The 56,959-nt window shown below is 69.5% G+C and carries 50 protein-coding genes (1 of these 50 cut by a window edge); 17 read left to right on the top strand and 33 right to left on the bottom strand.

Translation table 11 applies throughout. The features are described 5' to 3' along the window. Positions 1-1,152, bottom strand: the 5' portion of a protein-coding gene (locus F8M74_RS25345) for a hypothetical protein (protein ID WP_141254602.1). It extends 195 nt beyond the left edge of the window; 1,152 of the gene's 1,347 nt are visible here — the first part of the coding sequence; the start codon lies at positions 1,150-1,152; its stop codon lies off the left edge, out of view. A 134-nt stretch (positions 1,153-1,286) separates the two neighbouring features. Between F8M74_RS25345 and F8M74_RS25340 the strand changes: the two genes are divergently transcribed. Beyond that, positions 1,287-1,943 (top strand): gluconate 2-dehydrogenase subunit 3 family protein, encoded by a 657-nt coding sequence (locus F8M74_RS25340; RefSeq protein ID WP_011551458.1) that lies wholly within the window; start codon positions 1,287-1,289, stop codon positions 1,941-1,943. Further along, positions 1,940-3,592, top strand: coding sequence for a GMC family oxidoreductase (locus tag F8M74_RS25335; protein WP_141254603.1), 1,653 nt, complete (start codon positions 1,940-1,942; stop codon positions 3,590-3,592). The genes F8M74_RS25340 and F8M74_RS25335 overlap by 4 nt, the downstream gene beginning before the upstream one ends. A 2-nt stretch (positions 3,593-3,594) precedes the next feature. Here the strand turns inward: F8M74_RS25335 and F8M74_RS25330 are convergent, their stop codons facing one another. Then, positions 3,595-4,101, bottom strand: coding sequence for a hypothetical protein (locus F8M74_RS25330; RefSeq protein WP_228560195.1), 507 nt, complete (start codon positions 4,099-4,101; stop codon positions 3,595-3,597). Between the two features lie 31 nt (positions 4,102-4,132). On the opposite strand from F8M74_RS25330, the gene F8M74_RS25325 reads away from it, so the two are divergent. Then, positions 4,133-4,564: a hypothetical protein gene (locus tag F8M74_RS25325; protein WP_228560193.1), complete on the top strand. Its 432-nt coding sequence runs from the start codon at positions 4,133-4,135 to the stop codon at positions 4,562-4,564. Between the two features lie 62 nt (positions 4,565-4,626). Here F8M74_RS25325 and F8M74_RS25320 read toward each other — a convergent pair whose 3' ends face one another. The 6 genes from F8M74_RS25320 to F8M74_RS25295 form a co-directional block, all read right to left on the bottom strand. Beyond that, positions 4,627-7,011, bottom strand: a complete 2,385-nt coding sequence (locus tag F8M74_RS25320; protein WP_171410284.1) for a hypothetical protein — start codon at positions 7,009-7,011, stop codon at positions 4,627-4,629. A gap of 11 nt (positions 7,012-7,022) precedes the next feature. Beyond that, complete coding sequence (locus F8M74_RS25315; protein ID WP_141254607.1) at positions 7,023-8,771, bottom strand: vWA domain-containing protein; 1,749 nt, start codon at positions 8,769-8,771, stop codon at positions 7,023-7,025. Beyond that, positions 8,768-10,747, bottom strand: a complete 1,980-nt coding sequence (locus F8M74_RS25310) for a vWA domain-containing protein (RefSeq protein ID WP_141254608.1) — start codon at positions 10,745-10,747, stop codon at positions 8,768-8,770. Before F8M74_RS25310 ends, F8M74_RS25315 begins: the two co-directional genes overlap by 4 nt. A 34-nt stretch (positions 10,748-10,781) precedes the next feature. Then, positions 10,782-12,131, bottom strand: a complete 1,350-nt coding sequence (locus F8M74_RS25305; protein WP_163884559.1) for a thrombospondin type 3 repeat-containing protein — start codon at positions 12,129-12,131, stop codon at positions 10,782-10,784. Positions 12,132-12,301: 170 nt separating this feature from the next. Continuing rightward, positions 12,302-13,891 carry a thrombospondin type 3 repeat-containing protein gene (locus F8M74_RS25300; protein WP_171410283.1) on the bottom strand — a complete coding sequence of 530 codons (1,590 nt, stop codon included), beginning with the start codon at positions 13,889-13,891 and terminating at the stop codon, positions 12,302-12,304. 181 nt (positions 13,892-14,072) lie between these two features. Beyond that, positions 14,073-16,535, bottom strand: a complete 2,463-nt coding sequence (locus F8M74_RS25295) for an MtsA protein (RefSeq protein WP_141254611.1) — start codon at positions 16,533-16,535, stop codon at positions 14,073-14,075. Between the two features lie 99 nt (positions 16,536-16,634). On the opposite strand from F8M74_RS25295, the gene F8M74_RS25290 reads away from it, so the two are divergent. Genes F8M74_RS25290 through F8M74_RS25255 form a run of 8 tightly spaced genes read left to right on the top strand, consistent with a single transcriptional unit; the run spans position 16,635 to position 27,955 of the window. Next, positions 16,635-17,036: a hypothetical protein gene (locus F8M74_RS25290; protein WP_228560191.1), complete on the top strand. Its 402-nt coding sequence runs from the start codon at positions 16,635-16,637 to the stop codon at positions 17,034-17,036. A gap of 39 nt (positions 17,037-17,075) precedes the next feature. Further along, the gene (locus F8M74_RS25285) at positions 17,076-19,346 is read left to right on the top strand and encodes an AgmX/PglI C-terminal domain-containing protein (RefSeq protein WP_141254612.1); all 2,271 of its coding nucleotides are present in this window, start codon (positions 17,076-17,078) and stop codon (positions 19,344-19,346) included. 52 nt (positions 19,347-19,398) lie between these two features. Beyond that, a complete protein-coding gene (locus F8M74_RS25280) occupies positions 19,399-20,034 on the top strand; it encodes an outer membrane beta-barrel domain-containing protein (RefSeq protein ID WP_141254613.1) in 636 nt (211 codons plus the stop codon). Further along, positions 20,031-21,647, top strand: a complete 1,617-nt coding sequence (locus F8M74_RS25275) for a hypothetical protein (protein ID WP_141254614.1) — start codon at positions 20,031-20,033, stop codon at positions 21,645-21,647. Before F8M74_RS25280 ends, F8M74_RS25275 begins: the two co-directional genes overlap by 4 nt. Beyond that, positions 21,644-24,913 carry a tetratricopeptide repeat protein gene (locus F8M74_RS25270; RefSeq protein ID WP_141254615.1) on the top strand — a complete coding sequence of 1,090 codons (3,270 nt, stop codon included), beginning with the start codon at positions 21,644-21,646 and terminating at the stop codon, positions 24,911-24,913. Before F8M74_RS25275 ends, F8M74_RS25270 begins: the two co-directional genes overlap by 4 nt. Continuing rightward, complete coding sequence (locus F8M74_RS25265; RefSeq protein ID WP_141254616.1) at positions 24,895-25,404, top strand: hypothetical protein; 510 nt, start codon at positions 24,895-24,897, stop codon at positions 25,402-25,404. Before F8M74_RS25270 ends, F8M74_RS25265 begins: the two co-directional genes overlap by 19 nt. Beyond that, entirely contained in the window at positions 25,401-26,036 is a 636-nt protein-coding gene (locus tag F8M74_RS25260; RefSeq protein ID WP_011551442.1) for a hypothetical protein, read from the top strand. The genes F8M74_RS25265 and F8M74_RS25260 overlap by 4 nt, the downstream gene beginning before the upstream one ends. Next, positions 26,036-27,955, top strand: a complete 1,920-nt coding sequence (locus tag F8M74_RS25255; protein WP_141254617.1) for a tetratricopeptide repeat protein — start codon at positions 26,036-26,038, stop codon at positions 27,953-27,955. The genes F8M74_RS25260 and F8M74_RS25255 overlap by 1 nt, the downstream gene beginning before the upstream one ends. Positions 27,956-28,150: 195 nt before the next feature. Here F8M74_RS25255 and F8M74_RS25250 read toward each other — a convergent pair whose 3' ends face one another. The 9 genes from F8M74_RS25250 to F8M74_RS25210 form a co-directional block, all read right to left on the bottom strand. After that, entirely contained in the window at positions 28,151-28,999 is an 849-nt protein-coding gene (locus F8M74_RS25250) for an EamA family transporter (protein WP_228560189.1), read from the bottom strand. Positions 29,000-29,605: 606 nt separating this feature from the next. Next, positions 29,606-30,409 carry a heme ABC transporter ATP-binding protein gene (locus tag F8M74_RS25245; RefSeq protein WP_141254618.1) on the bottom strand — a complete coding sequence of 268 codons (804 nt, stop codon included), beginning with the start codon at positions 30,407-30,409 and terminating at the stop codon, positions 29,606-29,608. After that, on the bottom strand, positions 30,406-31,494 hold the full coding sequence (locus tag F8M74_RS25240) for an iron ABC transporter permease (protein WP_141254619.1): 1,089 nt from the start codon (positions 31,492-31,494) through the stop codon (positions 30,406-30,408). Before F8M74_RS25240 ends, F8M74_RS25245 begins: the two co-directional genes overlap by 4 nt. Continuing rightward, the gene (locus tag F8M74_RS25235) at positions 31,491-32,393 is read right to left on the bottom strand and encodes a hemin ABC transporter substrate-binding protein (RefSeq protein WP_141254620.1); all 903 of its coding nucleotides are present in this window, start codon (positions 32,391-32,393) and stop codon (positions 31,491-31,493) included. Before F8M74_RS25235 ends, F8M74_RS25240 begins: the two co-directional genes overlap by 4 nt. After that, positions 32,390-33,478: a hemin-degrading factor gene (locus tag F8M74_RS25230; RefSeq protein ID WP_141254621.1), complete on the bottom strand. Its 1,089-nt coding sequence runs from the start codon at positions 33,476-33,478 to the stop codon at positions 32,390-32,392. The genes F8M74_RS25235 and F8M74_RS25230 overlap by 4 nt, the downstream gene beginning before the upstream one ends. 27 nt (positions 33,479-33,505) lie before the next feature. Next, the gene (locus tag F8M74_RS25225) at positions 33,506-34,165 is read right to left on the bottom strand and encodes an HmuY family protein (RefSeq protein WP_141254622.1); all 660 of its coding nucleotides are present in this window, start codon (positions 34,163-34,165) and stop codon (positions 33,506-33,508) included. Between the two features lie 41 nt (positions 34,166-34,206). Next, the gene (locus F8M74_RS25220) at positions 34,207-36,222 is read right to left on the bottom strand and encodes a TonB-dependent siderophore receptor (protein WP_141254623.1); all 2,016 of its coding nucleotides are present in this window, start codon (positions 36,220-36,222) and stop codon (positions 34,207-34,209) included. Positions 36,223-36,352: 130 nt separating this feature from the next. After that, positions 36,353-36,544 (bottom strand): hypothetical protein, encoded by a 192-nt coding sequence (locus F8M74_RS25215; protein ID WP_171410282.1) that lies wholly within the window; start codon positions 36,542-36,544, stop codon positions 36,353-36,355. Positions 36,545-36,655: 111 nt separating this feature from the next. Continuing rightward, positions 36,656-37,294 carry a hypothetical protein gene (locus F8M74_RS25210; RefSeq protein ID WP_141254625.1) on the bottom strand — a complete coding sequence of 213 codons (639 nt, stop codon included), beginning with the start codon at positions 37,292-37,294 and terminating at the stop codon, positions 36,656-36,658. A gap of 2 nt (positions 37,295-37,296) precedes the next feature. Here F8M74_RS25210 and F8M74_RS25205 point away from each other — a divergent pair, with 2 nt between their 5' ends. From F8M74_RS25205 to F8M74_RS25195, 3 genes are all read left to right on the top strand, one after another. Continuing rightward, positions 37,297-38,193 carry an LEA type 2 family protein gene (locus F8M74_RS25205; protein ID WP_141254626.1) on the top strand — a complete coding sequence of 299 codons (897 nt, stop codon included), beginning with the start codon at positions 37,297-37,299 and terminating at the stop codon, positions 38,191-38,193. A gap of 11 nt (positions 38,194-38,204) precedes the next feature. Then, the gene (gene aat / locus F8M74_RS25200) at positions 38,205-38,909 is read left to right on the top strand and encodes a leucyl/phenylalanyl-tRNA--protein transferase (RefSeq protein ID WP_141254627.1); all 705 of its coding nucleotides are present in this window, start codon (positions 38,205-38,207) and stop codon (positions 38,907-38,909) included. 91 nt (positions 38,910-39,000) lie between these two features. After that, positions 39,001-39,786, top strand: coding sequence for a hypothetical protein (locus F8M74_RS25195; RefSeq protein WP_141254628.1), 786 nt, complete (start codon positions 39,001-39,003; stop codon positions 39,784-39,786). Positions 39,787-39,831: 45 nt separating this feature from the next. Here F8M74_RS25195 and F8M74_RS25190 read toward each other — a convergent pair whose 3' ends face one another. From F8M74_RS25190 to F8M74_RS25145, 10 genes are all read right to left on the bottom strand, one after another. Then, a complete protein-coding gene (locus tag F8M74_RS25190) occupies positions 39,832-40,614 on the bottom strand; it encodes a hypothetical protein (protein WP_141254629.1) in 783 nt (260 codons plus the stop codon). A gap of 16 nt (positions 40,615-40,630) precedes the next feature. Beyond that, the gene (locus tag F8M74_RS25185) at positions 40,631-41,212 is read right to left on the bottom strand and encodes a DUF1629 domain-containing protein (protein WP_141254630.1); all 582 of its coding nucleotides are present in this window, start codon (positions 41,210-41,212) and stop codon (positions 40,631-40,633) included. A 13-nt stretch (positions 41,213-41,225) separates the two neighbouring features. Beyond that, the gene (locus F8M74_RS25180; protein ID WP_141254646.1) at positions 41,226-41,810 is read right to left on the bottom strand and encodes a DUF1629 domain-containing protein; all 585 of its coding nucleotides are present in this window, start codon (positions 41,808-41,810) and stop codon (positions 41,226-41,228) included. Positions 41,811-41,820: 10 nt separating this feature from the next. After that, the gene (locus F8M74_RS25175) at positions 41,821-42,687 is read right to left on the bottom strand and encodes an AHH domain-containing protein (RefSeq protein WP_141254631.1); all 867 of its coding nucleotides are present in this window, start codon (positions 42,685-42,687) and stop codon (positions 41,821-41,823) included. Beyond that, positions 42,684-43,802 (bottom strand): hypothetical protein, encoded by a 1,119-nt coding sequence (locus tag F8M74_RS25170; protein WP_141254632.1) that lies wholly within the window; start codon positions 43,800-43,802, stop codon positions 42,684-42,686. The genes F8M74_RS25175 and F8M74_RS25170 overlap by 4 nt, the downstream gene beginning before the upstream one ends. Next, positions 43,799-45,124: a TIGR02270 family protein gene (locus F8M74_RS25165; RefSeq protein WP_141254647.1), complete on the bottom strand. Its 1,326-nt coding sequence runs from the start codon at positions 45,122-45,124 to the stop codon at positions 43,799-43,801. Before F8M74_RS25165 ends, F8M74_RS25170 begins: the two co-directional genes overlap by 4 nt. Positions 45,125-45,141: 17 nt before the next feature. Beyond that, on the bottom strand, positions 45,142-45,678 hold the full coding sequence (locus F8M74_RS25160; protein WP_141254633.1) for a DUF6484 domain-containing protein: 537 nt from the start codon (positions 45,676-45,678) through the stop codon (positions 45,142-45,144). 19 nt (positions 45,679-45,697) lie between these two features. Then, positions 45,698-46,162, bottom strand: coding sequence for a DUF4150 domain-containing protein (locus F8M74_RS25155; RefSeq protein WP_141254634.1), 465 nt, complete (start codon positions 46,160-46,162; stop codon positions 45,698-45,700). A 73-nt stretch (positions 46,163-46,235) separates the two neighbouring features. After that, the gene (locus F8M74_RS25150; RefSeq protein WP_141254635.1) at positions 46,236-47,237 is read right to left on the bottom strand and encodes a hypothetical protein; all 1,002 of its coding nucleotides are present in this window, start codon (positions 47,235-47,237) and stop codon (positions 46,236-46,238) included. 103 nt (positions 47,238-47,340) lie between these two features. Continuing rightward, complete coding sequence (locus tag F8M74_RS25145; RefSeq protein ID WP_141254636.1) at positions 47,341-48,120, bottom strand: pilus assembly protein N-terminal domain-containing protein; 780 nt, start codon at positions 48,118-48,120, stop codon at positions 47,341-47,343. A 54-nt stretch (positions 48,121-48,174) separates the two neighbouring features. On the opposite strand from F8M74_RS25145, the gene F8M74_RS25140 reads away from it, so the two are divergent. Beyond that, on the top strand, positions 48,175-49,542 hold the full coding sequence (locus F8M74_RS25140) for a hemolysin family protein (protein ID WP_141254637.1): 1,368 nt from the start codon (positions 48,175-48,177) through the stop codon (positions 49,540-49,542). A gap of 45 nt (positions 49,543-49,587) precedes the next feature. Here the strand turns inward: F8M74_RS25140 and F8M74_RS25135 are convergent, their stop codons facing one another. From F8M74_RS25135 to glgA, 5 genes are all read right to left on the bottom strand, one after another. Next, positions 49,588-50,451: a hypothetical protein gene (locus tag F8M74_RS25135; protein WP_216620085.1), complete on the bottom strand. Its 864-nt coding sequence runs from the start codon at positions 50,449-50,451 to the stop codon at positions 49,588-49,590. Continuing rightward, positions 50,429-51,001, bottom strand: coding sequence for a hypothetical protein (locus F8M74_RS25130; protein WP_216620083.1), 573 nt, complete (start codon positions 50,999-51,001; stop codon positions 50,429-50,431). Before F8M74_RS25130 ends, F8M74_RS25135 begins: the two co-directional genes overlap by 23 nt. Before the next feature lie 97 nt (positions 51,002-51,098). Then, complete coding sequence (locus tag F8M74_RS25125; RefSeq protein ID WP_011551415.1) at positions 51,099-51,581, bottom strand: LEA type 2 family protein; 483 nt, start codon at positions 51,579-51,581, stop codon at positions 51,099-51,101. A gap of 1 nt (position 51,582) precedes the next feature. After that, the gene (locus tag F8M74_RS25120; protein ID WP_140861057.1) at positions 51,583-52,497 is read right to left on the bottom strand and encodes a serine/threonine-protein kinase; all 915 of its coding nucleotides are present in this window, start codon (positions 52,495-52,497) and stop codon (positions 51,583-51,585) included. A 35-nt stretch (positions 52,498-52,532) separates the two neighbouring features. Beyond that, on the bottom strand, positions 52,533-53,966 hold the full coding sequence (gene glgA, locus F8M74_RS25115) for a glycogen synthase GlgA (RefSeq protein WP_141254640.1): 1,434 nt from the start codon (positions 53,964-53,966) through the stop codon (positions 52,533-52,535). Here glgA and pdxH point away from each other — a divergent pair, their 5' ends adjacent. After that, on the top strand, positions 53,967-54,629 hold the full coding sequence (pdxH, locus tag F8M74_RS25110; protein WP_141254641.1) for a pyridoxamine 5'-phosphate oxidase: 663 nt from the start codon (positions 53,967-53,969) through the stop codon (positions 54,627-54,629). 8 nt (positions 54,630-54,637) lie between these two features. On the opposite strand, the gene F8M74_RS25105 is transcribed toward pdxH, so the two are convergent. Continuing rightward, positions 54,638-55,327, bottom strand: coding sequence for an SDR family oxidoreductase (locus F8M74_RS25105; protein WP_141254642.1), 690 nt, complete (start codon positions 55,325-55,327; stop codon positions 54,638-54,640). 79 nt (positions 55,328-55,406) lie between these two features. Here F8M74_RS25105 and hemG point away from each other — a divergent pair, with 79 nt between their 5' ends. After that, positions 55,407-56,816 carry a protoporphyrinogen oxidase gene (gene hemG / locus F8M74_RS25100; RefSeq protein WP_141254643.1) on the top strand — a complete coding sequence of 470 codons (1,410 nt, stop codon included), beginning with the start codon at positions 55,407-55,409 and terminating at the stop codon, positions 56,814-56,816. Positions 56,817-56,959: the final 143 nt, after the last annotated feature.

Raw genomic sequence — 56,959 nt, 5'->3', positions numbered from 1 at the left:
CGTGTCATTGCGGCCGGACTCGGCGGCGCAGATGTAGAAGGCGATGGACGGCTCATGGTGGACCGGGTCGAAGGCCAGTGACGGATACCAGCCGCCCGTGCCGCTGTTGAACACGGGGTCCGGCATGGACCAGTCCCGCTCGGACGTGCAGGACGTCGCGGAGGCGTCAGCGCATTCCGTGTACGTCAGCGCGTTCGAACTCCTGTTCAGTACGGCGATGCCGAACCCCTCGACCGGGTCATGCGCTAGCGAGGCTCCGAGCTGCGTGTTGGGGACGGCCTGCACGCGCACGAGCGGCGTCCAGGTGAGACCGTCCGCGTTGCGCCGCTGGAAGTGCACATCCGTGCCAGTGGCCTGCGCTGCCTCTGGCGCCTTGTCGTGCACCAGGGCCGGCTGGGTCCCCGCCATCACGAGGGAGATGTGCCCACCGTACCCCAGCTTGTTGTCACCGGAAGACACCGCGACCCGGCGCTGCCAGTTCGTGGGCCCGCCGCTGGCAATCTCCAGGTCACTGGCCTGGAAGTCCTGTCGCTCGAACTGCCCGCTGTGCCCATCCCGGTAAGCGACGATCGCCTCGCTCCCGTTGAAGACGATGGCGGGGTTTAGCCCCACCAGGAAGCCCACGTCCATCGAGGGATTGACGGGCTGCGCCTCATTCGATTGCCGCACGACGATGCGCTCCGTCCACGCACCGGAGGCGCTGCGATAGGACACCGCCAGGTCGCTCTGGAACCAGAACGACGAGGGATCTTCGCGGTCGCCGCCCAGGTACGTCACCACCGGCTGACCGTCCGGCCCGAAGGCCACGGACACACCGTACACGCGCTGCACGGTGGCGATGCGCTCCGCCGCGCCGAGCTGCCCGCCGTTGAACTCGCGGTACAGCAGGTCCATGTTCTCCACGTTCTCCCGCATCGACCCGTTGCGGACGAAGTACGCCATGCCGATGCGGTCATTGGGGCCCACCGCCATGGCGATGGAGGAAATCGGGTCGAACTGTCCCTCGCTCGAATCCACCACGACCTTCGCGAAGGGGGAGTTGTCGATCGGACCGCCGTCGGGGTTACCGCCCGCGTCAGGGGGCGTCGGGTTGCTGTCCTTGCCACACCCCAGCGCGAGCACCAGGCCCAGAGCCCAGGCATGCCGTTTCATGTGCCACTCCTCGTGTGTTGTCGGCCCTGCACGTCGTGGCGGCATCCTACGCCAGCGCCACGCGGCAGGGAGCAACCGAGCATGTTTCATGAAGCCAGCGCGAAGAGCCGGCGTGCGCTAGGCTCGCGCGCCGTATGACACGTGCGCATTCCAACCGGGGGCGCCTGTCCCGGCGCTCCCTCATCCAGCGGCTGACCTTCCTGGGCGGAGGCGTGGTGTTGCTCGGCCCCGCCTGCAAGCGCTCCTCCGAATCCCAAGAGAAGACGCCCCCCGCGGACACCGGTCCCCTGGCGGCGAAGCAGGACGGCCAGGCCCCGCGCACCTTCTCCTCCTTCGAATACGCGGTGGTGGCCGCCGCCACCGAACGCATCCTCCCGCGAGACGAAGACCCGGGCGCCCTCGACGCGAACGTCCCCGTCTACATCGACCGCATCCTCCAGACACCCGAGCTGGAGCCGGTGCGCGAGGACTTCCTCTCCGGCGTGGCGGCCCTGGAGCGCCGTGCCCAGCGCATGCACCAGAAGGGCTTCGCCGCCCTGACGGCCGAGCAGCAGGACGAACTGCTCACCCTCTTCAAGGACAGCCCGCCCCGCAGCGGCGAGGCGCACTTCTTCGAGCTGCTGACGGTGATGACGCTGGAGGGCTTCCTCGGGGACCCGTCCTACGGCGGCAACCAGGGCAAGGTGGGCTGGCGGCTGATGGGCTTCGACACCGTGGGCACCGTCGCCTCCGCGCCGCCGGAAGGCTACGACGGGCCCAAGTGCCTGCGTGAATGTGGGGTCCACCGATGAGCCTGCCCGAGGTGGACGTCTGCATCATCGGCAGTGGCGCGGGCGGCGCGCCCATGGCGCTGGAACTGGGCCGCGCGGGCTTCAAGGTGGTGGTGCTGGAGAAGGGCCCGCACTACCAGCCCAAGGACTTCATCCACGACGAAATCCTGAACAGCCGCCGGAACTTCTTCATGCCGGTGCCGTGGGAGGAGCCGCACTTGGTGCGCCAGGGCGCGAAGGGCCGCTACGAGAAGACGAGCGCGGCGTGGACAGCCAACTGCGTGGGTGGTGGCACCGTCCACATGAGTGGCTTCTTCTACCGGCTCAAGCCGGTGGACTTCCGGCTGCGCTCCACGCTGGGCGCCGTGCCCGGCAGCACCGTGGCGGACTGGCCCATCTCCTACGAGGAGCTGGCGCCCTTCTACGACAAGGCCGAGGCGGAGCTGGGCGTGTCCGGCGAGTCCGTCCCCCACCCCTTCGCCGAGCCGCGCAGTGGCCCCTACCCGCTGCCGCCGCTGGACGTGCATCCGGTGGCGAAGGAAATCGACAAGGCGTGCGGCGCCATGGGCTGGCACTCGCTGCCCACCGCGCGCGGCATCCTCAGCAAGCCCTACCGGGGCCGAGCGCCGTGCTCGTACTGCGCGCTGTGCGGCAGCTACGGCTGCGAGACGGGCGCGAAGAGCGGCACCAACGCCAGCCTCATCCCCGCCGCCGTCGCCACCGGCAACGTGGACCTGCGCCCCGGCTGCATGGCGCGCACGGTGGAGGTGGACAAGCAGGGCCGCGCGCGGAGCGTCGTCTACATCGACGCGGACGGCGTGACGCGCGAGCAGCCCGCGAAGGTCATCGTCGTGTCCTGCACCGCTGTGGAGAGCGCGCGCCTGCTGCTCAACTCCACCTCCAGCCGCTTCCCGCGAGGCCTGGCCAACGGCAACGGACTGGTGGGGCGCAACCTCACCTTCAGCTCGTTCGGCGAGTCCCACGCCACCTTCCGCCTGTCGAAGCAGTCCGCCGCGCGGCCGTGGCTGAAGGACCCATCTCCCTTCGTCAACCGCAGCCTCCAGGACTTCTACCTGATGCCCGACGCCCAATTCGGCTTCCGCAAGGGCGGCACGCTGGGCTTCATGTGGGCCCACCCCAATCCCATCCACGCCGCCGTGGGGCTGGCGGGCAAGGGCGAGAAGGCGCTCTTCGGAAAGGCGTTGAAGGACAAGATGCGGGAGTACCGCGACTCACGCATCCTCCAGTTCGAGGTGTACGCCGAGTTCCTCCCCACCGCCGGCACGTACGTCAGCGTGGAGGACGGCGTGAAGGACCGCTACGGAATCCCCGTGGCGGCCATCACCGTGGACCGTCACCCCATGGACCTGGCGGCCACGCGCTTCCTGGTGGAGCGCGGCGAGGAAGTCCTCCTGCGCCTGGACCCCGATGACGTCCGGCGCGGCACCACCAGCGGGGAAACGTCCATCCTCCAGCACGGCACCTGCCGCTTCGGCGACGACGCGGCGACATCCGTGCTGGACCGCGACTGCCGCGCCCACGAGGTGCCCAACCTCTACGTGGTGGACGGAAGCTTCATGCCCACCGGCGGCAGCGTGCCGTCCACGCTCACCATCAGCGCCAACAGCTTCCGCGTGGCGGACCACCTGGTGCGCAAGCTCAAGGGCTGACGCTAGCGATTGCGCAGCGGCGTCACGTCCACCTTGATGATGTAGCGCGCCTGCATGTCGGACTCGAACTCGATGAGGTGGTCGCCCACGCCGGTGAGTTCCGCCTCCTCGGTGAAGGCGCCCTGTCGCTCCATCACGTCCAGCACCGCGCGCCCTTCCGTGGCCCGGCGGATGCGCGCCCGGCAGCCCTCTTCATGGAATAGCACCACGGTTTCACGTCCCGCCGCGGTGACGTCTTCCAGGAAGAGACTCACCTTCACGGTGGAGGCTTCCTTCAACTGGACGATGAGCTGCTGCCGGCCAGGGAAGCGACCTTCCGAATAACTTTCCGAGCCGAGAATACAGCCCGCCACGCGGTCGCACACAGGCCAGGCCGCACCGCAGGTGTCCTTCACACGCGCGCCGATGAAGTCCTCGCGCGTGCCGTCGCAGCCGCCCCAAAGCGACGCAAAAAGCAGCACCGCTGCTGCCTGGGCCTTGCGGCCAAACACTGTTACAACCGGCGTCATCTTCAGACCCTCATGCGAGGCGTGTATGTCCATGCGACTGCGTACCCGTTGGCTCCCCATCATCTTCTTCGCCCTGGCTGGCTGTGGGAACGAGACGGAGCTTCCCCAGGCGCCCACACTCTTCATCGACCGCGCGGCGCTGACGTTCAACCGCGAGTTCAACCACGGCACCTACGTCGGGCAGACGGCCTACAACTCGCTGGCCATCCAGAACCGCGGCCTGGACCCGCTGGACATCACCGCCATCACCCTGTCGGCGCCGAGCGTCTTCACCCTCCAGCTTCCCGAAGGCTTCACCCCGGGCACGCCTCTGCGGTTGGAGACGTATGACCGCGCCTACCTGACGGTGGCGTTCATGCCCACCGATGACGTGGAATACAACGGCACGATTACCATCGAATCCAACGCCGCCAACGCCGCCCAGCAGGTCATCACCCTCAACGGGCTGGGCGTCGCGCCCTGAAGTCCTCGCGGACCACCGCGTGACGGGCGGGAGCCAGCGCTCCCGCCCTGACACCACCCGCCTCATGGCTGGTAGGTGAAGTTGCAGCCCCCGGCGTAGTTCTGGATGACGCCGCCATCTCCGTCCGGCGTCGTCCCACCGTCGGTGACGACCGGGCACGACACCGTCGTCCCGCCGTCCACCGGGTAGCTCTGCGGATAGTCCCCGTGGCCGGTGCGCAGCGTGTAGTTCACCCGCTCGTAGTCCAGCCGCTCCGACGCCGTCACGTCCACGCGCAGGGTGCCGCCGCGGATGAAGCGCCGCTCCAGGCAGCCGCAGGCATAGGGCGCCAGGGTGACGACGGTGGAGTTGGGGCGGTCCTCCAACTGGTAGAGCGGCTGCAGGCTGCTGGTGCCCGCGTTGGACGGCGTGTGCCAGGCGCGCAGCGCGTCCGAGCGGTAGCCCAGCGTCAGCGGCCCCCGGTTGCCCGTGCGCACCGGCGTGCAGGTGCCGACACCGGCGTCCGTCGCATCGCCGTCACAGAAGGTGAGGTCCAGCGCCAGGCCGTGCGGCGTGCCACCGTCGGCCAGCTTCGCCACCTCCCACTGGAGCAGCCACGTCCGGTCCTCCGGCGGAGGCACCGAGGGCAGGTCGAACACGTACGAGTCCATGTCGGAAGGCACGGCGTCGTAGTCCAGCGGACCACGCACTCCGAGCCCGTTGACGCGGTCCATTCCGCTGCGCAGCCGGCCGTGGCCGTGCGACAACTGGCCCGTGACGGAGAACTCCGCCGTGTCGGGCGGCGACGGGAAGGCCGTGGTGGACGCGAGCGTACGCGCCACCGGCGCCTCCGCGCCATTGACGTAGCGAGACAGCTCGTCCGCGTCCTCCGCGTCCCAGCTCACCTCCAGGCGGTAGTCCTTGTCGTCGACCCACGAGCCGTTGTCCTGCACCAGGAAGTAGTACATCAGCGCGGCGTCATGCGCCGGAACCGGGATGACACCCCGGAAGTTGCTCAGGGCGGTGAAGCGCGAGTTGCCCACGGCCTCCTCGCGAGACGAGTGAAGACACATGGGCGCGGGCAAATCCGTGCGCCGGCAGAAGCGATCCACCAGGCCCCGGGCGTCGGGGTTCTCCGAGAAGTCGCGCGGGCAGACGGCGGCGTCGGTGGCGCAGCGCTCCCGCGACTCGTTCAAGGGGCCCCCGGTGGCGACCAGGGTGAACACGTGCACCACGCGCGAGGCCGTCACCGGCATCGCGGGGAAGCGGCCACCCGTATCCAGCGGCACCAGCCGGTAGCGCAGCAGCGTGGGGGTGCTGGAGGCCGGCAGCCGCACCGAGTACCAATCCCGGTCAGAGATGTAGCCCAGGCGGCCGGTGAAGGAGACAGACGAGCCGGCGCCGCCGGGCGTGGTGCTGACGAGGTTGCGCGCGGTGGCCGTCTGCGCCCCGTCATTGTCTGGCTTGCCCGGCGCTATCTGGTCCTGCGGGTCCTCTTCCTCCAGGACGCGCACCTCCACCTCGTAGGGCTGCGTGAGGTCGCCCTGCGCGGTGTCCCGGTCGTTGATGCCGCGATAGCCCTTCACCACCAGCGTCCACCGCCCCGCGTGCTCCACCTTGACTTTGCGCGCGGTGGCCAGTTCGCCGCCGCGCACCTGGGGCAGCACCACGCCTTCGTCCTCCTTCTCCGTGAAGCCCGGGCGCCACAGCTCGTAGGACAGGCGCCAGTTGGGCACGGCGTCCAGGTTGGGCGCGGTGACGTGCACGTAGGCAATCTTCTCCGCCGCCAGGTCGAAGGCATAGTGGTCCACGTCGTTGTCCGTGGCCAGGTAGCCGGTGGAGGCGCCCATCAGCATCTCCCCCGACTGCGTTAGGACCAGCGGCGTGGCCGTCTCCGACGTGTCGTTGGGCTCCTGCGCGTCCGGGTTCTGGTCGATGCGCACCGTCAACCGGTACTTGTTGCGCGCGTCGAAGTTGGGCCGCGAAGGCACGTCCGGCGCGTCCTGCACCAGCACCAGCAGCGTCTGGTTCTCCAGCCCGTCGCGCAGCGGCAACACGATGTCCACCGGACGGGGCGCGCCCTGGGCATGCTTGTCCTCTTTCCTCGCCAGCGAGCCCTCCTTCCCGTCCGGCAGCGGCCCCAGGATGGTGACGGACAGATTCACCGCGGTGCTGGACGCCAGGTACGTCCCGTTGACGTTCAGCAGCGTGCGGGCGTTCGTGCCGGGCGGCAGGACGACGCGGTACCAGTCCTGGTCACCGGCGCGCGGCTCGCTGTCCAGCGCCAGGAAGCGCTCCAGCGGCTCGCCCGGCTTGAGCTCGCACTCGGGCCGCGTCAGCGCCTCCTCGCGCGAATTGCACAGGTCCTCCACCACGGGAGTCCCCGCGTCTGGTGTCTCGCCTCCTCCAGACGAACAGGCGGCGAGGACGAGCAACGCGAGCGGCAACAGACGGACAGAGGTGGGCATGGCGTCGGTTCTCAAGGCATTGGGGGCACGTCGTCGGGGCGGCCGGAGCAACCGTCGACGAGCTGCTCGGGTTCCACGCGGATGACGCCGTCGGCGGGCGACTTGATGCCGCCCACCGGGTAGCGCACGTCATTCACGCGGAAGGTACGGACAAGCGTCCGGGCGGTGGGGTCGTCTCCGGGCACCATGGCCACGGACAGCGCGATGTCGTTGAAGCCCGCCCCGCGTTGCACCACGCCCGCGTCGTCCGCGGACGCCATCGTCGGAGCCAGCAGGACGTTCTCCACGCGGAAGCGGTAGCACTGGCGGCCCCGGTTGTCCGGCGGGCCGTCCGCCTCGAAGGCGTAGCGGTAGCCATTCACCGACAGGTCCGCGGTGTCCACCACCAGCGGCCGGGTGTGCATCCGCAGCTCCATGCGGTTCGTCAGGCCATCGTTGTCCGGGTCCTCGTCCAAGTCGTTGCTGGCGCCCTGCGTGCCGCCCAACCACTCCATGCCGTCCGGCACGCCGTCCCGGTCACTGTCCGCCAGCGTCGCGTTGGTGCCCACGAACTGCTCGTCGCAGTCCAGCAGGCCGTCGCAGTCCGAGTCCACGCCGCGCAGCGCCGGCGGACACCCGCGGTCCAGCCCGCCGCCGTCCGGCAGGGCCTCCTGCGTGGGGTTGAAGTCCACGCCGCGGTCGCGGAAGTACACCTCCACGCCGTCGCTGAAGCCATCCCCGTCCGTGTCCACCTTGTGCGGGTCCGTGCCCAGCTCCAGCTCGCGCGCGTCCGTCAGGCCGTCACCGTCCGAGTCCGCCTCGCCCACCGGGCTGCCCGGCGGCGCGGAGAAGTTGAAGGCCACCATCTCCTTCACGATGAAGGCGCGGCGCACCTGGCCGAAGGTGAAGTCCAGGAAGTTGATGGGCTCGTTGTTGCGGAAGTCGCGGAAGTTGCCGCCACCCAGCGTCGCCATCTGCTCCAACCGGTCCGCGTTCTGGTTGATGATGAGCAGCGGGCAGCCCCCGTCACCCGACAGGTCACACACCGAGGACACCGGCTGCGTGGGGTTGAAGACGTGCACGGTGTTGACGCGCACGTCCTCCACCAAATCGCGCAGCTGGCGGATGCGCACCACCGCGTCACCCCGGAGCAGCTCGTCGTCCTGGTCGTTGGTGGGCTTGCCGTCCGACAGGAAGATGACGGAGTAGCGCGCCTGCGCCAGCGCCTGCGCACCGCCCGGGTCCAGCCTGCTGCGCGCAATGTCCGTGTTGATGAGCGAGTAGATGTCCGACAACGGCTTGACGAAGTCCGTCGAGTCCCGGTTCGGCGAGGTGTCGGGGTTGCGGAAGGTGAGCAGCTGCTCGGACAGGCGCCGCAGCGTGGCGTCATCCATGGAGGACACCTGGACGAAGCCGTCCTGAGGCGGGTTGCCCGGCTGCTGCGTGAGGAAGGCCGTGGTGCTGCCCGCGAAGAGCATCACCGCCAGGTGCACCTCGGGGTCCCTGGGCAGGTTCTGGATGAGCTCCACCAGCGCGGTGGCGCGCGCGCCGTCCGGGTCGCTCACCCGCATGGACTGCGAGGCGTCCATGGCGACCACCAGCTTGATGGGCCGCACCACCTCATTGCTGCCCACGGAGCAGAAGCGGCCTTCCAATGTCACCGCCCGGTCCACCGGCACTTCCGTGTCACGGCGAGGGTCGTACAGATAGGAATCCGTACACGCCATCACCATCGCCACGGCCACCAGGACGCCCGCCAATACTCGGACAACGCGGCTCACGGATTGGCGCTCCCCGAGGGCGGGATTCCGACGCAGTCGTTCTGGTTGTTCCACGGGTTGCTCAAGGTGTCGGGCCGGCGGAAGTCAGCATCCTCGAAGGCCAGCTCGGGCCCCACCGGGACCCGCACGCTGGGCGGCGCATACTGCGCCCAGGCGCAGGCGGTGCGCCACACGCCGTAGTCCGTGCTCACGCCACTCTCCGGTGCCTCGGCGAACCACACCTTGAAGAGGTTGTAGCCCTGCTTCACGCCCGCGCGGTCCGGCGGCGTGACGAGCTGCAGGTTGGACACGGTGAAGTCGTAGCAGAGGCTGCCGTCGGGACGGACCTCCGCGATGCGCGTCTCGTACTGGTAGCCGAAGCGCTCGTGGAAGGCCTTGTCGCGGCGCGTGGGATTACTTCCCGCCCGCAGCTCCTGGGCGTCCGGGATGCCGTCGCCGTCCGTGTCCAGGCCCGACACGCTGTTCTCCAGCGGGTTGAGCCCCCAGCGCGCCTCCAGGCCGTCCGGCACGCCGTCTCCGTCGCTGTCCACGATGCCGGTGCGCGTGCGCAGGTAGTCCTCGGCGAACTGGGACAGGCCGTCACCGTCCGTGTCGCGGCAGACGCAGTTGGGCGTCAGCGGCGAGGCCGGGTTGCACCCGCGCGCGTCCAAATCATTGGCGGCGCGGAAGCCCTGGTCCTCGCGGCGGTACTCGAAGCCGTCATCCAGGCAGTCGCCATCGCTGTCCGCCACAAAGGTGTTGGTCTTCAGCGTGAAGCTGTTGTCGATGGAGTCCGGCACCCCGTCCCCATCACTGTCCAGCACGCGGCTGGTGTCACCCGGCGCGGAGCTGAGCGACTCCACCATCAACGTCTTCATCACGTTGCGCGAGGCGAACGACGAGTAGTCCAGTGCGCCCAGGCCCAGGTTGGAGATTTCGCCCGTGTCGTTGAACTCCTGGTACACGCCGTTGCCGATGTCCGCGAAGCGCCGCAGCAGCCAGGCGGCGATCTTCTTCGCGGCCTCCGGGTAGCGCGCCGGCTCCACGCCCGGGTACACGCCGTAGATGTCCTGGCAGATGGGGCCACACGCCCGCACCGCTTCCTGGTTGAAGAGCAGCACCGTGTGCATGCGCAAATCGCCCACGTTGTACTGGTCCTTCAACTCCATCAGCCGCCGCACGTAACTGAACAGCTGGTAGTTCTGGTTGCGGTCCGTCCCCACCTCGAACCCGTCAATCTGGTCCGTGGTGTTGGTGAGGTTGCAGAAGTCGCGCAGCGAGTCCGCCCACGTCAGGTCCGGGTTGTCCGGGTCGGCGTAGACGCTGAGGTTGTCGGTGGCCGAGCAGCGCGGATACGGCGTGCCGTCCGTGAGGAAGACGACGACGTAGCGCGTGCGCGGCAGCAACTCCGGGTTGGACTGCGCCACCGCGTTGATGTCGCTGGAGATGAGGCTGTAGGCATAGGACAGGGCGCCCTGGTAGTCGGTGCCCTTGCCCAGCTGGCTCTGCAGGCCCTCGATGTAGCTGTCGATGTTGTTGTCCGGCCGGGCGAAGCGGTCCCCCGTCGTGGTGGGCGGCCAGACGTTGCGCACGTTCGTTTCAAAGGGAGCAACGGAGACCTGCACGTTGCCGCCCTGCGCATTCACTTCCCGGAACTGCTGCACCAGCCGCTTGAGGGCGCGCACGCGCGCGGGCTCGGTGACGCCCTCCGGGATGATGTCCAGAATCTCCCGGCGCTGGCAGAAGCCGTTGTCGAGCTGCGAGCCCGGCGGGTCGGAGACACACATGCTGCCCGACTCGTCGATGACCACCACCACCTTCACCGGGAAGCCGGAGGGGCTGGGCGGGCGCGTGCACACCCGCCCCTGGAGCGTCAGCCGGTCATCGAGGTTGGAGAGCGCATCCACCCTCGATTCGAGCATGGCGTCTGAACAGGACCACAGGCCCGAAGCCAGGAGGCCCGCCGCGAGCAGCGAGGTACGAACGAAGCGGCGCATGCGGAAGGGACCTCCTGGTGGGGGGACGGCGAGGTTACTGCTGGGGACGGCGGCGGCGCATCAGCACGCTGAGCAGCGCGGCGCCCAGGGCGGCGGCGCTGAAGCCGGCGGGCACCGAGCTGCAGTTGTTGCCCTCCTTCGAGTCATCCCCCACGAGCACCGTGAGGGTGGAGGTGGACACGCGCTGGTCCGGGAAGACGCGGTCGGAGAAGGCCAGGCGCGCGGTCAGCTGGAGCTGGTACTCGCCCTTCTTGTCCGGGACGAAGGTGGGCACGCTGCCGTCGACGTACATGTACTGCCAGTCGCGGCTGAGCGTCACGGCGCCCTGCGGACGCTCCACCACCGAGGTGGAACCCGAGGGACGCTTCACCACCACCCACTCGTACTCCATGGCCGCGCCGTTGCGGTTGGCGAACAGCGGCGGACGGATGGTGATGCCGGCCTTGTCCGTGCGGAACAGGCCACCGGCGCTGACGGTGAACGGCGACTTCGGGTCCAGGCAGTCGTCGGGGCGCTCGGGGTTCGTCACCAGGCAGTAGCGCGTGTCGCACGCGTCGCCAATGCCGTCGCGGTCGTCGTCGCGCTGGTCGCGGTTTTCGACGGCGGGGCAGTTGTCCTGCGTGTTGAGCACGCTGTCGCCGTCGATGTCGGCGTCGCACGCGTCGCCCACGCCGTCACCATCCGTGTCGCGCTGGTCGGGGTTGGGCACACCGGGGCAGTTGTCGCTGCTGTCGGAGATGTTGTCGTTGTCCGCATCCACGCGGCACAAGTGAGCCTCTTCGTCTTTGATGACCTGGTCGGGGTTGAAGACGCGGGGGCAGTTGTCGTCGCCGTCCAGCTCGCCGTCACCGTCGTCGTCCAGGTCGCAGACGTCGCCCAGGCCATCACCGTCCAGGTCCGCCTGGGGCTGGTTGGGCACCAGCGGGGGGTTGGGCACCAGCGGGCAGTTGTCCTGCGCGTTGGCGACGCCGTCGTTGTCCTGGTCCGGGTCGCAGTCGTCGCCGATGCCGTCGCCGTCCGCGTCGCGCTGCTGGAAGTTGGAGAGCGTGGGGCAGTTGTCGCAGGCGTTGCCCACGCCGTCACCGTCGTCGTCCGCCTGGTCGCGGTTGGAGACGAAGGGACAGTTGTCGCGGTCATCCGCGCGGCCGTCGCCGTCCGCGTCGTCCGTGTACGACAGCGTGTCGCCGTCGTCCGTGTAGTTGACCCACACGCTGCCGCCCGCGCCGCAGCCACAGCCACCGCCGACTTCCAGCGGCATGCCGCACCGGTCGCCCAGACACTCCGGGTTGTCGGGGTTGTTGTTGGACTGTGCCAGCGCCCCCGTGGGGCCGAGGACGAGGAAAGCCCCCAGCGTGAGGGCTGAAGCGAAACGAGCGCGTGTCATGGTGACTCCTTTCAACACCGGACGCCTAGCAAAGAACGATCCGTACCAGACACTTGGGAGAAGCCCTGGAATGTCAGTGAGTTGGGCACGAGCAGGGACGCGTCGAACAAAAAGTGTGGGGGGCACTCCCCAGTGAGGGCGAGGGGTAGACCCCACATCCCAGGAGGGCTTCAGGTCCCCGGGATGAAGGTGTCGGGCTCCAGGGGGATGATGCCCGCCGGCAGGCGGCCCCCCTCTTCGCTGTATTGGATTTCCTGGATGAGGAGCGAGCCGATGCCCGCGCCCCGTGGATCATTGTCCCGGCCAGCCTGGAGGTAGAGGTACACCTCGTTGGTGCCCGCCTTGATGACTTCGCCCGGGATGAAGGGGTGTGGCCGCTCGCGGGTGGGGACGACGGTGACGTTCTCCACGCGGACCTGGTAGCAGCTGCGGCCGTCCGCGGTGGGCGTGGTCTCCACCATCTCGTAGCCGTAGCCGCGCTCGCGGTGGAAGTCGAGGTCGGCGCTGAGCGGGTCTCCGTGCGCCTCCACCTCCGACACGTTGGTGATGCCGTCGCGGTCCGTGTCGAGCAGGTCCTCGGGGATGAGCGGGTTCGTCATCACCAGCGCCTCCACCAGGTCCGGAAGTGCGTCCCCATCCGTGTCACCGATGCAGGCGTTGGTGCCCAGCACGCGCTCCTCGCAGGTGTTGAGCCGGTCGCCGTCCTCGTCCAGGGACACGTTGCAGCCGTTGATGACGTCCGGCTGGAGCGGGTCCAGGCCCATGCGGACCTCGACGCCGTCCATCAACCCGTCCTGGTCCGTGTCCTGGCGCAGGGGGTCGGTGCCCATCAACTCCTCATCCTCGTCGGGAAGGCCGTCCCCGTCGCTGTCGGCGAGCACCTGCCCGGCGCGCACCACCACGTTGCGGTTGTAGGCGAAGAAGCGCTTGAGCTTGAGGGTGTTGGTCCGCGCGGCGTACTGGATGTTGGTGAGGGTACCCGACAGGCCCGCCGCGTCCGTCTCCAGCGGCTCGGTGCCGCCGGCGTTGGCGATGGCGGCCACGTGCTGGCGGGTGATGGGGTCTGGCGTCTCGCCGCGCACGTAGATGGGCTGCACCACCACTTCGCCCGCGCTGAACTGCGAGGCCAGCGCCTTGATTTCGCCGGTGACGGCGGTGAGCTCACACTGACTGCACGCCGACGTGTTGCCCAGCGCGCTGCAACGCGAGTCGAGCCCCACGTTGAAGGCCGGGTTGGCGCAGCTGGTGTCCTGGCTGCGCACCACGACGACGATGACGTAGCGCGTGCGGGCGACCTCGCCGCGGCAGGACGTCTGCATGTCGCCCGACAGCAGCGTCTTGGCCAGCCGTAGGGCGGCGCGGACGCTCACGGGGCCGGACTCCTGGTAGGTGGCGTAGCGCGGCAGCGCGGCCTGGAAGTCGGACGCATCCGAGAAGCTGCCCAGCAGGCCCGTCGCCACCGTGTGGTACGCGACGAGGCCGAACTGGACGAAGGGACCGGAGAAGCGGCTGGAGAGCGTGGACAGCGCATCGGTGGCGTAACCCACCACCTCGCGCTCGACGCCTTCGCCGCCCTGGAGCGCGAAAATCACCTTCGTGGGAAAGGCCTCGCCGCCCGCGAGCGGCACACAGACGGTGCCGGCGAAGCTGGCGCGGTCCTTCCCGCCAGGGCCACGGCCATTGAGCGCGTAGAGGCCCGCGTCGGAACACGACAGCAACAGCACGGGAATGAGCCAGACGGACCGCGAGAGGGCGCGCATCAGTCCGATTCTACACCTTAGGCCCCGGTGACAACGCAAGCGATGGTGACACGAAGCCTGTAAGCACCGCGCAAGTGGCACAGCACGGACCGACAATTCGGCCCCCCGTGGAACGGGCGCGGAGCCCCCGGAAGCGCAGTGACTCCCAGTGTCCTCCGGGTATTGGCAGCCAGGTGACGGCCTACAGCGTGAGCAGGAACGCCAGCAGGTCATCGCGCTCCTCCGACGTCAGCGCGCTGGCGTGGCCGTGCTGGGGCCCGGACGTCTCTAGCAGCGCGCGCAGCGCGAAGCGCGTCTCCACCACGAGCCGGTTGTCCTTCACCCCATAGCCCGCGGTGGCGCTCGTCAGCAGGGGCCACACATCCCACGCCCCCACCAGGGAAGGCGTCGCCGCGCCGGGCACCAGGTCCTGTTGCTCCAGCCTCAGCGGCAGCGCCACCGGCGTGCCCACCTCGAGGTACCGGCCCCGCGTGGCCAGGTCCTGGTCCAACGTATAGAGGGGCGCCGGGTGACACGTCGCACAAGCGCCCTTGCCCTCGAACAGCGCGCGCCCTCGCGCCGGACGCCCCTCCCTCCCGTCTGGCAACGCCACCGTCTCCAACGGTGCGCCGTCCTCGCCGCGATGGGGGTTGGGCGGCGTGACGATGAGCGCGTTGAAGAGGGCCAGCGCCTCCACCTCCGACGGCGACGGGTCCGGGTTGCGGAAGCGGTTGCGCGCGCCCACGAAGCGCACCGTGTCCACGAGGCTGATGTGGCTGGCGGGCGTGAAGTAAGGCGGCGTGTCGCGGCTGCCTCGCAGCGTCGTGGAGCGGTAGATGCGGTTGGGCTGCGTCTTCTCGTAGAAGATGCCCCCCGTGTGGCCCTCGATGTGGCAGCCGTCACAGGTGATGCCCGTGCGTCCCAGGTCCGCGTAGTAGAGGACCTGCCCCAGCCGGCGTTTGGCCTGCGCGCGAGACGTCTCCACTGGAAGCTGACGCACCACCCGCGCCTTGCCCGCCTTCGCCTCGCGCACGTCCACCACCGCCACCGTCCGGGTGAACCGGTTGAGCACATACAGCGTGCGCGCGTCGGGTGACAGCGCCAGCGCGCTGGGGCCCGAATGGAGCTCCTCGCCCGCCCTGCCCCGGACCCCGAAGTCCTCTGGCGGCCGGATGCGCGGCGTACCGTCGGGCGGCGCCACCGCCACCTCCTGGAGCACCGCGCGCCGGGCGGGCACGTCCCCCGACACCAGCGCTCGCGCATCCAACACCCGCACGAGCCCCAGCCCCACGTCCGCCGCGTAGAGGAGTCCCGCGCCGTCGTCCAGCACCAGCCCTTCCGTGCCGCCCGCGCCGAAGCCCCGGTGCCGCACGTAGCGGCCCCGCGAGGGCTCCACCACCGACACACCGCTGTTCGCGCTCACCTCCATGCGCTGGGGATTGGGCCCCACGTTCGGCCCCAGGCTCGACATGAAGACGTGCCCCAGCCGCTCGCTCGCCACCAGGAAGCGCGGCGCCTTGCCGCCCATCACCTGCTCGCGGAAGCGCTCGGTGTTGCCTCCGACGATGGACACACCCGGCCCCGGCGCCACCGTGGAGACGAGCGTCCCATCCTCCTGCCGCAGCAGCTCCAGTTGCCCTGTCTGGAGACTGCCCACCGCCAGCAGGTCCTTCCATCGCGCCAGCGCCCGGGGGTTGGGGTCCACCGGCGCCGACCAGCGCACGCGCCCGTCCGCCAGCGACAGCGCCTGCACCTGGTCCCGCACACGCTCGGCCACGAAGGCCACGCCGGCTCGGCCATCCACGGTCAGCCCTTCCGCCCCCAGTGGCGCGGGCAGCACCCGAGGCGCGGCGTCCAGCGAGTCCAGCGCATACAGCCACAGCTCCGGCTGATACCGGTGCGCCACGCCCAGCCAGGGCCGGCCGTCCGAATCCGTCCAGGCCGCCAGTGCGGAGGGACCGTCTCCCGTGGCCAGCCGCGACACGCGCCCGGTGTCGACCTCCAGCGCGAACACCGTGTCGGTGGGGGGCGACGTGATGAAGAGCGTGCGCCCATCCGGCGCGGGCACCATCGCCATCAGGTCGGTGAAGGCCGCGTCGTTCACCACCGTGAGCCGCGCCGAGCCCTCCGACTCGGCGCCATCCGCCCCGACGAGCCGCGCCTCCACCACCGCTTGCGGCGCATCCTCTGGCAGACGGAGCCCCGCGGGCAGCCGTGCATAGGCGTGCGTGGCATCCACCACCGTCAACGGCAGGCGCAGCGACAGCGGAGGGCCCAGCGACAGCGCCAGCCCAGGCACCAGCCGTTCCCCCTGGATGGAGAGCGGCTGGGATGTCTCATTGCTCGTGAGCCGAGGCCCCACGGACGACAACACAGGGCGCGCCGCGGCGGATACCGGAGTGGGTGCGGCTGTTTCACGGAGCCGATGCATCACCACGCCCGTGGCGACCATCGACACGCTCAGCACCGCCAGCACCGCACGCCTGCGATTCCTGCTCATCCGCGCCCGTAGCATCCGCGCGGGAGCATCCCCCATCCCCCGCGGCGCGGGGATGAATTCATGTCTCGGTGACCCATCAGCCCGGCCAGCTCGAAACGCAGCACCGCACGCCATCTTTCCAGCGTCCCGGCAACATCCCGCCTCACCGTGGTGGACGCGCCCCACATGGGGTGGAGTGCCCTCTACACCTGGGCGCGCACAGCGTCACATGCGCGCGCCGGAGTGTGCGTTGACAGCTCGGTACACGCATCGCTTAACCTGTTGATGATGCGACGCTTCCTCCTCTGCATGGCTGTCGCCCAGCTCCTCGGCGTCGGCACGCTGGTGGCTCCGGCCGAAGCCTGGGCCCAGAACCGCGGCCGTACCTCGCGCCAGGCGAAGTCCAAGGCCACCAAGAAGGCGGCCTCCAAGACGCCGCCGAAGATCGAGACCAAGGGCTCGGCCGTAGTAGACCCCGTGACGGGCGACGCGGCCACGGCCTCCTCCAACGCGCTGCCGCAGCGAGGCCCGGCGCGCATCGACTTCGATGACCGGCTCATCCAGGGACAGACGAACAAGTCCGGAGCCGTGTACCTCTATGACCGCAAGGAACTGAAGACGCGGTCGATGATCCGCGAGCGCGAGAGCTTCCGCTCCGAAACGCTCTCCACGGTGTACGACCACTAGGGCAGCACCGCCCCCCAGCCCTTGAATGGAGCGTCACCGTTGAGCGGCCAGCCCAGCGTCCTGCAAGTCGTCATCCTCCGCGACGGTCTCCTCGTGGGCACCGAGGTGTTCGTCCCGGGCACCTATGCGCTCGGCTCGGATCCATCCTCCGACCTGCGCCTGGATGACCCGTCCGTGGAGCCGCGGCACGCACTGCTCTACTTCCAGAACGGCCGCGCGGCGGTGCAGGACGCGGGCTCCAGCACGGGGCTCTTCGTCAATGGCCACCGCGTCTCCGCCTGTGAAATCCGGCCGGTGGACGAGGTCCTCTGTGGCCCCTTCATCCTGAAGACGCGCGTGCTGTCGCAGAAGCCGCAGGAGGCCAAGCCGCAGCCGCCGCCCGAGGTCGCCGCGCTGCTCGGCGCGGCCCAGGCGCCCACGCCGTTCGCGGCGCCACCGCAGGTCGCCGCGCCCGCGGCCCCGCCTCCCTCCGCCGCGCCCGCGCGGCAGCTCCGTCCGGCCACGGCGGTCCCGCCCGTGTCCACCGCCACCATGCCCGCCGCGCGCGTGCCACAGCAGGTGGCCGCGGTTCCTCCCGTCCACGTGGCGACGCAGCTGGCCTACCCCACTCCCGCGCAGCCCGTGCCCGCGGTGGCCGTGGTTCCGCCCGTGGCGCAGCAGGCCGCCGTCCACGCCGCTGGCGGCCACGCGCATGAGCTTCCGCAAGCGCAGCCCGCCGCCATCCCCGTGCCTGGAGCGCAGCAGGCTCCCGCGGGCGTACCGGCGAACACCGTCCCCTCGGTCCGCCGCCGGGCCGCGCCGGAGCCGGCCCCCGCGGCCAACCCGGGCATGCAGTTCGCGGACGAGCTGATGGCGGACCTCGCCCTCGACCCGCTCCCGGAGTCCACGGGGCCGCTGCTGCAGGAGCAACGCACGCTGGCGCGGCCCACGCATGCGCCGCGCATCGCGGCCGGCAAGGGCACGGCGCAGCTCTACCTGGAGCTGTACTGGGGCGCCATCCGCCGCGACGCGCGCCGCTTCGCGCCGGACAAGAAGAAGCCGGTGCAGGCCTCGCTGGACCTCGAGGGGGCCATGCCCCTGTGGGGCTTCACGCTGCCGGAAGGCGCGCCCTTCACGCTGGCCGAGCCGCTCAACAACGCCTTCCGCCTCTTCGTGCCGCCGGGCACCGACGTAGAGAAAAGCGGCGGTGACGGCCGCTTCACCCCCGTCACCGGCGCGGCCCTGGAGTCCGACGGCAGCCGCCGCTTCCTCACGCTGCGCGAGGGCACCGCCGCGCGCCTGACGCAGGGACAGATGTCCCTGGTGGCCTACGCCGCGCCCAAGCCCGCGCGCGTCTTCGTCAACCCGCTCAAGGGCCTGCCCTGGCTGACGCTGACGTGCCTGGGCCTCTTCGCCTCCGCCATGGCCGCGTTCCTGGTCATGAAGCCGGACCAGCCGGAGGTCGCGGACTTCCAGCACAAGAGCCTTCCGCCCGTGGCGCTGCGCCTCATCGCGCCCGAGCCGAAGAAGAAGGAGGAGGCGAAGAAGAAGCTGGAGGCCCTCCAGGAGAAGGTGAAGAAGCCCACCAAGGAGAAGGTGGCGGAGAAGGCCCCGCCCAAGCCGGCGGAGAAGACGCCACCGCCGCCGAAGCAGCCCGAGCAAGCGGTGGCCGCCGCCACGCCGCCGCAGAACAAGGCGCTCAAGGCGCTGGCCAAGCTGTCCGCCGCGGGCCCCGCCACCAACGATTTGCTCGCCGCCGTGGACAAGCTCGGCAGTGGCCCCGGCAGCAAGAACGCGAAGAACTCCAACTACAAGCTGTCCGGCCTCATCGGGAAGGCCCCCATCGCCAACGCGGGCCTGGGCACCTTCGGGTTGGGCGGCGGCGGCAAGGGCGGCGGCGCCACGCTGGGCGCGGAACTGCTGCGCGGCAAGGGCGGCGGCGGCATCGGCGCGCTGGGCGCGGGCGGCGTGGGCAAGGGCAAGGTGGGTGGCACCGTCACCCGCGCCACGGCCCGCAGCATCGCCTCCACGCAGGGCACGGTGGACCGTGAGGCGGTCGCGCGCGTCATCAACAGCAACCTGCACGAGGTGCACGGCTGCTATGAGCGCGCGCTGCTCAAGGACCCAGGTCTTGCGGGCAAGGTGGTGCTGGAGTGGACCATCGGCGCGAACGGCCGCGTGGTGGCCGCCAAGACGAAGTCCTCCACGCTGCGCAATGCCTCCGTCGAGTCCTGCATCCTCTCCAAGCTGAAGTCGTGGACGTTCCCTTCCCCCAAGGGTGGCGTCGTCATCATCACCTATCCGTTCCTCTTCAACTCGGTCGGCTACTGACGTGTCCTCAGTCCGCGCGTCCGTTCCCGTCCTCCCCCAGGAAGCCCCCACCGTGCGATACGCCCTGCTCATCCTCTTGCTGCTGACGCCCGGACTCGTCCGCGCGCAGGCCGAGGCGCTGGAGAATCCCGGCGCAGTGTCCGCCATCCAGGAGCGGCGATTCCGGATGCACCACGAGCTGCTGCTCGGCGTCGGCGTGCTGCCGGCCAACGCCTATTACAAGGGCCTGGTGGGCACCGTCGGATACACGTACCACTTCACTGACACCTTCGCGTGGCAGATCGGGCGCGGCACGTACAGCTACAACCTCCAGACGAGCCTGCGCCGCCAGCTCGAGCGCGACTTCAACACGTCCCCCAACGCCGCGGCCTTCCAGGACCAGGTGCAGTGGATGGTGGGCTCGGACCTCATCTGGAGCCCGCTCTACGGGAAGATGGCCTTCCTCAATGAGTCGGTGCTGCACATCGAGGCCTTCCTGCTGGGCGGCGGCACGGTGGTGAAGCTCGACCGCGACGGCGGCTTCCGGCCCGCCGTCAACGTGGGGCTCGGCCTGCGCCTCTTCACTGGCAAGACGCTGTCGCTGCGCCTGGACGTGACGAACAACACCGTCTTCACGGGCGCCACGCGCGTCATCCAGGTGCCCCTCATTCAGCTCGGAACCGCGTTCAACTTCGGCGCCACGGAATGACCTCCCGCTCGCTCATCGCCGCGCTCACCAGCGCCGCGCTCCTCGTGTCTCCAGCGCCCGCCGACGCGCAGTCTCCGGCCGCCGCGCAGCCCACGTCCACCGCCCCCGCGGCCGCTCCCACCCAGGGCACGCCTCCGGCGGGAGCAAAGGCCCCCGTTGACGCCAAGGCCGACGCGCCCGACGCCGGCAAGCCCGCCGCGAACGCCCCAACGGCGGGCGCGGAAGCCCCGCCGCCCGCGCCGCAGAAAGTGGACCCGGGCGTCTTCGACAAGGCGCTCAAGGACTACTTCGACGGCAAGCCGCGCGACGCCGCCGGGCCGCTCCACGCCTGGCTGCAGGCCGCGCCCAAGACGGACGAGAACTACGCCTGGGGCCAGTACTTCCTCGCGCGCAGCCTCATCGACCTGGGGCTGACGCACGCGGGGGCCTCGTACCTGGCCCGCATCGCCCGCGAGCGCTCAAACCCCAACGTGCTGCCTCGCGCCCTGGACACGCTCAAGGCGCTGACGGACCGGCCGCACGACGAGGTGATGATTGACGCGCAGGTGTTCGGCGCGCTGGACCTGGGCTTCCTCCCGGAAGACACGGGCGCGTATGCGCACTATCAGCAGGGACTGGTGGACCTGCGCGTGGGCAACGAGCGCTGGGCCAACACCCACTTCGCCAAGCTGTCGGAGACGAGCCCCGAGGCCAGTCGCGCGAAGTTCGCGCTGCTCGTCACCCGACTGAAGCAGGTGAAGGAGCCGTCGGACGAAATCATCTCCGACTTCCTGGCGCTGTCCGAGGACGCGAAACTCACCCGCGAGGCCCGCAACGAGGCGGCGCTGGCGGTGGCGCGCCTGCGCTACGAGCGCAAGGACTTCCAGGGCGCGTTGGAGGCATATGACCGCGTGAAGCTGCCCGAGCTGGACCCGGGCCGCGCCAGCCTCTACCTGGAGGAGGCGTGGACCCGCTACAAGCTGGGCGAGCTGCGCGCGTCGCTGGGAATCCTCACCACGCTGGACGCGCCGTCCTTCCGCGACGAGTTCCTGCCGGACAAGTACCTGCTGCGCGCGCTCATCTACCGGGACTTGTGCCACTACCTGCCGGCCAAGCGCGCCGCCAAGGAGCTGACGCGGCGCTTCGCGGACTCGCTGGAGGCGGTGCGCAACCGCGAGGACCTCACCCAGGACGTGCGCCTGCGCCGCGCCGCCAACGCCCACGGAAGCACCCAGCGCGCCGCGCGCTTCCTGGAGACGTTGGAGCTGGAGGGCGAGCGGCTGGGCCGCTACGCCGGCAGCTTCGGCGACCGGCTCTTCTCGCACCTGACGAAGCTCTATGACTTGTCCCGCGCCGAGGCGGTCCGCGTCCATGACGCGCGGCTGGCCGAGGCCGTCCGCCAGGAAGCGGACACGCTGCTGCGCGCCGCCGAGCAGGTGCGCCTGATGGAGTACGAAGTGGGCCTGAAGCTGTATGAGCGCGTGAAGAAGGGCGCGCGGATTGTCGCGCCGGAGGACGAGCAGATTCTGTCGCCCACGCAAACGGCCTACCGTTTCGACGGCGAGTACTGGAACGACGAGCTGCGCTCCTACCGGGTCCGCATCGACAGCCGCTGCATCGAGGAGACGCCATGACCGGCCACCTGACGGGCCTGATTGCCGCCGCGATGCTCGCGGCCGCCCCGGGTGGCGCTGGACGTCCCGGCCCGGGCATCAACCCGATTGTCTCCAAGGCCAAGGAGCGCGACGAGCTCATCGCCAAGCTCAAGCGCGACATCTTCAAGGTGGACCGCGCCATCGGCGAGACGGAACGCCTCATCTCCAAGAGCCGCAACGCGCCCTACCTGCCGGACCTCCAGTTCCGGCTGGCCGAGCTCTACGTGGAGAAGAGCCGCTACGTGTACTACCTCCAGGCCGAGTCGCGGCCGGAGGGGGCCAGCGGCGCCATCGTCTCCCCTGAGACGCGGCTGCTGAAGCAGAAGGCCGTGCAGATGTACTACCGGCTGCTGCGCGAGTATCCGGACTTCAAGGACGGCGACCAGGTGACGTTCTACCTGGCGCACGAGCAGCGCGAACTGGGCCAGTTCGACGAGATGCTCAAGACGCTCGGCGACCTGACGCGCAAGTTCCCTGGCAGCCCGCTGCGCCTGGAGGCGGAGCAGATTCTGGGCGACCACTTCTTCGACAAGGCCGACCTGGGCGAGGCGGAGAAGCACTACCAGGCCATCCTGGAGGCCCCGCCCTCACCGGTGCACGACCTGGCCCGCTACAAGATGGGCTGGATTCGCGTGAATCAGGCCAAGCACGCGGAGGCCGTCACCTTCTTCGAGGCCGCGGCCGCCAGCGCGCCGCTGCCCGGCGTGGACGTGAAGAAGGCGCTCAACGTCAAGCGCGAGGCCCTGCTGGACCTCGTGTACAGCTACACCGAGGCCAAGCCCCCCAAGGGCGCGCTCAACTACTTCGAGAAGCTCAGCGACAGCCGCGCCACGTACGCGCTCGCGCTGGACAAGCTGGGCAACCGGTACTTCATCAAGCAGCAGTACGAGTGGGCCATCCCCGCGCTGCGCAAGCTGATGGAGATCCAGCACGACCCGGAGCTGGACCTGGAGCGCGGCCAAAAGCTCTACGACGCCATCAAGGCATCCAAGGGCAAGGTGCTGCCGGACGCCGAGGACCTGCGAATCCTCGTGCGCGCCGCGGTGCAGAGCAAGACGGACCCCGAGCTGGCGGAGGCCGAGCGCAAGAAGCACCTAGTGGAGCTGGAGGAGATGGCGCGCGACCTCTCCACCCTGCTCCATGTGGAGGCGCAGAAGAAGAACGACAAAGCGCTCTACGTGAGCGCGGCGGAGGCCTATCAGGCGTACCTGGGCCTCTTCCGGCCCGAGCAGCACGTGCGCACGATGATGAAGAACCGCGCGGACGCGCTGTTCTCCGCCAACGCGTACCCCGAGGCCGCGCGCCAGTTCGAGGAGCTGGCCCGCTACCAGGTGAAGGCCAAGGACGCGAAGGGTGAGGAGGAAGCGCTCAACGCCGCGCTGCTGGCGCACTTCTCCACGCTCAAGCCGGAGGAGGCGCAGACGCGCAACGCCTTCGAGGTGGCGGACGCGCGTCAGGCCATGAAGCTGCTGGGCGCCGACTTCGTGTCGCGCTACCCCCGCAGTGAGAATGCCCTGGTGGTGAAGTTCAACATCGCCCGCGCCTACTACGAGGACGGCGAGTACCCGAAGGCCGCGGAGCTGTTCACCGCCTTCGCGCTGAGCCACCCGCAGCACAAGGAAGCCCCCATCGCGGGCAACCTGGCGCTGGACAGCCTGCGGCAGCTCAACGACTTCAAGGGCCTGGATGAGACGGGCAAGAAGCTGCTGGGCGCGCCGCTGCCGGCCAGCTTCCGCGCGGACGTGCAGAAGATTCTCACGCAGAGCCGCGCCGAGGCGCTGGATGAGCTGGCCCTGCAGAGCGCCCAGGAGACGGGCGACGTCATCCAGGGCCTGGTGAAGGTCGCCGACGAGAACAAGAACTCCGACATCGGCGAGAAGGCGCTCTACGGCGCGTTCACCGCGGCGCGCGAGAAGCGCGACATGCAGGCCCAGCGAGACCTGGGCACGAAGCTGGTGCAGGACTACCCGAAGAGCCAGTACCTGTCGGACGTGCTGCTGACGCTGGGCCGGCACGCGGCGGAGGCCGCGGCGTTCGGCGAGGCGGCGGGCTGGTTCGAACAGGTGGGCCAGAAGCTGGGTGGCGACTTCGCCGCCGTGGACGGCTGGCTGGCCGGCGCGCGGCTGCGCATGGCGCTGGGCGAGCACAAGGAGGCGGCGCGTGACCTGGAGGCCGCCGCCGACATCGCTGGCGCGCGCAAGGCGGACATCCTGGTGATGCTGGCGGAGACGCGGCTGAAGCAGAAGGACTACGCCCGCGCGAAGACGGCGGCCGAGGCCGCGCTGAAGATGGACCGTCACAGCGCCGCCGCCGCGGCGGTGCTGGCCGAGGTGCAGGCCACCACCGCGCCCACCGCGCCCGCCGACGCGCTCATCGCCACCCTCACCACCGCGGTGCAGGGCCCCAACGGCGGCACCGAGGAGGCGGCGAAGGGCCTCTGGTACCTGGGCGAAATCCTCTACCGCGGCTACAGAGATTTGCCGGCGGACCAGGTGGAGGAGAAGGTCGCCGCGCTCCAGAGCATGGAGGGCATCTACACGCAGGCCGCGTCGCTGGGCTACGCCGAGTGGGCGGTGGCCTCGCTGTGGAAGCTGGCGCTCGCATACGGCCACATCGCGGACGTGGTGGAGGGCACGGCCGTTCCCGCGGGCCTCTCCGCCGCGGAGGCGCAGCAGTTCCGGGCCGCGGTGAAGGAGCAGGTGACGCCGCTGAAGGCGCGCTCCGACGAGGCGTTCAAGGCCTGCTTGTCCCGCGCCGAGTCCCTGGAGGTCTTCAGCGCCGCGGTGGTGGGATGCCGCGCTCGCACGGAGACGGCGGCGCTGCCGGTGCCGCAGCCGGGCACGCCCACGCAGCCGGCGTCCCTGGAGGAGCTGCGCAAGAAGGCCGAGCGCACGCTCAACGCGGAGGCGCTGGAGGCACTGGGTCTGGCCTACCTGGACGCGCGCCAGTACGGCATGGCGCAGCTCACCCTGGGCCGCGTCACGGAGCTGCAGGACACGCGGGCCTCGGCGCACTCCGCGCTGGGTCTGGCGCTGCTCCACATGGGTGACGCCATGGGCGCGCGCGAGGCATACGGCCGCGCCATGGACTCCGACCCCACCTTCGGCAAGGCGCGCCTCAACCTGGCCGCGCTGCGCTGCCGCTTCGGTGACGTCGACGGCGCACGCCGCGAGCTGGCCGTGCTCAAGGACGTGGCCTCGCTGGGCGGCAACGACGTGGACGGCGGGTGGAAGGCATGCAAGTGAGGCCCTCGCGTGCATCGTGGCTCGGCGTCCTGCTCACCGCCATCCTCTGCGCTTGTGGCGACGAGGGCGGGCGGCTGGAGGGCAGCGTGACGTCGCTGCTCGACCTGCGCTACGACCGCGCGGAGGCGCATCTGGCCGAAGGTGAGCTGGCGGTGAACTTCGTCACCCAGCAGGGCACCGGCACCAACACGGTGCTGAAGGTCAGCGCCCGGGTGCAGGACATGCTCCCGGAGGGCTACACCGGCTCGCTGGACGTCAACCTGGCGGAAGTCCTGGCCAACGGCGCCCAGCGCGGCGCCATTGGCCGCAACGTGCTGGATGAGCCGGCGCGGACCTTCCCGGAGCTGCGGGTGGGTGGGCTGAAGGTGAAGGCCCTCCCCAGCCAGCAGGGCCAGCGCATCTCCGGCGAGTTCCACGTCACGTTCGTCAACGGCACCCACACCTATTCCGGGCGCACCATCTTCGGAAGCTTCGAGGCGACGGTTCCATGAAGCGCTTTGTCCTGCTCACCCTCCCCCTGCTCTCCGCGTGCGGCGCCAGCTACAACATGCGCGTGCCCGATTCGATGGAGAAGAAGCTCCCGTACGAGGCGCGCATCGAGCTGCTGGAGGCGGAGAACAACCTCGCGCTCGCCATCGACAGGGTGGACGAGGCCGACAACGAGATTGGCCGCGCCCGCGACAACATCCGCCGCGCCCGCTCCCGCAAGGAAGCCGCGGAGGATGAAGTGGACCGCGCGTCGGACGAGGTGTCTCGCGAGGTGGCGAAGCTGGCCATCGCCGAGGCCGAAGCCCGCGTGGAGTATCTGCGCGCCCGGCAGCGGCTCAGCGTGGGCCTGCGGGACGTGGAGCGGCTGGCGCTGCGCTGCGCCTTCGCCGAGTTCGAGCTGGCCCGGCTGCAGGCCGCCCGGAAGGCGAAGGTCGAGGGCAGCGAGCGGCTGGACCCGAAGGAATTCGAGGAGCAGGTCTCCGAGTGCAAGGCGGAGGTGAAGGAGGAACGCGCCGAGCTCGCTGGAGACGAGAAGGAAGAGAAGACCGCGCGGGAGGCGTGGGAGGCGAAGAAGGCGGCGCTCGCGAAGAAGACCTTCGACGCGCGCGCGAGTCCCTACGTGGAGAACCTATAATGAAGACTGCCAGCTTCCTGGTGCTCCAGCTCCTCACCGCGCAGGCCGCCGAGCCCGACACGGCCACGCTCGAGCGCACCGCCGCCGTGGAGAGCGCGCGGTTGGCCGAGTCCCCCGACGACGCGGATGCCCTGTACCGCCTGGGCACCGCCTTCCTCGCGCTCAACACGCCGAAGAAGGCCGTGGCGCCCCTGAAGAAGCTGGTGGCCCAGGAGCCGGACCTCATTCCGCCGAAGCTGGCCCTGGCCCGCGCGCTGCGCCTGTCCGGCGAGCCGGAGCAGGCGCGCACGGTGCTGGACGCGGCCATCGCCGCCTTCCCCGAGGAGTCCACGCTCCGGGCCGAGCGCGGCCTGCTGGCGCGCGTGCTGGACGAGCGCGACGTGGCCATCAGCCAGTACGCGGTAGCGGTGGAGCTGGCCCCTCAGGACGCGGAGCTGCGCTTCAACCTGGGCGAGGCCCTGCAGCGCGCCAGCCGCACGGACGACGCCATCGAGGCCTACCGTGAGGCGTTGAAGCTGGACGCGAAGCTCAACGTGGCCCGCGTGAATCTGGGCAAGGCCCTGGCGGAGAAGGGCCTCAACGGCGAGGCCAAGGAGACGCTGCGCGAGGCCACCCGGCAGAAGCTGGGTGACACCGAGGCGCACTACAACCTCGGCGTGCTCCTCATGCGGGAGAGCGACCTGGACGGCGCCATCGCCGAGTACCAGCGCACGCTCGCCGCCGCCCCCAAGCACGCCAGCGCGCACAACAACATGGGCGTGGCGTTCAACGAGAAGGGCGACCCGCGCAAGGCCACCGACGCCTTCCTCAAGGCCATCGCCGCAGACCCGAAGTTCGCCGAGGCGCACTTCAACCTGGGGCTGGCGTACTACCAGCTCGGTGACTACGCCCGGGCCACGAAGGCCTTCGAAAAGGCCGTGGTGCTGGAGCCGCAGCGGTCCAGCGGGCCGTACACGCAGCTGGGCCACCTGTACCTGACGCAGGGCAAGAAGAAGCAGGCCGTGGAGGCCTTCAAGACGGCCATCGAGAAGAGCGCCGAGGACGGGAAGAAGACGACGGAGGCGTACCAGGGACTTGCTCGCGCGTGGCTCAGCCTGGGCAAGGCGGACGAAGCGGTGGCCACCCTGAAGACGGCCGTGGACGCCTTCCCGAAGGACGCGAGCGCCCGCGCCGCCTATGGCGAGGCCCTGCGCGCCAAGGGTGACTTGGATGGCGCCATCGCCGAGTACGAAGAGGGTGTGAAGCTCGCCCCCACGCCGGAGAACCGGCTGGCGCTCGCGGATGTGTACGCGCAGAAGCGGGTGGGCGCGAAAGCACAACCGCTCTACAAGGCCCTCCTGGACGAGGACCCCGCCAATCGCGCCGCGAAGCTGGCGCTCGCGGACCTGCTGCTGGCCATGGGCGACTATGTGGCGGCGGAGGGGCTGCTCAAGCCCAAGGACGGCGAAGAGGGCGACACCGCGGCGCTGGCGCGGCTGGGCATCGTCCATTCGCGGCGAGGGCGGCCGGACCTTGCGGTGTCGGAGCTCGAGGCGGTGGTGGCGAAGGACCCGGCGCAGCTCGAGGCTCGCGCGGAGCTGGGCTTCATCTACCTACGTGGCGGCGACGGCGCGAAGGCGAAGAAGGTGCTGACGTCCGTGCTGTCGGTGGACCCACGCCACTCGCTGGGCCTGCTGTACATGGGCCACACGCTGTACCAGCAGGGCAACACGAAGGGCGCGGAGAAGTCCTTCCGCAACGCCGTGCAGGCGGACCCGAACTTCGCCGAGCCGCACAACGCACTCGGGCAACTGCTGGAGGCGACGAAGCGCATCGACGAGGCAAAGGATGCCTACAAGATGGCCGTGCAGTTGCAGCCGGACCACCCAGATGCGAAGGACGCACTGAAGCGGCTGACGGCGTCCGCGCCCACGCCGTAGGCCGCTCGCGGAACGTCTCGCCGCAATGCATGCGGCGAGATGGGCGGAGGGTGTGCACGCCCACGCCATAGGCGTCTCGCAGGACGTCTCACTGCAAGGCCTGCGCGCGAGATGAACTGACCGCGCGCGAGCCACAGCAGCGCGGACAAATGCGCGCATGGGCATCGCGTCCGCGCGGTCCAGCGTTGAACCCACCTATGCCGGCACGCCGAGCAACAACGCGCCCACGGCGACGAGCGCGGCGCCCGACAGTTGCCGCCGGCCCAAGCGTTCCCCCTGGAGCGCCGCGAGCACCAGCGCGAAGGCGATGGAGGTGTTTCGAAGCGTCAGCACCGCGCCTGCGCCTCCCCCCGCCAGCGCCGTCAACAACAGGCCGAACGACAACGCGGAGATGAGCCCCGCCGTCAGAACAAGCCCCGGTGCGAGCAAAGCCTCCCGGCGGAAGGCAGCCCACCCCTGCTGACGGCCCCGCTCCAGGATGAGCACGGGCAGCGCGACGAGCAGGCCGGTGGCGAACAACGCAGGAGGCTGCGCGCCCGTCCCCAGTGCCATCTTGTAGCTCAAGTGGTAGCCCGCGATTCCCACCGCCGACAAGGCCGCCCACGCCACGCCCGCCCCTGCGGCCCCCGATGGACGGGACAGGTTCATCACCGCCAGCCCAACGCAGAGCATCGCCACGCCCGACACCGTCCACGAGGACACAGCCTCCCCCAGCCACAGCACGGACACCGGCCAGACGAGCAGCATCGCGCCGCCACGAGACACCGTGTACGCGAGCCCGAGTGGCGCCTGACGCAGCGACCGCGCGAGCCCCGCGAGGTAAACGCTCTCACACACGCCCGCCCACAGCGCCCAAACGAGCCCCTCCGTGCTGGAGAACGCAGGGCCACGCATCCCCAGCGCCCAGATGCCACTGGCCAGGATGACCACGGACATGACGCTCACCACGCCCACTTCCGGATTGGGATGACGCTTGAGCAGCGCATTCCAAGCCGCGTGCAGGAACGCGGACGACAACACCAGCACCAGCGCAGCAGTCTCCAATGCGGCTCCTCGACGACGACCTACGCCCGTGACTACTCCAATCCCCGCACGGGCGCAGCGCCCCCTTGGAGGCCGTTCGCGAGCTCGCTGTTCGGAAATGTCGGGGGTTTTGACCGACCGGATCAAAAGTCCCGACATTTCCGAACAGCGACCTGCCAGCCTCGACCCCGCCCCCCTTGCGGTCAGGGCTCCTCGTCCGTAGTGCCAGTATGCGTGCCGTCCCCCGTCATGAGCACGGCGGGCAATTCAGGTTCCGTGGGCACAGGCTGGGGCTCCATCGGATTCACATGGTGGCCCGTCCTGCTCCGGCCCGCACGCCAGCACGAGGATGCCCAGGCACAACACCGCCGCTTCGAAACGCAATGCGTGGCACCTCCGCGTCCACCGAACGGGGACGGGGTGAGGAGGCACGACAGCACGCCCGATGTGCGGCGTGGGAGCACCGGGCAGGCCACGGCCTCCCTACCCGTCTGCCGCCAGCGTGGCGAAACGGCGCCTCCCACGGGAAAGGCCCTGGGCCATCACGCGCGGTGTGGAGGGGCACCGGGCGCGCCCAGGGCGTTTCCCGCGGGGAGCTGAACCCAGCGGACACGGCTCCGTCCGTGCTCAGGGAGGCAGCGGCGCGCGGCCCTCCGGGATGACCAGGGGACCGGGCGAGCCCGGCCATTCGACGACCTGCACGCGCAGACCGAAGACGCGGGCCACCAACTCCTGGGAAAGCACCTGCGCCGGTGCGCCCAGTTCAACCACCCGGCCCTCGGCGAGCACGGCCATCCGGTGCGCGTAGCGCGCGGCCAGATTGAGGTCATGCAGCACCGCCAGCACCGCGCCACCCGCCTGGGCGAAGCGCGCCGCCGCCTCCAGCACGAGGTGCTGGTGGGCCAGGTCCAGACTCGCCGTCGGCTCGTCCAGCAGCAGGTAACGGTGTCCGGATGCCAACGGATCGGAGAGCTGAGCCAGCACCCGAGACAGCTGCACACGCTGCCGCTCGCCCCCCGACAGCGTGAGATACGAACGTGAAGCCAGGTGTCGCGTGTCGGTGGCATCGAGCGCCGCCACCGCCGCCGCCAGGTCCGCGCTGCCTTCAGCGCGGCTCGCATGGGGACTCCGTCCCAGCAGCGCCACCTCCAGCGCCGTGAAGCCGAAGCCCAGCGACGACTCCTGGGGAAGCACGCCCAGCCGCATGGCCCGCTCCCGCGGCTTCCACTGCAACAAGGGAGTGCCGTCCAGGAGCACCTCGCCCGTCGAGCACCGCAGCTCGCCCGACATGGCGGACAGCAGCGTGGACTTGCCCGCGCCGTTGGGTCCCACGACGGCCAGCACCTCACCGGGCTGCAGCGTCAAATCCATGGGCCCCAGCGTCCGCCCACGGCCACGCCACACCTCGATGCCACGAACCTCCAGGCTCATGCGGCCCCCTTGCGCGACAGCAGCCCGATGAAGACAGGGACACCCAGCACGGACGTGAGCGCGCCCACGGGCAACTCAGAGGGAATGGCCGCCGTGCGAGCCAGCAGGTCCGCGCCCACCAGCAGCGAGGCCCCCAGCAAGGCGGATGCACTGAGCAGCCGCCGGTGGTCCGGCCCCAGCGCCAGCCGCAACAGCGCGGGCACCAGCAAGCCCACGAAGGCGATGACGCCGGTGACGGACACCGCGGCCCCCACCCCCAGGGCCGCGGCGAGGATGAGCCGGCGCTTGAGGCGCTCGACATCCACGCCCAGGTGCCACGCCTCGCGCTCCCCCAGCAACAGGAGGTTGAGGGTGCGCGCCTCACGCAGCAACAGGCCCAGGGCGATGAGCAGCGGCGGCGTGGCTGCCCCCACCACGTCCCAGGACGCACCGCCCAGGCTGCCCCAGGTCCAGAAGGTGATGGAGCGGAGCTGTGCGTCGGTGGCCATCTGCGTGAGCAGACCGATGCCCGCGCCCGCCCCCGCGCTGACAGCCACGCCCGCCAGGAGGATGCGCGCCGTCTCCGTGCGACCGCCGCCCCCACCCAGCCGGTGCGCGAGCAACGTGGCGCCCAGCGCGCCCATGAAGGCCGCGCCCGGCACCGCGAGCATCCGCAGCGAGCCCAGGTGGGCACTGAGGGCCACGTCCATGACGATGGCCCCCACCGCCCCCAGCGCCGCGCCGCTGGAGGTGCCCAGCAGGCCGGGCTCCACCAGCGGGTTGCGGAACAACGCCTGCAGCGCGGCACCACAGGTGGCCAGCACCGCGCCCACCATGATGCCGAGCGTCACGCGCGGAAGGCGGATGGACAGCAGCACCGCCTGCTGCACGGACTCCAGCTTGTGGCCGATGTCCAGGCCCACCCGTTCCAGCAGACTGCCCGCCAGTGCCAGCAGAGGCACCGGCACCGCGCCCACGGCGAGCGACAGGAGCACCACGCCCAGCAGCAGCGCCGTCAGCAGCAGCCACGGACGCGGGGCTGCTGGATGGATGGGCTCCTGGGTGCGGTAGGTGGCGGAGACGGGCGCAATCCCCGACGCACTCATTTGCTGCCCCGAGCCGGGGACATGTACCCATCCTGCAAGCGGCTCACGGCCTTGCCCAGGTGAGGCCCCAGCCCCATGAAGTGGACGTCGTCCACGGTGATGAGGCGCCAGCCGCGCACCTGCGACAGGCCGGGCGTGCGCGACAGGCCCTCCTCTCCGCCCACCGGCTCCAAGGAGCTCGCCGGCATGAGGATGAAGTCCGGCGCCGCTTCGACCACCGCCTCCGGCGTCAGCGGCTTGTGGCCCGCATATCCGGCGATGGCATTCACACCGCCCGACAACGTGACGAGCTCGCCCGCCGCCGTCCCGGCGCCCGCAACCATGAGGACGTTGGCCCCGCGCGCATACAGCGCGAGGACCCGCGGCGGCTTCGCGTCCTTGCGCGCCGCCGTGCGCTCCCGCGCCTTGCGCAGGTCCGAGTCCAGCTGCTTGACCAGGGCCTCACCCTGCTCCGCCTTGCCCAGGCGCTGCGCGAGCGTCCGGATGCGCTCGCGCGTGGCTTCGACGGTGTGATTGTTCGGCAGCACCACCACGTCCACGCCCACCGTCTTGAGCTGCTCGAGCACGCCCGGGGGGCCCGCCTCCTCGGACGCCAGAAGCTGCGACGTCCCCAGCGCGACGATGGCCTCCGATGACAGCGCCCGCTGGTAGCCCACCTTCGGCGACTTCCGGGCGACCTCCAACGCCAGGCTGGTGTCGTCCACGCCCACCACCTGCCCGCCCGCGCCCAGCGCGAAGACGGTTTCGGTGATGGCGGGGCCGACGGTGACCAGCTTCGCCGCGTTGACCGGGGCCTTGGCCGCGGCCGCCGCCTGAGGCTTCGCGGGCGCCGGCACCGCCGCGTGCGCGAGCGAGGCCACCGCCATGAAGACCCACGACAGTCCGGACGCGCGGCTCATCGCGAGCCCTCACTCGCGGGCAGCGCCTTGGCCAGCTCCTCGGCCAGCGCGCGCCACTCGGGCGACTCGGGCTGCCCCGGCTTCCGCTTGCCGAAGATGAGCGCGATGTTGTCCCCCGCCTCGTTGAACAGCTCCAGGGACGTGACGACGCCGTCCCGCGTGGGCTTGCGCACGACCCACGCCGAGTGGACGTGGTCCGCGCGGACGTGGAGGTTGAAGCCCGCGTCCAACACGTTCATCCACGGGCCCATCGGCTTCACGTTCTTCACCGGGCCGGTGTGAATCTGGATGCAGCCGGGGTTGCCCACGAAAATCATGATGGGCAGCTCCGTCGCGGACGCCTTCTCCAGCACCCACGTCAGCGAGGACGCCGCCACCGGGGTGGTGAGCTCCGGCTCGGCCAGGCGGAGCGCCTGGGTGCGCGCCACGCTGAAGCGGTTGAGCAGCATGAAGAACTCATGCGTGTCCTGGAGCGCGCGCCAGCCGGAGCGCAGCCCCTCCGCGTCAATCTCACTGTCGGGCTTGGGCTCCGCCGCGGGCGTGGCCGGGACGATGCTGAGCACCGGCGACTGGTCCGCGTGGGTGAATTCCTTCACCAGGGTGTCGAACGTCTCCTCGCGCCCGGCCTCCTCCACGTAGATTTTGTGGACGGCCGTCCCCGACGCGTCGAAGAACTGGAGGCTGCGGCGGAGGCCATCGCCGTGCGGCTCGCGGGTGGCGAAGCCGAAGCTCCAGCGCGTGAAGAACAGGCGCAGGTCGATTTCCTCGTCCAGCACCAGCCCCTGCTTGCCGTGCAGCTCGATGTTACGCCAGGTGCCACGCTTCTCGTGCACGGCATGCGCGTTGCGCGTGAGCGACATCACCCGCCCCAGCGACTCGAAACGAGGCAGGAGCGCATCCAGCCGGAGGTCCAGCCGGATGACACTCTCGCCAAGTCCCGTGGCGAGCAACTGGGCTTCACTCACACCCAGTTGCTCGGCGGCGTCACGGATGCGGGTGCGGGGCTGCTCCTCGCGGAGGGTCTGCCAGCGCTGGCGCAGACGGGTGGACTCGGAGACGACATCAGAGTTCGCGGTCTGATTCATGTTGGACACCTGGAAGTGGAAGGATGCTCAGTACGAGGACGGCTGCGTCACCGCGCTGCCGCTGGAGGCGGGGCCAGGCACCTTCGCCCAGCGGAACGACAACATCCCCGGCGTACCCGCATCGTCGTAATAGGACTGCATGGCGACCTTGAAGTAGTCACCAGCGTCGGAGCGGACGACGTACACATTGCGACGCGCCGTGAGGGCGTGCGTCGTCATGTCATAGACGTACCACCCGTCGCCCTGCTGGAAGGCGCTGTCCGGGTCCTCGCCCCGGTCCGGGCCGTCCTCGGAATCCGCGACGTAGCCGTCCGCCGGCGCCCGCGTCACCGCCGCGAAGTCCGTCTCGAGGAGCACCGCCACCGCCACGTTGCCGGTACCACTCACGCCGCCTCGAGTACGGACGTTGAAGCGGTTGAAGGCCAGGTCCCAGACAGTGTCCTCGGAGGCGCTCACCTGCGCGCCCTTGTCCAGGTCCAGGCCAATCCAGTCCGCGCTGCTCGTCGCGTTCACGGTGGTGGTGTACGAGCCGTCATCGTTGGCCACGTGATTCACGTGGGAGCCATCCGTCGGCTGGCTCTCTGGTGGCAGTTCGAGGTCATCGCCACACGCGGACAGGGAACCGGCCAGCAGCAGAGCGGCGGTGGCGCGGCCCAGGAAGGATGAGCGGGGAGAGAAGCGGGACATGAAGACTCCTTGAGTGAGTGAGTGAGCGGTGGAAGGGAGCGTCAGAGCCGGGCGGAGATGCCGGCCTGGATGGCGCGAGGGGGAATGGGGAGGTCGGTGGGGTTGCCCGCGTTCGCGAGGTTGGTGCCCAGCACGAAGAACTGGAGTTCCTCGCGCATGCGCCAGCCCAGCCGGGCATCCACGGTGACGTAGGTCTTCGCGTCGTACGGGTTGGCGACGCCGTCACCGTCCGTGTCCGGGTAGAAGGGACGCGGCCCCACGAGCGCGCCGCGCACCCAGGCCTCCAGGCCCGACGTCCGGTGACGCCAGGTGGCCTGCGCGGTGAGGCGATGGCGCGCCTGCCCTTCCAGCGCCAGCCCCGTCTCCTCCGAACGGCCGTCGGTGAGCGTGTAGCCCAGCTCCGCGGAGATGCGGCCAGGCAGCTGCTGACGCACGCCCAGCTCGCCGCCGAGCACGCGCGCACGCGCGATGTTCACATAGGTGAAGAGCTGCTGCGGGCCGACCATCTCCGTGGAGACGCCAATCATGTCCTGAAGGTTGTGCTGGAAGGCGCTCACCCACAGGAGCGAGGACTCCGCGGGCTTCACCTCCACCGACAGGTTGAAGCTGCGCGAACGCTCCGGACGCAGGTCCGGATTGCCGTGCACCCGGTAGCCCACGCTGGGGTTTTCGAAGTCGAGCAGCATCTCCTGGAAGCCCGGCGCCCGGAACGCCCAGCCGTAGCTGCCGCGCAGCGTGAGCCAGGACGTCGGGTCCATGCGCGCCGCCAGCCGGGGCGTCACCGCCGTGCCGAACTGCGTGTCCGTGTCCACGCGCGCGCCCGGCACCAGCGTCAGCTTCAAGCGCGGCACCAGGGTCCAGTTGTCCTGCACATAGATGGACGCGCGGGCGCGCTGGCCAGTGCCGTCTTCGCCCAGCCGGTCCGCCTGCAACCATTCGCCGAGCAGCTCCGCGCCCACCACGAAGGCGTGGGCGTCTCCGAGCTTCGCGTCCAGCTGCGCGCCCAGCCGGCCCTGCTGCTCGCGCGTGTCTTCAATGGTGTCCAGCGCGTTGGAGCGGCGCTGGTCCCTCAGGTAGCGCCGGTTGAACCACGCATAGGCGCCATCCACGCGCAGCGAGGCGTTGTTGGACAACGTCCACCGGGGAGACAGGCGCACGGAGAGCGAGTCATCCCGGCTGGCGCGGTCGAAGATGGCGCCCGTCACGCCCACGTCCACGCCGCGCTGCACCCGCCGCGCATAGGTGGCGTTGGCCTGCAGCGCCGTGCCCTCACTGACGCGCAAGTCACCGCCCGCGGACGCGTCGATGCCATCCAGGCTGCTGCCCGTGGTGCCGATGCTCGTCGGGTCCAGGAGGTACGCGTCCCGCCGCGCCAGACCGCCACTCAGACGCAGCCCCCAGTTCTCACCCTTCGCCTCGCCGGTGGCGTCCAGTTCCAGCCGCTGCATGGAGCCGTAGGAGGCGCGCAGCTCGGCGCCCAGCGGACGGCGGGCACGGCGGGTGATGAGATTCACCACGCCCGCCACCGCGTCGCTGCCATAGAGGACCGACGAGGGGCCCTTCACGATTTCCACCTGTTCGAGGTCCTCGGTGGACAGGCGGGACAGGTCCACGCTTCCGGCCACCCGGCCGGCCACGCGCTCACCGTCCACCAGCACCAGGACGTACTCCGGCGACAGGCCCTGCAACTGCACCGTGGCGCCCGCGAACGTCTGGACCACCTGGAGCCCAGGGTGCGCCGCGAGCAACTCCGACGCGTCCCGCGCCCCACTGGCCAGGATGTCCGAGCGGGTGATGACCTCCGTGGCCACCGCCGAATCCTCGAGCCGCTCCGGCGAACGCGACGCCGTCACCACCGTGCGCGCTTCCGGCAGCGCCTCCGCGGCGGACGCGGGCTCCGGCCCCGCATCGGCCTGGGCCACCTGCGCATCGGGCGGAGCCTCCGCGGTGGAAGCCTCGCTGGAAGCCACCTCGGTGGCAGGCGCTTCACTGCCACCGCCCCATGCCGTCCACGGCATGGAACAGGCCACGAAGAGCAAACACCCACGCCACGCCATGCTGCGTCCTCCGGCGCAAGGCCGGGGGCCTTTCGCGGAAGGCCCTGTAGGGCGCTGGGCTCAATGGCCTCGGGCCTCAGGAAAAGACCTCACTGCACCGGGCCTGCGCGGCCCGGGAACAACTCACACGTCAGCGGCCGGCGCCGCTCACCTGCGCACCACCGCCGCCGCCCGGCGGCGTTCGCTCCAGGGGCACCACCCGCGTCCGGTGGCAGCGGCGGCACTTGAGCTCCACGCCCTCCGGCACCAACCGCGCCAGCAGGCTGCCGCACATGCAGCGCAGCTCCTCCGCCCCGCCTTCACCGTGGCAACCGTCGCGCATCACCGCTCCTGGCTCGAAACGGCGGTGACGATATTGATACTGATTTTCAAAGTCAAACGATTGGCGAAAAACCCGCCCCTGTGCGAATCAGGGTGTGCGGGAGCGCGCCGCTCAGTGAACCTTGGCGCGCGCGGAGGTGTCGCGAGCCAGACGCACCTTGGGCGTCACCATGCGCGCGACACCGGAGTAGAGCTGGTCCTCGGTGTAGACCTTCCGCACCCGGCGATGGCTGCCGGGGTGGTAGGCCGGACCGGGCCGCTCCAGCCACTGGAGGATGCGTACCTCGCCGGAGTGGGCCATGGCGGCCAGCAGCTCAGGGGGGCACAGCTTGAGATAGCGGCGCACCAGCGGCTTGAGCTTGCGAGAGAAGTTGCGCCCCAGCACGGCATGGCGCCGGCCGGAGTGCAGCGTCCCGTCGAAGCGGCGCGACAGGTGGAAGAGTTCGTGAATCACCGTCTCCACGCGGGCCTGCGCGGTGGACCCCCGGAAGAAGAGCGGCCGGAGGGTGACGCAGTACAGCATCCGCTTGCCCCGGATGCGGATGATGGGCTTGCGGCGTCCGGCGCGGTCCGTGCTCTTCCCCCCCCGGAAGCACAGGGGCTTCACGGTGCCCCGGGAGGCGCGGCGGGCCTCACCGGCCACCACGAGGATGCGACCGGCCTTCACATGCCCGAACTCCGGCATCTTCGCCGCGATGTCCTGGATGAGGGAGCGGAGCGTCTTGTTGAAGTTGGGGCGGCGTCGGGCCACAGGTGGTGGACAGTCTAGCGGAAAAGCCCTTGAGAGGACTCCAGGGGGTGGCCACATTGTCTAGCGTCATGCGCTTGCCCTCGCCCATGTTCCGTCTGGCCGTGGTGCTTTTCCTCTGTGCGGGGTGTGCTTCCGCCCCCACCCGGCCCTCCAGTCCCGCCGTCCTCACCGCCCAACGGACCGTCGTCGCGTCCCAGGGCCTCACCGACGCCACCCTGCGCTTCGAGGCCCAGGTGACCAGCCCCGGAGAGGGGGTGGTGGAGCGCGCCGACTACGAGCTCGTCGCCGACGGCCAGGTGGTGAAGACGGGCACGGCGAAGCTGGACGTGGCGCTGACGCCCGGCGAGCCCATGGACCTCTCCTTCGAGGAGCGCGCGCCCTACGTGAAGAACGCGGACGACCTGGCCCGGCTGAGCACCCTGGGAGGCACGCTGCTGCTCGCCCTGCGCGGCACCCTCGTCGTGCGCTCGGGAGGCCAGGAGCAGACGATTCCCTTCGCCGCCAGCCGCGCGGCGCGGATGCCCCGGCTGCCCACGGTGGTGGTGGAGGAGTTGGACGGGGCGCGCTACTCGGATGAGGAGGTCCAGCTCAACCTCCGCCTGGGCGTGCGCAACCCCAACCCCTTCCCGCTGCGGCTGGAGGGCCTGACGTGGACGGCGTCGGTAGCCGGCAAGACGCTGGACAGCGGCACGCTGGCGCAGGCGGACACCGTGGACGCGTCCGCAACGGGCGTGTACCCGGTAGAACTGGCGGTGACGAAGGACACCTGGGGCCCGGAGGTGAAGGCGCTCATCTCCAAGGGGCTGCTGCCCTACGGGGTGACGGGCGAGGTGACGGGCCCGCTGCTGCGCGTGCCGTATTCGCTCACGGGCAAGGTGAAGCTGAACGTCTCCCGGTAGAGTGGCACGCCGTGCCCATCTACCTGTTGAGTGACGAGCACCCGGAGCTCTTCCCGCCCCCGGAGCGCGCCGACAAGAGCGGCGTCGTCGCCGTCGGCGGTGACTTGCGGCCGGAGCGGCTGCTGGCCGCCTACGCCCGCGGCATCTTCCCCTGGTACAGCGAGGGAGACCCCATCCTCTGGCACTCGCCGGACCCGCGCTTCGTGCTGTCGCCGGACAAGCTCTACGTGGGCCGCTCGCTGCGCAAGACGATGGCGCGCGGCGTCTACGAGGTGCGCTACGACACCGCCTTCCGGCGCGTCATCACCGAATGCAGCCAGGTGCCTCGGCCCGGACAGACGGGCACCTGGATTACCGAGGAGATGATGGAGGCCTACATCACGCTCCACGAGGCGGGCTTCGCGCACTCGGTGGAGGCGTGGGCGGAGGGCGAGCTGAAGGGCGGCCTGTACGGGGTGTCCCTGGGCGCGGCCTTCTTTGGAGAGAGCATGTTCGCGCTGGCCCCGGACGCCTCGAAGGTGGCCTTCGTCACCGCGGCGGAGCGCTTCCAGGGCTGGGGCTTCCAGCTCATCGACTGCCAGGTGGAGACCGAACACCTGGCCCGCTTCGGCGCGGAGAACTGGCCCCGCAGGCGCTTCCTCTCGGCGCTCGCCCGAGCGATGAAGGAGCCCACCCGGCGCGGGAAGTGGACGGAAGGCGCGGCGGCCGGCCCCTGAGCGCCCGGCGCTTTCGAAATGGCGCGGGCCCCTTTGAATATCGGAAGCGGCGGGCCGTCACGGCCCCACGCCACCGCCAGAGGAGCCGCCCATGCGATGGAGTTCCGCCCTGTTGCTGCCGCTGTGTCTCGCCACCACCGCCTGCGGCACATCCGCGAAGCACCAGGCGCTGCGCGAACGCCGCGACGCCATCCGGCTGGCGGACGTCGAGCGCGAGCAGAGCGCCCGGGTGCAGTACCGCAGCAGCTCAGGCTTCCAAGACACCCGCTGGGGGATGACGAAGGACGAGGCCATGACCGCGCTCCCCTTCCACGCCCGGGTCATCAATGAATGGGGGGACGTGCACGTCGCCGACGTCGTGGCGGGCCGCCGCGCGGACGCCTACTACGTGTTCGCCGAGGGGCAGTTGGCCGAGGTCACCCTCCACTTCCACGCGCCGGGCGCCGTCCGCGACAACTTCAACGCGGTGGCGGAGCTGCTCACCATGAAGTACGGCAAGCCCGCGTCCAGAGAGGACTCGGCGCGCGACGCGGAGGGTCGCCTGGCGCTGGCGCAGATGGCCAACAACCTCTCCGAGGCCTCGGCGAACTACCACGCGTGGCGCTCCGGCGTGCAGCCCAGTGGCCCCGCCGTGGACAACTTCGGCCGGCAGATGGAGGCCAACGCGAGGACGGACGCCGCCCTCGCGGCCCACGAATACCTGCTGCGGAACACCTGGACCGAAGCCGAAACGGAGCTGCGGCTCACCGGCAGCCAGGAGCCCGGGGCGCGCAGCCTGACGCTCACGTACACGAGCCAGAGGCTGAAGCCCTACCTGTCCAAGGAGCTGGCCGTCCGCGACCAGCAGCGCAAGGTGGAGCAGTCACGGGAGCTGTAGCCGCTCCACTCCGGGGGCGCCACGGGCGGGGACGCACCGCGGCGCTCAAGGACCGAGCGAAACGACCCAGTCCCCGGCGAACTGGGACGTCATGGGCGTGCGGGCCAGCGGCGGGCAGTATTGGAAGTGCTCGTCGAAGCTCGCGATGTCCGCGCGCTCGGAGAGCCTGAGCCAGGCGAGCCCCTCCAACCAGATGGCTCGCTTGGGCGCGAAGCGTGTCACGGGGGTCGTGAAGAGCTTCGCGCGCTTCTCGATGTCCTCTCCATGCACGAGCACCCCGTGCTTGAACGCCTCGGAGAAGGCATCTGCGTCACCATCGAGCAGGGCTCGGGCACAGGCAACCCGGTCCGTCTCTGTCTCGAGCCCCAATCCCTCCAACGCCTCCACCCTCGGGACGACGACGTCCCTGGTACCGGGCGAGACCAGCGCATGGAAGAGCTGGGCGCGTGCATGCTCGGAGCGGTACTCCTCGTCCGGAAGCCACCGCGTCTCGGAGAGCTCCGCGACCTGTCGCGCCAGACTCCAATGTCCCGCCGCGACGGCACCGAGCAGAGGATCCATGTGTCGCGAAGCAGGAAGCGCCCACTGCTTGAGGCGGCAATGCGTGAGCAATCGCCTCCAGTTCTCGGCGGCTCGGCACAGGTTCAGGAAGAAGCCCTGCGGGTTGCCATCCACGAGCAGGGTGGCCACGGCCACGACGTGGAAGTGGACACAGAGCTCATCCACGGTCCGCACGAGGAGGTCTCGGCTCGCGGTGGGATCGACCTGACGCATCAACTGGAGAATGGCCCGCCCGGAGTCCTCCCGCAGTGCCGCAAGCTTTGCCACGCTGCCTCCTCCAGGTTCAGGCGAACATGTCGTCGAAGCCTTCGGCGGGATGGGCCCTGAAGCCCGTCAGCCCGGCCTGTTCGAAGGCCTGCTTGGTCCGGTCCGAAATCAGGATGAGCTCCATCATGTTCCGGGCGCGGAAGATATCGGCTTTGGGGTCGATCTTTCCCTGAGTCAGCACCAGATTGCTGACATGGCTAATTTCCCGAGAGAGAGCACTGGTGTCATAGATGGACTTCTCCATATCAATGGCATCTTGCGAGCCCAGGATATTCAGGATGCCATAGCCATCAACCACCGGATTCCATTGGTGGTCGCACATGACAATCGGGAGAAACTCCTTATTTTCGACCTGCAGGTCGTCCAGCACCTGCTTCACGCGTGACGACACAAGAAAAACACCCACGGTGTTTCGCACGAAGTCATAGAGCTTACGCCGGTCCGGAAAGTGGTCCGAGAACGACACCCTCCCCCCAGCAGGGAAGCCCCGGGCAAGTGGCTCGCCCGTGCTGAACTTCCAATTGGTCGGACTGTCCTTTGGCAAAGCATCAATGATGGCTCCATCGGACGACTCAGCCCTCAATACCCAGTAGTTCATCGACCAGGGTGACTCATGCAAACATGTCGCTAAAACCTTCGGCAGGATGTACCCGGAAGCCCGTCAAGCCAGCCCCAAGAAAAGCCTCATGGACATGATCGGACATCAGAATGAGTTCCATCATGTTTCGAGCTCGAAACAGCCCGGCATTGGGGTCTAGCCGTTCATGAGCCACCACCAGATTGCTCAGACGGGCAATCTCCTTCTTCGTAATGCGATCCATCCTGTACTTGGACTTCTCCATATCAATCACCTCCTGAGAGCCCAATACATTGAGAATTCCATATTTCTGCGACACCGGGTTCCACTGATGATCACACATGGAAACCGGAAGAAACTCGACGTTATCCACGCGCACTTCCTTCAGGAGTTCATGCACTCTGGAGGAGACCAGCAGCACGCCCAGCGTGTTTCGGACGAAGTCATACAACTTCCGTCGATCGGGGAAATGGTCTGAAAAGGAGACCTTCCCCCCCAGTGGAAACTGCCGCTCCAGCCGCTCCCCCTTGTGCATTTTCCAATTTTCGGGACTGCCCTTGGGCAATGCATCAATGACCGCGCCATCCGCGGACTCAGCCTTCAAAACCCAATAGTTCATATGCATCACCCTACCAAAGGCTACCCCACTCATAGTGGGTTGTTCCGTCCTTATTCGCGTATCGCACGTGCTCTGAGCCATTCCCAGTGAACCGGACACCAGCAACCTTCGCCATGACAATGGCCCGGCTCAGTCCAACAAGAAACTCCCAGAAGTCTTCCTCAAGGTCCTTCAATTCCCCGAATGCCGCCTCAGGCAGATCGCCGTGAGGTTCTCCTGAATCAATGACGTCCTGGAGACGCTTGGCCACCTTCCGCATCTCATCCATGACCCGCATCGTGTAGGACTCGTGGTCGCTCGGATGGCAGATGAGGGAATGGACCGGGACAGCCCAGTCCTCGGCGGGAAGATTGATGATGTTGTGCCCGTGGTTGATGTTGTACTCGGACATCAGCAACAGCCGAATCTGCTTGTACGTGAAGGCCGGCTTGCCGTCCTTCATCATGTAATAGAAGGCTGAACCCGGCAGCATGTGGTGAGCTTCCCAGGCATACGGATGCTGCTGGGTGTACGTGGGGTTGAAGTTCTCCTTCGGCCCCCCTGGAAACTCCGCCCGCTCCTTCACCATGCCCCGGACTTCGTTCAGGTGCGCATGGTCGAAGTTGCGGTACACCCCCCGGCCGTCCTGGGCCTTGAGGTAGGTGTAGCCGCGGCGGGCATAGTTATCGCCCTTGGCCAGCACCCCATTCAACGGCGCGTTGGGGTCCAGATGTCCGTCAGGAGCGGGCTCCGCCTTCTTCTTCGGCTTGCTCTTCTTCGCCTCCTCCTTGGCCGCGGCCCGGGCGGCGTCCTTCCGAGCCAGGTTGCGCTTGAAGATGCCATTGAGCCGGCGGGCCATTTCCGTATTGGGATTGTGCCGGGTGTCACCGGTTGTCATGGCAGAGCTCCTCTGGACGGATGCGCAGCAGTGGTTCCTATCAAGACGGCACCTCGGCCGGAATCGTCCGCGCTGGCGAAGACAAGGCTCACGGAGGAAGGCGCATCGCCGCGTTGCAGTCCCCTGACCGCGACACACGCGCTGACCGCGCCCATCGCGGCCCCCACGTCCCCAAAGCCGATGGAGGGATACCAGGCCGGAAGTCCCCCCAGTGAGGCGTCCAACGCCCGCAAGTGCAGCAACACCATCCCCCACTCCCGCGCCCTTCCCTCTTCTCCGTTGTGGTCGCTCACCAGGAGCGGCCGGGCACGAAGGGCCCCTGCAACTGCGAGCACCGCCTCGGCACATGCCGCCAGAGCCCGTCCATCCGATGGCTTGTCAGAGCCTCTCGGGTGCGGCTCTTCTCCGAGCCGCACCGCGTGCAACATCACCTGGGGCTCGCCCGTCGAACGTTGCGCGGGCCCCTCGGTAGTCAGCAACAAGGCCGCGCCCGCTTCCCCAGGCGTCAAGCCCACAGGCTGCTCCGGCGTCTTCAACCGTCGTCCATCCGCCAGCGCATGGAGCGTCGGCTCTTCGACCAGGCAGTCCACCCCCATCACCAGGCACGAGCGAAGCCCGCCGTGCTGCAGCGCCGCCTGGGCCGCATGCAGCGCCCTCGCGAAGGCCGCGTGCCCACCGCCAAAGAAGCGCCTGGGCCCGGGCCATTCCAGGCCCATGTTCCGCAGGCTCGCCTCCAACACACGACGCCCCAGCGCCTCCACTCGCAGCGCCTCCGTGGCATCCGGCTCGCCCAGGTCCAGGCCTCGCTCCCACGGGTCCGGCAGCGCCAGATAGACGCCGGTCTCCGGCCCGAGCCCCCGCAGGTCCACGCGAGTGCCCACATCCTTGAGCACCTCGCACGCCAACGCCACCAGCCGACCGACGCCCGAGAAGCCGAACGTCGCCACCGGGAGCGCACAGATAGTCACGGGCCGAGGTGCCTCGTCACCGGGGTGGGCGACGTCCACGTCGGGAGACTGCGAGGGGCGCAGCAGATTGGCCCGGAACGCAGCGCAGGCGGGAATCACCGGCCCCAGGCATGAAGCCATTCCCAAGGCCGCGACGAACACCTTCATGCCCCACCCCACGCGCCCAAGCCCCCCTCCAGCGACTGGGCAAAACGCGCTGGCGGCAGGCGCCTCGCGGCGTCCTCTTCCGCGCGCTGGGTCCGTGTCCAAGCGCCCACGCCCAACCCCAGTGCGCCCCGGGTCCGCAGGGCCACAGCCCACCAGAGCGACCGGCGGCGATACATCGACCCTTCTCGTAACGCGTCGAGCAACGACACCGGTCCCAGAGGCAGTCCCCGCACGTAGCGCACCGTCGGCTTGAACCGGGGGGCGTGCTCGGCCCACCACGCCTCCGCACGGGACACATCCGGCAGCGGGAGGTCTGTTTCCTCCGGCGCGAACTCCACGGCCGCCTCCTCGTCGCCCGACTCCACGCCCGGAGCCACCGCGGGGACCTCCATGCCTGTCACCAGCGAGAACGACTCCGCCGCCAGGGGCGCCCATGACGGCTCGCGCATCGCCTCCAGGCAGGCCCGAGCAGTCTCGACCGTCCCCACCAGACCGAACACCCGCAAGGTCTCCGTCCCTCGGGCAGCGTCTCCCAGCCCCTCCAGCAGCAACTTCTGGGCGTCCGGCCCGCCCGCAACGGCCAGCGCTCGCAGGGCCATCTGGCGGTGCGGCCCGCCCTCCAGGACCTGACGGCGGCATTCCCACCACGCCAGTCGGCTTCCCGCCAACAGCCCGGCTTCCAGAGCAGCGCCAGAAACCTCGGCGGAGGATGCGCGCAGTCCCGATTCCAGCGTGGCTTCGGACAACCGGACGGGCCAGGAGCGCAGGCAGCGAAACGCGGCGGCCCGCACCTGGGCGGCCTCATGCGTGAGCGACGCCTCCAGCGCCGGCCCAGGGTCCACTCGCCACGCCCCCAAAATCTCCAGCAATGTCGCGAGCCCTCCAGGCGGAGGCGATGCGTCGACCATGGGCCGCAGCCATGACTCCAGCCCCCGTCCGCCGGCACAGAGGAGCGCGGCCTGGATGCCCGCGCACGGACCCTCCTCCCCCGCCTGGAGCACCTCGAGGACACTCCGCACAGCCGCATCCAGGGCGTCTTCCTGAAGCAGCAGCCCGAGCGCGGCGCACTCCACCCGCCCAGGCTCATCCGCTTCGGCCAGGGCGGGAACGAGCAGCCTCGTCGCGGCCTTCCGCCCCGCGAGCACGAGCGCATCCACATGGGCGAGGAGTCGCGCCTCCACCCCAGCGACGTCATTGAGGACATGGTCCGGCGCCACGAGGGCACGCTTCCACTGCCGCCACAGGAATCCCGCCTCGTCGAGGTGTGACGCCAGCATCTCCCAGGAGATGGGGGGCGAGAGGTGCCAGGGCAACGGGTTCATCACGACATGCCCCCTGTCTAGTTGATCTGCGTCTTGCCACCACGAAGGCGCAGCACCTGGCCCGCGTCGACGAGCACGTGCTCACCCCGAAGCAGAATCTGACCATTGCGCCGCAGGACCAGGCTGGACCTGCCGCAGCGAAGCTCGAGCTCCTCGGTAGCGCCGTCCAGAAGCCCCTCGATGGGGACTCGCTGGCCGTTGGCGACGATGGCGACCTCTCCATCCTGGCGCTCGACATCAGGCGCTTCGAGCATGGCATCCAGGAGGGGCGTCTCACTGCGCGGCTGGAGCAAACCGAGCACAATGGGGCACGCCGGTGTGCCCCGCTCGAAACAGAGCACCGCCTCCTGCCGCGCCTCTATCGCCCGAAGCAGCGTGGCCTCATCCACCGCGACCGCGAGCCGGGCCTCCAGCGGCCCATGGTGGTTGCCCTCGAAGTCCACCTGCACCGTGCCCATTCGCCCCCGTCCGACGACCCGGCCGATGAGGTTTCCCAGGATGGGCTCCTCCACCTGAGAAGGCGGGCGCCCGGCGTCCTGTTCGTGTGAGGCCATGGGATTCCGCCCCCTCGCGCTACATCTCTTTTTCGCAGACCAGGCAGTTGCACTTGCCCGAGCCCTGGCCGGCCGCCATCACCGGTGGCTGCATCAGTGGGAACGGAGGCGTGTTCTTGTCGTTGTGCAGCATCAAGTCGAGGGCCCTCGCCACGTTCTTCCCCTCGACCTGGACGTCGAAGGAGAAGTTGACGAACTCGGCCTTGCCCTTGGTTTTGCCAGAGACGACGCCGCCCCCCGCCGTTCCGGCCTCATCCCCTGTGCTGGTGCTGAAGTTGGAGTCCTTCACGCACAAGGGGTTCCCCTCCACCGCCACCGTCTTGCTGCCCTGAGCGGTATCGGCGGAGCGCGCCACGTTCGGGTACGGCAGGGGGATGGGGCCCGCCGGGCTGGGCGTCTTGCAGACATCTGGAAACGCCACGGAGACGCCGTTGGAGTCCTTGGTCACCACGGACATCTTGTTGACGCCGACCGTATTGGCCATGACTCCCCCCTGTCCCAGAGCACAGCAAGGGGAATCATCTCGCAGTTCGCTCCGGGGACTCAACCCCGACGCCCTACTTCTTGCACGGTGACAACGTGCGCTTCCCGTGCGCCAGCTCCTCCTCCGTAGGGCTGCCGTAGCGCACCGCCTTCGGCGCCACCTTGGGCTTCGCGGCGTCATGGACGTTGAGCACGCCCAAGGTGCGGCTGAGGACGGTGCGCAGCCCGGTGCTGTCGTAGAGCGCGCCGAAGAAGGCCCCGCCTGAGCGCATCGGAAGCGGAGCCAGCGCCCCCGCCGGCCGGAGCAGCAGCGCGGTGTGGTCCTCCGTGGCCCACTCGCAGGGGTCCTTCTTCCCGTCGCGCTTCATCCACGACACCGCGATGTCGAACACGGCGCTGCCGTCATCCCACCGGCTGCTGAAAATCTCCCACTTGCGCTGGCACTCCGGGGCCTCGCACGACGCGCGCTCGGGAATCACGTCCGACAGCTCCAGGGGCAGTCCGCGGCCCTCGTCGCTGGTGGAGTTGTCGTCGGCGCGGCGCAGCTTGCAGCCGGTGGGCGCGTCCTTCTGGCGCAGCGCCACCGGCGTGCCCGACAGCCGGCCCGGGGGCAGCACGTCGCAGTCCACCTGAAACTCGGACATGAGGTACGTCTTGCGGTCCGCGTCCGTCCCCATCCGCACCGCCCACCACACCACGGGCACCGCGCGGCAGGCCGCCGAATCCGCCTTGCCGAACACCCACAAGGGCACGGACGGGTCCGGCGCGCCCAGCTTCCGGACGTCCACATCCTCTGGCACCAGCTTCACGCCGGAGCGCTCCCGCTCGCTCTCCAGGAAGAAGCGGTCCTTCGACTCCGGGATGATGGCCTGGTGCGCCAGCCAGCCGGAGCCCGTCAGCCCCACCAGGTTGCGCGCCGTGAAGGGCACCACGTCCGGGCGCTTCGGACAGCCGCGCTCGGGCTCGGCGGCAGGAAAGGTGTCCACGTCATCGAACTGCGCGGACGCCATCAGGGGCATCAGCAGCGCCAGGCTCGACACCCACGCCTGCGCGGTCAACCGGACTGCCAAACGCATCGGGCTCCTCCACGAAGAAGCGGCCGCGGCCGGCTGAGGCACGCGGGCGAAAGAGGGAGCCTCCCGTCATACCGCAAGCCCGCGACACGCCAAGCCGAAGCCCTCAGCGCTTGCGTGACTTCTTCGGCGGCGGCAGCACCTCCACCGGAATCTCACGCTCCGCCTCCACCGCGGGCGTGGCCGCGGCCGGCGCACCGGCGTCGGTGGGCTCGGGCGGCTTCACTTCCTGAATCTGGTCGTCCAGCGGCACCCGGCCCACGGAGCGGTGGAACAACTCCCACAGCGCCTTGCGGTGCACCTCCGGCGAGCCCGCGCCCGACACCACCACGCCCGCGCCGCTGTAACGAGCCTCCAGCCCCAGCGGCTTCAACCCCTCCCCCAGTGAAGTGAGCTGCTCCTGGAGGACGGGGAGCTCGAAGGTCAGCTCCAGCTCCCGGGCCACGAAGGCGTCCGTCTTCAGCAGCTCCAGCAGCGCCAACCTACACGCGGAGTCCTTCACCGAAGCACTGAGGGAGCGCTCCGCGCCGCTCGTCGCGCCCAGGTCCGGACAGGCCTTGCGGGCCGCGGCCAGCCTTGGCGCGGGGTCCTCCGGCGGCGGCGAGCCCACCGTGAGGCGCCACACGGCGAAGCGGCCCCCCGCGTACAGCAGGAGCAGCGTCCGGCCCTGCTTCTGGCCAGTGAGCAACAGTTCGTTGCTCCCGGGCAGCAGCTCCGCGTCCGCCACGGAGGCGTCCGCCACCTGGACCCAGTCCACGGTGTCGAGCTTGTGGAAGCGTTCCTTCCCGGGCTCCAGGGGGACGACCAGGTCCACCGGCCACGCGCGTGCGAGCGTCGGGACGAGAATGGCCAGGAGTGCTCCAACGGCGTACATGCGAGCGGACATCAGGGCTCCAGCGCAGTGGTATGGACCCTTAGCACGGGATAAGAACAGGGCTCTATGCCTACCTGGACCCTCTGGGTCGCCTGCCTGGCGCTGAGTTTCGTCAGGGCCCTTGTCGCCGCTTCGGAGTCCGCGCTCTACGGCGTGTCCGACTTGCGAGCACAGGAACTGGCGAACACGCAGCCGGGCCGGGCGACTCGCCGGGTCCTCCGCCACAAAACGGACCGCGAGCCCGTGGCCACAGCGCTGCGCCTGGGCATGGTGCTCAGCGGCTTCCAGGCCGCGGCCATTGGCGCCTTCGTCCCGCCGCGCATGCTGGACTTCAGCCGCTACGGCGAATCCGCGTGGCTGCCGGTGGCCACCGTCGCCGCGGGCGCGCTGCTGGTGGGCGTGCTGGCCACGCTCATGGAAGTCACCATGCGCGGGCTGGCCAACGGCAGCCCGGAGCGCTGGGCCCTGCGGCTGTCGGGCTTCACCTCGCTGCTGGTGACGGTGCTCTACCCGCCCATGCGCGTGGCCATGGTGGTGCTCAACCTGATGGCGCGCACCTTCGGCCGCACGCTGCGCTTCGAGCCGCCGCCCCCTCCGCTGGAGGAGCTGGAGAAGCTGCTGGCCGCCCAGGCCGCGAAGAACGAGGTCGACAAGAGCGCTCCGCAGCTCATCCGCTCCATCTTCGAGCTGTCCGACAAGCGCTGCCGCGACGTCATGGTGCCGCGCACGGAAGTGGTGACGGTGGACATCACCATCACCCCGGACGAGCTGCTGCGCCTGCTGGCGGAGGAGAACCACTCCCGCATCCCCGTGTACCGGGACGACGTGGACCACGTCATCGGCGTGCTGCACGCGCGCGACATCATCCCCCTGCTCCAGCACCCCGAGCTCATCGTCCTGCAGGACATCATCCGCCCGGCGCACTTCGTGCCGTGGATGAAGCCCATTGGCGACCTGCTCCGGGACATGCAGAAGCAGAAGATCCACATGGCCATCGTCGTCGACGAGTACGGCGGCTTCATGGGTGTGGTGACGCTGGAGGACATCCTCCGCGAAATCGTCGGCGACATCGGCGACGAGTTCGAGGTGGAGGAGAAGCAGGTGGAGAAGCTGGCTGACGGCAGCTTCCTGGTGGACGCCGCGCTGGAGGTGGACGCCTTCACGCAGACGTTCGGCTTCCCCCTGCCCGAAGGCGACTTCGACACGCTGGGCGGCTTCCTCTCCTCCATGGCGGGCCACCTGCCCGACGTGGGCGAGCGCTTCGCCTACAGCGGCTGGCAGTTCGTCGTGGCGTCCAAGGAAGGCCCCCGCATCGACCGCGTGCGGATGTCGCGCGTGAAGTCTGGCCTCACCAAGGACGGCAAGGTCGCGGAGTCCCGCGACGGGCTGGCGCGCGAGCACGGCCGCGAGGAACAGGCCTCCGCGAAGAGCTGAGGCCCGGAGCGGCACCGGCCCCGCTCCGGGGCCGGCCCTCACCCACTACTGGGACCAGTAGCACTCCAGCGTCTCTCGCGCGGACTTGCCAATCAGCTCGCAGTTCTCGAAGCGGGCGCGCTCGCTGCCTCCGAGCTGCTGCCCGTAGCGGTCCGCGAAGCGCCGGAAGTAGGCATCCGGAAGCGCCTTGGAATCGAGCCGGAAGTCCGCCGGTGGGGCGCGCTCGAGTTCCAGCCGGAAGGCAATGCCCCGCCCGGCGACGAGCCGGCGGATGCTGGCCTCATCGGTGATGGCCTGCTCCACCAACTCGTTGAGCGGCTGCCCCAGCGACACGGCGCCGTCCTCTCCGGTGCGCCCGGTGCGCCGCGCGGCGCCCAGGGAGACGCTCCAATGCAACGGGCCCTTGAGCGCGAAGGTCCGCTCATCGCAGCGTTGGGAGCGCTCCTCTTCGACCTCGCCGGTGACGACCTCCTCCTGGCTGACGTCCTCGTCGGTGAGCGCCGTCACCAACGGGTAGATGGAGGCGAGCGCCAGCACCACGCCGAGCGTCATGGTGATGTCGACGTCGTCATCGGACGAGCCGTCGGACATCGCCATCAAGACGCCGCCACCTCCGAGCATCGCGAGCCCGCCGAGCAACGAGCCCATGGGCGGGCTGGTCGTCGTGTCGATGCGCTTCTTGCTGAACTCGGTGGAAATCTCGGTGCAGGTGGTGCGCTTCACCGCGACGCGGCCCACGTAGGACGCATCCACGACGCTCTCCAGCGTGTCGCGGTGAGTCTCTCCCAGGGACGCCTCTCGCAGGCGCTCGCCGCGCACGTACTCGGACGTCGTGCTGCAACCCGCCTGGGAGAAGAGCAACGCCGCCAGCCCCGCTGCCCCGAACCTAGAAGAGCCGGTTGCGCGCATCTTCCATCGCCCCACAAAGCCGCGAGTAGTGTTCGAGCGCCCGCTCCAGCCGCAGGCTCTTGTCGACGTCCGTCTGCCGTCCGGGGACGAAGTCCCGCACCGACGTCACGGAGAGGTCGACATAGGGCAGGCTCTGGAACTTGCCGGTGGGCTCCGCGCAGTAGCGGTTCTCCGCGCTGCACTTGCGGAACATGGAGTACGTCCCGGTGTGCTTCTCCTTCACACGAAGCCGGAGCGTCGCATCGCTCCCGCCGTTGAGCCGGATGACCTCGATGGGCAGCAGCAAGCCGCGCAGGTCGACGATCTCCGTCCGCTCACGGGGCTTGTCCAGCACCATGATGCGGCAGTCCTTCACCGTGACGTGCACCTCCGAGTCGTTCCACGCCTCGATGTGCTCGCGCAGCCACGCCTCCGTCTGCGCCTTCGTCGGGTCGACCTTGCGCGAAGGAGCCGGAGGCTCAGGGGGAGGCGACTTCTCCGCGGCCAGCACGCTGGTGGAACCCAGCAACGCCAAGGAGATGGGAAACAGACATTGTCGGGAAAGCGACATGGCCAGCACGCTGGCACGTCACACTGACCGCCGGCAACGCACAACTACCATGACACCGCATGGGTGGCGCCTACCCCACGCGTGAGCGGCGGCGGCCTCAGTCCCCGTCCAGCGGCGGCACCCAGGCCAGCGGCAGCACGCGCTCGGACCTGAAGGGCGCGCGCCGCTCGGTGCCGCCGAAGCGCAGCACCACCCCGCCCTCCACCTGCACCCGCCGGGGCACGGGCTCCGGCCCGCCCGTGGCGCGCGCGCTGGCCAGCGGGAAGAGCACGCGCAGCGGGGCGCTCCCATCCGCCGCCAGGGGCGCCGCCACCTGCTGGGTGCCCACCGCCACGCGGCGCCCGTCCACCCGCAGCGTGAAGTCCACCGCGGCCAGCGTGGCCGCGTCCGAAGCGGGGTTCGTCACCGCCAGGTCCAGGTCCAGGACGCCGGTGCCGTCCTGCCGGAAGTCCACCTGGAAGCCCACCACGCGCACCGCGTCTTCATAGGCCCGCGGCCGGAAGGGCACCGAGCCCAGACACCCGGACACGGCGAGCCCGCCTCCCAGCAGCCCCAGGATGACGGCGCGGCGCGAGCGCATCTCAGCCCCCCAGCAGCGGCTGGAGCGCCTCCACCGTCAGCGGCCAGCCCGCGCGCCGGGACAGGGACTCCAGCGCCTTGATGAACTCCGCCGCCGTCTGGAAGCGCCGCGCCCGGTCCGCGAACAGCGCCTTGCGCGCCACCTGCACCGCATAGTCCGGCAGCTCCGGAGAGGACGTCAGCAGCGGCACCCGTGCGTCGCGCACCTTGTGCATCAGCTCCGCCTCATGCTCCCCGGCGAAGAGGCGGCGGCCGGACCACAGCTCCCAGAGGATGATGCCCACCGAGTACAGGTCCGTGCGCGCGTCCACCGGCAGGCCCAGCACCTGCTCCGGGCTCATGTAGGGCAGCGTGCCGCGCAGCGCGCCGGAGTCGCCGCGCATCAGCCCCTCCACCTCCGCCACGCCGAAGTCGGTGAGCTTCACGTCGCCGTTGATGCCCAGCAGCAGGTTGGCCGGATTCACGTCGCGGTGGACGATGGTGGCGCCGTTCTCCCCCACCTTGGCCCGGTGGATGTAGTCCAGCGCCTTGAGCAGACACCAGGCGATGTAGCAGGCGGACTCGGGCGGCATGGCCGCGCCGGCCTTCACCAGCAGCTCCTGCATGTAGCCCAGCGTCCGGCCGCTCACGAGCTCCTGCACCATCAGGTAGTCCGGCCCCGCCTTGAACAGGCGGTAGGTGCGGACGATGTTCGGATGGCGCAGGCGGACCGTCAGCTTCGCCTCGTCGACGAAGGCTTTGACGTAGGCGGTGTCGCTGCGAAACGACGGGTGCAGACGTTTGATGACAATCTCGTCCGGTTCACCCGGTGAGCGCTGCGTGGTGACCCGGGCTCTCGCCTGGTACACCTCCGCCATGCCGCCCACCGCCAACCGGCCGACCACCTCGTAACCACCCAGGTCCGGAGCATCCGCCACGGCACAACATTACTGCGAATTTCCGTCCGCACCCACTATTCCGCCACCAGGTCGTGGAAGAGCGCCTCGTAGCGGCGGCCGGACGCCCCCCAGGAGAAGTCCTTCTCCATGCCCCGGCGCCGGAACTCGTCCAGGCGCGGCGGGTCCGCGTAGAGGGCCAGGGCGCGGCGGATGGCCGCCAGCAGGGCGGACTTGTGGAAGGCCTCGAAGAGGATGCCGTTTCCGTCCAGCCCCCCCTCCACCGTGTCCACCAACCCGCCGGTGGCCCGGACGATGGGCACCGTGCCGTAACGCAGCGAATACATCTGGTTCAGGCCACACGGCTCGTAGCGGCTGGGCATGAGGAAGAAGTCCGCCCCCGCCTCCACCAGGTGGGAGAGCCCGGGGTCGAAGCCGATGTGCACGCCCACCTGCTTCGGGTAACGGGCCTGCAACGCGAGCAGCCCTTCCTCCAGGGGGCCTTCACCACTCCCCACGCCGACGACGCGGATGTCCGCGTGGAGCGCGGCCGGCAGGGCCTCCAGCAGCAGGTCCATGCCCTTCTGCCACGCCAGCCGGCTGACGAAGCCGAACACCGGCGCCGGGCCGTCCTCCAGGCCGAAGCGAGCCAGCAGCTCGCGCTTGCACACAGCCTTGCCGGACAGGTCCTTCAGTCCGTAGCGGGCCGGGAGGAAGGCGTCGTCCTCCGGGTTCCACTCGTGCGTGTCCACGCCGTTGAGGATGCCGTGGAGCCGGTGCGCGCGGTGGCGCAGCAGGCCGTCCAGCCCGTGGCCCTGCTCCGGCGTCTGGATTTCCCGCGCGTAGGTGGGGGACACGGTGGTGAGCGCGTCGGAGAAGACGAGCCCCGCCTTCAGGAAGTTCACCGTGTCGTGGAACTCCAGCCCGTCATGGGCGGTGAACAAGTCCCAGGGCAGCGCCAGGTCCCCCATCACGTCCTTGGGGAACTGCCCCTGGTAGGCCAGGTTGTGGATGGTGAAGACGCTCTTCGCGTGCGCCAGCGGCCCCGTCTGGAAGCCGCGCCGCAGCGCCACCGGCACCAGCCCCGTCTGCCAGTCGTTGGCGTGGATGATGTCCGGGATGAAGCGCAGCCGCTGCGCCGCCTGGAGCGCGCCCACGCTGAGATAGGCGAAGCGCCGGTGGTTGTCGGCGAAGGCGCCCCCCGCGGCTCCGTAGAGGCCGTGGCGGTTGCCGAAAAGGAACTCGTTCTCCAGGAAGAGCACCTCCAGCCGCTCGGACACGCGGGCGGAGAGGATGGGGCCCGACAGCTCGCCGAAGGGGAAGCGCAGCAGCAGGGACTGGCCCGTGGGCTCCAGCCGCTCCGCGCCTCGCAAGTCGCGGTAGCGCGGGGTGATGACCTTGACGTCATGGCCCAGCGAGGCAAGCGCGGCGGGGAGGGCCCCGGCCACATCCCCCAGGCCCCCCGTCTTGGAAAACGGGGCCACCTCCGAGGAGATGAAGAGGACATTCATGTGCGCACATTGACGTGTGTGCCGGATGAGTCAACCGCGAAGGTGCACACCTGCCCCGCCCCCCTTATGTTGCATCGCGTGATGATTCCTCCAGACCCCATCCAGCGCTTCGCGGAGCTCTTCGAGCGGGCGAAGCAGGCCATTGCGGTGGACCCCAACGCCATGGTGGTCGCCACCGTGGGGGATGACGGGCGCCCCAGCGCGCGCGTCGTCCTGCTCAAGGACTTCGATGCGCGCGGCTTCGTGTTCTACACGAACCACGAAAGCCGGAAGGGCCGCGAGGCCCGCGCGCATCCCTACGCGGCGCTCTGCTTCTACTGGCAGCCCTTGAATGAACAGGTGCGCGTGGAAGGCCGCGTGGAGCGCGTCACGGATGCCGAGGCGGACGCCTACTTCCAGAGCCGCGCCCGCGGCAGCCAGGTGGGCGCCTGGGGCAGCCTGCAGAGCCAGCCGCTGGCGACTCGCGAGGAGTTGGAGGCCCGCGTGGCGGAGGTGGAGCAGAAGTACGCCGGCCAGCCCGTGCCGCGCCCGCCGCACTGGTCCGGCTTCCGCGTGGTGCCGGACCGCATCGAGTTCTGGCACGCCCAGGAAAGCCGGCTCCACGACCGGCACGTCTACCTGCGCGAGGACGGCGGCTGGCGCACGCAGATGCTCTACCCATGAGGGCACGGCTACCAGGGCACTTCGGTCCCCTGGTAGTCGAAGAACCGGCCGCTGTGCTCCGGGTTCAGCCCGTCGATGACCCGCAGCATGCCGCGCACCGAATCCGGCGCCGGCAGCGTGGCGTCCGGGCCACCCATGTCCGTCTGCACCCAACCAGGGTGAAGCAGCACGGTGACGAAGCCCTCCGGGCGCAGGTCCGTGGACATGGAGCGAACGGCCATGTTCAGCGCGACCTTCGACATGCGGTACGCATAGGCCCCGCCGTCGGTGTTCGCCGCCAACGAGCCCATCCGCGAAGTGACGTGCGCCACCCGCCGCAAGGCGCCTTGCCGCAAGCCCGGCAGCATCGCGTTGGTGACACGCAGCGGCCCCAGGGCGTTGATGGTGAACGTGCGCGCCATGTCCGCGTAGTCCACGTCACCCAACGCGCACCACAAGCCGGAGACACCGGCGTTGTTGATGAGCACGTCCACGGGGCCGGTACACACGTTGGTGGCGAACGCGCGCACGCTGGCGTCGTCTCCCACGTCCAGCGCATGGATGCGCAGGCGGTTGCCCGCCTTCTGTTTCAACGGCTCCAGCCGCCGTGCTCCCTCTGGCGACCTGACCCCGGCTTCGACGGTATCGCCCCGCAGCAGGAGCTGCTGGACGAATTCGAAACCAATCCCCCTGCTCGCTCCGGTGATGACGTAGCGCATGCACGGCATTAACGCGCTGAATGCCTTCCGCTGGCAAAACACGCGCGTTGACGACCGGGGAGTGCACGCTGGTAATCGCATGCACCACATGCAGAGGACACATCAGATGAATGTCGCCGTCGTGGGAGGTGGGATTTCGGGGTTGGCCATCGCGCACGGTTTGCGGTCGCGCGGTACGGCTGCCGTGCTCCTGGAGACATCCGCACGTTTGGGAGGCGCGGTGGGCACGCATGCGCGTGCTGGCTACCTGGTGGAGCAAGGCCCCAACAGCTTCCTGGACCGCGAGCCCGCGACGCGAGAGCTCGCGGCGGCGCTGAACCTGGAAGGTCGAATCCGGGTCGCCGACCCTTCAGCGAAGCGTCGCTATGTCTACACGCGAGGCCGACTCCGGTCGGTGCCGGCTTCGCCGCCGGCGTTTCTGGCTTCGGACATTCTTCCGCTGGGCGCACGGCTGCGGGTCGCCGGCGAGCTGTTCTCCGGCCGCGCGCCGGAAGGCACGGACGAATCGCTGGCCGCGTTCGGCCGCCGCCACCTGGGCCGCGCGGCGACGCGGGTGCTGCTGGACGCGGTGCAGACGGGCATCTACGCCGGTGACGTGGAGCAGCTCAGCGTCGAGGCCACCTTCCCGATGCTGGTGAAGCTGGAGCGCGAGCACCGCAGCCTCATCCTGGGCGCCATCCGCGCGCAGAAGGCCCAACGCAAGGCGCTGCCCGCGGGGGACGCGCCGAAGCTGACGGGCGCGCTGAGCACGTTCGACGGCGGCCTCCAGGTCCTCATCGACGCGCTGGCCGCATCGCTGGGTGACGCGGCGCACGTGAGCGCGCGGGTGGAAGGCCTGACGCGCGTGGATGGCGGATGGAAGCTCGCCGTCGAGGAACATGGACGCCGCGCGGAGCTGACCGCGAACCACGTGGTGCTGGCGGTTCCCGCGTTTGTCGCCGCGCAGCTGCTGCGCCCCCTGGATGACGCGCTGGCGGAGCAGGTGTCCCGAATCGAGTACGCGCCCATCGCGGTGGTACACCTGGGCTTCGACGCGGGCACGCTTCCGACACCGGATGGCTTCGGCTTCCTGGTGCCCTTCGAGGAGAAGCGGCGGCTCCTGGGCGCCATCCACGCGTCCACCACCTTCCCCTTCCGTGTCGAGGGCGGCCGCGTGCTCTACACCTGCATGGTGGGCGGCGCGCGTCAGCCGGACCTGGTGAAGCGGGACGAAGCGGAGCTCGCGGCGCTGGCGCTCGAGGAGCTGCGGGCCCTGACGGGCGTGACGGCCCGGCCCACCTTCACGGAGGTCTTCCGCTGGCAGCGGGGCATCCCCCAGTACAACGTGGGGCACCTGGCGCGGATGGCGGGCATCGACGCGGCGCTCCAGCGCTGGCCCGGGCTGCACCTGGCGGGCAACGCCTACAAAGGCATTGGCCTCAACGACTGCATCCGTAACGCGGCGCGGCTCGCGGCTGCCCTCGCGGACGAGGAAACCGTTCGGAAATAGCGACTGCGACCGCTCGTTGTCAGGGAGCGACCGCTCGGGCCGGAGGCGTCAGCGTAAACCAGGAAGACGCGTCAGACTGGCAGTGCATGCTTCACGGAGTCAGGAGCCCCCCTGTCTCTTATACAATCTCCGAGCCCACGAGA

Origin of the sequence: Myxococcus sp. CA023, from assembly GCF_010998615.1 — a bacterium.
Taxonomy (GTDB): Bacteria; Myxococcota; Myxococcia; order Myxococcales; family Myxococcaceae; genus Myxococcus.
Note: the sequence above shows the minus strand (reverse complement) of the source record. Positions and strands in the feature narration are given on the sequence as shown.

What these genes read in the sequence shown, in the direction of transcription:
- F8M74_RS25340 (WP_011551458.1), top strand. Translation starts at nt 1,287, where the DNA reads ATGACACGTGCGCATTCCAACCGGGGGCGCCTGTCCCGGCGCTCCCTC.
- F8M74_RS25335 (WP_141254603.1), top strand. Translation starts at nt 1,940, where the DNA reads ATGAGCCTGCCCGAGGTGGACGTCTGCATCATCGGCAGTGGCGCGGGC.
- F8M74_RS25330 (WP_228560195.1), bottom strand. Translation starts at nt 4,101, where the DNA reads ATGACGCCGGTTGTAACAGTGTTTGGCCGCAAGGCCCAGGCAGCAGCG.
- F8M74_RS25325 (WP_228560193.1), top strand. Translation starts at nt 4,133, where the DNA reads ATGCGACTGCGTACCCGTTGGCTCCCCATCATCTTCTTCGCCCTGGCT.
- F8M74_RS25320 (WP_171410284.1), bottom strand. Translation starts at nt 7,011, where the DNA reads ATGCCCACCTCTGTCCGTCTGTTGCCGCTCGCGTTGCTCGTCCTCGCC.
- F8M74_RS25310 (WP_141254608.1), bottom strand. Translation starts at nt 10,747, where the DNA reads ATGCGCCGCTTCGTTCGTACCTCGCTGCTCGCGGCGGGCCTCCTGGCT.
- F8M74_RS25305 (WP_163884559.1), bottom strand. Translation starts at nt 12,131, where the DNA reads ATGACACGCGCTCGTTTCGCTTCAGCCCTCACGCTGGGGGCTTTCCTC.
- F8M74_RS25300 (WP_171410283.1), bottom strand. Translation starts at nt 13,891, where the DNA reads ATGCGCGCCCTCTCGCGGTCCGTCTGGCTCATTCCCGTGCTGTTGCTG.
- F8M74_RS25290 (WP_228560191.1), top strand. Translation starts at nt 16,635, where the DNA reads ATGATGCGACGCTTCCTCCTCTGCATGGCTGTCGCCCAGCTCCTCGGC.
- F8M74_RS25275 (WP_141254614.1), top strand. Translation starts at nt 20,031, where the DNA reads ATGACCTCCCGCTCGCTCATCGCCGCGCTCACCAGCGCCGCGCTCCTC.
- F8M74_RS25270 (WP_141254615.1), top strand. Translation starts at nt 21,644, where the DNA reads ATGACCGGCCACCTGACGGGCCTGATTGCCGCCGCGATGCTCGCGGCC.
- F8M74_RS25260 (WP_011551442.1), top strand. Translation starts at nt 25,401, where the DNA reads ATGAAGCGCTTTGTCCTGCTCACCCTCCCCCTGCTCTCCGCGTGCGGC.
- F8M74_RS25255 (WP_141254617.1), top strand. Translation starts at nt 26,036, where the DNA reads ATGAAGACTGCCAGCTTCCTGGTGCTCCAGCTCCTCACCGCGCAGGCC.
- F8M74_RS25245 (WP_141254618.1), bottom strand. Translation starts at nt 30,409, where the DNA reads ATGAGCCTGGAGGTTCGTGGCATCGAGGTGTGGCGTGGCCGTGGGCGG.
- F8M74_RS25240 (WP_141254619.1), bottom strand. Translation starts at nt 31,494, where the DNA reads ATGAGTGCGTCGGGGATTGCGCCCGTCTCCGCCACCTACCGCACCCAG.
- F8M74_RS25235 (WP_141254620.1), bottom strand. Translation starts at nt 32,393, where the DNA reads ATGAGCCGCGCGTCCGGACTGTCGTGGGTCTTCATGGCGGTGGCCTCG.
- F8M74_RS25230 (WP_141254621.1), bottom strand. Translation starts at nt 33,478, where the DNA reads ATGAATCAGACCGCGAACTCTGATGTCGTCTCCGAGTCCACCCGTCTG.
- F8M74_RS25225 (WP_141254622.1), bottom strand. Translation starts at nt 34,165, where the DNA reads ATGTCCCGCTTCTCTCCCCGCTCATCCTTCCTGGGCCGCGCCACCGCC.
- F8M74_RS25220 (WP_141254623.1), bottom strand. Translation starts at nt 36,222, where the DNA reads ATGGCGTGGCGTGGGTGTTTGCTCTTCGTGGCCTGTTCCATGCCGTGG.
- F8M74_RS25215 (WP_171410282.1), bottom strand. Translation starts at nt 36,544, where the DNA reads ATGCGCGACGGTTGCCACGGTGAAGGCGGGGCGGAGGAGCTGCGCTGC.
- F8M74_RS25195 (WP_141254628.1), top strand. Translation starts at nt 39,001, where the DNA reads ATGCGATGGAGTTCCGCCCTGTTGCTGCCGCTGTGTCTCGCCACCACC.
- F8M74_RS25185 (WP_141254630.1), bottom strand. Translation starts at nt 41,212, where the DNA reads ATGAACTACTGGGTATTGAGGGCTGAGTCGTCCGATGGAGCCATCATT.
- F8M74_RS25180 (WP_141254646.1), bottom strand. Translation starts at nt 41,810, where the DNA reads ATGAACTATTGGGTTTTGAAGGCTGAGTCCGCGGATGGCGCGGTCATT.
- F8M74_RS25175 (WP_141254631.1), bottom strand. Translation starts at nt 42,687, where the DNA reads ATGACAACCGGTGACACCCGGCACAATCCCAATACGGAAATGGCCCGC.
- F8M74_RS25170 (WP_141254632.1), bottom strand. Translation starts at nt 43,802, where the DNA reads ATGAAGGTGTTCGTCGCGGCCTTGGGAATGGCTTCATGCCTGGGGCCG.
- F8M74_RS25165 (WP_141254647.1), bottom strand. Translation starts at nt 45,124, where the DNA reads ATGAACCCGTTGCCCTGGCACCTCTCGCCCCCCATCTCCTGGGAGATG.
- F8M74_RS25160 (WP_141254633.1), bottom strand. Translation starts at nt 45,678, where the DNA reads ATGGCCTCACACGAACAGGACGCCGGGCGCCCGCCTTCTCAGGTGGAG.
- F8M74_RS25155 (WP_141254634.1), bottom strand. Translation starts at nt 46,162, where the DNA reads ATGGCCAATACGGTCGGCGTCAACAAGATGTCCGTGGTGACCAAGGAC.
- F8M74_RS25150 (WP_141254635.1), bottom strand. Translation starts at nt 47,237, where the DNA reads ATGCGTTTGGCAGTCCGGTTGACCGCGCAGGCGTGGGTGTCGAGCCTG.
- F8M74_RS25145 (WP_141254636.1), bottom strand. Translation starts at nt 48,120, where the DNA reads ATGTCCGCTCGCATGTACGCCGTTGGAGCACTCCTGGCCATTCTCGTC.
- F8M74_RS25140 (WP_141254637.1), top strand. Translation starts at nt 48,175, where the DNA reads ATGCCTACCTGGACCCTCTGGGTCGCCTGCCTGGCGCTGAGTTTCGTC.
- F8M74_RS25135 (WP_216620085.1), bottom strand. Translation starts at nt 50,451, where the DNA reads ATGCGCGCAACCGGCTCTTCTAGGTTCGGGGCAGCGGGGCTGGCGGCG.
- F8M74_RS25130 (WP_216620083.1), bottom strand. Translation starts at nt 51,001, where the DNA reads ATGTCGCTTTCCCGACAATGTCTGTTTCCCATCTCCTTGGCGTTGCTG.
- F8M74_RS25125 (WP_011551415.1), bottom strand. Translation starts at nt 51,581, where the DNA reads ATGCGCTCGCGCCGCGCCGTCATCCTGGGGCTGCTGGGAGGCGGGCTC.
- glgA (WP_141254640.1), bottom strand. Translation starts at nt 53,966, where the DNA reads ATGAATGTCCTCTTCATCTCCTCGGAGGTGGCCCCGTTTTCCAAGACG.
- F8M74_RS25105 (WP_141254642.1), bottom strand. Translation starts at nt 55,327, where the DNA reads ATGCGCTACGTCATCACCGGAGCGAGCAGGGGGATTGGTTTCGAATTC.
- hemG (WP_141254643.1), top strand. Translation starts at nt 55,407, where the DNA reads ATGCACCACATGCAGAGGACACATCAGATGAATGTCGCCGTCGTGGGA.